The following is a 53,286-nucleotide window of genomic DNA, read 5'->3' as shown; positions in this document are numbered from 1 at the left end:
TGTGGCAGAGAAGACATATTGGAAAACCCAAAAGACGGTGGCCTAAAACACTTGACCACTACAGTCCGGCCTTGGTTAGCTGTATCTGTTATAACCTGCCCGCTTGTTCTTGTCAGCGCCAGGCTACAGGTTTGTGCTCAAATAACACTTTTTTGAGCACGTTCATCGGTATCTTTTCAGATTTCCGCGATTTTGAACAGTCACCGGGAGCCTGACCCCGGAACCGCTCCAAGTGCCCCGTAGGGCACGCATGCCATGCCAACCTCTACCGACACTCATAACTATCGGCGGAGGCCTCATCACCACCGGTATAGTGCGGATGCTCTGGATAAGCGCAGAGCTTGCGGCTGGCGGGCTCCGGGGTGCCGCGCGAGGCAATGACATCCTCCGGCGCTTCGCCATTTTCCACCCATTCGACGACCGCGCTCAGCAGGTCAAAGGAATCGTAGGTATTGGCCCCACCGGCGCAATGGCCCATGCCGGGGACGTGATAGTAACGGCTGGCATCACTCCAGCCCTCATTGGCTTCGCCCGCCCGCTGATAAAACCCGAGCGTATCGAAAGCGGAGAACCAGGCGTCGCTGACACCGTGATAGAACAGGATCTTTCCACCGCGATCGAGGAAGGTGGAAAAGTTGGTCCAGCCGTAGCTGTCGGTGCGCGACTGCATCGGGTCATTGCGCAGCCGTGCATCTTCGGCATCGATATCGATCTCGGTCTGCTGGGCACTGGCGCCGGGCGAAAAGAAGTTCTCACCCGGAATATAGGTCATACCCCCCTCAATCATGCCGGTATCGACGGGAAAGGCGGGGTAGATCTCGTAGCCGGCGCTGTTGACCAGCGGTGCGAAGGCCTTGTCGAGCGCGTTAGCCTGCGCCTGAGAGATACACGAATCGTCTCCCTCTTCCTCGCAGACGAGCAGGCTGGGATCGAAGTCACAGCCACGGACGTTGGCGACCACTCCGTCTTCAAGGCCATCCAGACCGTCGCATTGCGCCAGAAGCCCATCATGCACCGCGCGGCGTTCTGCCGGGGAGAAAGCGCGACCGACCTGCGGATTGCCCTCGTCGTCATGCGGCGCTATTTCATTAAAGGCCACCACCGCCTTACGCAGGGCGAAATTCGAATGGCCCGTACGCATGGCCGGCGCGCCGACCACAGCGCCGTCGAACAGCATGGGGTAGCGCTGCGCGGCCAGCATACTCTCGCGCCCACCGGTCGAGCAGCCGGAAATATAGGTATGATGCGCGGCCTGCCCGTAATACGCCTTCACGATCTCCTCGCCCAGTTCGGTCACCTTGGCCACCGACTGCCCGGCAAAATCGAGCGCGGCCTGCTGATCGGCCATAAAGGACGCATCGAAACCGCCCTGCCCCTTGTGACCACCATCGGTGGAGATCACCGCAAAACCGCGAGCCAAAGCCGGCGTGTCGCCAGCGGCATTGCCACCAAGCGGCGGATGCACGGTACCATTCAGCCCGCCGCCGCCCTGAAACAGGAAGCGGCCATTCCTGTCCACCGGCATGGCCAACGCAAAACCGAGGCCATAGGTCTTACCGTCTGCCCCTGTGCGTTCATTACTGATGCCTTCGACGTAACAATCGTCGGGCAGTTCCACCGTCGTGCTGGCGGGACCGGCGCCGAAGCTGAATGAACCGGCAAACTTTTCTTTACTGCCCCAACAATCGAGGCAAATTAGCTCACACAATTCTAGTCAGCGCGGACGCTGTGTCACGGCGCGGAGAAATCTGCTCGACTCTCTCGCAACCCAACGTCGCGTTACTAGCGGCCACATCGACCGCCTATTTCATGCGACCGGCTCCCCCTAGTGAAGATCCTCACTCGTCAATTCTCCAATTCGCTGCCGGTAAGCGTCCCTCACACACTGGCTCTCTCGACATTTGTTTCGGCTCCGGATCCACGCAATCTGCGACTGTTTGACCTCGCTCTTGTCGGTCGCTCCGTCGTAATGCCGTTTATACCGATACGAAAGCACCCTGTCCATTATAGAAAGATGACTGTCAGAACATACCGCCTTCTCCGCAAAACTTCGAGACCTCTCACAGTCATAGCTGGGCTCGATATCCCCACCCCCCGGGGAAAATAGCGAAGGATTTATCAAGTCTACAAACTGCTTAAAATTGGTCCTTGTGACCTCTGGGTTAATGTCCAGCTCACCAAGCCCCATCAAATAGCCAATAAGCCCTGCAGCTTCACTATCAACAACGGTGAAGTCAACATTCTGGTCTTTTAAGTAGCGAATAAGTTCGAGATCGCCATTGGCTGCTGCATACATTGCTACCGTCCTATTATTGTGGGTCATCGGCCCTTCCACAACCGCTGACAAATCGGCGCCGGCTTCCAAAAGCAATTTAACGGATTCGAGAGCATTCTGCTGGACCGCAGCGTGCAGTGCGTTTTTACCAATAGGGTTCTTCGCATCGATGGCTGTATTAGCATTGGTGTAGGCCATCGGTTCCCCATGCTGGTAATCTGACCCCTCCAGAGCCGCCTGATTCTCTTTTTTGAGAAGCAGCTCCAGAACGTTCGGACGCCTGACAGCCATCATGATTAGTGGATCAGGGGCTCCCACATAGCTCCAAGCGTGCTCATAGTTTTTTATCCGGACCTTACTATGCTCAAGCTGGTCCAGATCCTCCACCGAGTTGACGACTCTCTCAATGGCGCCATAAGGCTCCCCCTCCAGAATCATGTACCGCAAACCGGACCTGGGCGGACTTCCCCAATGCCCCTCGTCCACTATCTGCCATAGTGCTTCCGAAGCGGCCAAGCGTGCATCCTTGCTGGCCAACCCGAAATTCGAGGAGTAGTGCCGTGTAAGGTCTTCTAGCGCCTCAATATGGGAAGACCTAATTCGTTCGTAAACTCTCCGATTTTCAATATTCAGATAGGACCAGGTTTCATAGGGGTACCGGTCTGAGATGCCTGAGGCATTCTCTAAAAGCTGGCTCGGAAACACACGTATCATTAGATGTTCCTTATTCAATTCCCGACCGTGACTGAATCGCATCGTTCCTTGATAACCGTCAATCCCATCGTCTTGAGGTTCATTGACGATATTCAGGTATCTATAGACAGACGCCGGCAAGGGATATTTATCCTCATCGCAATCATCGCGGGGCAAGAAGTTATCTAGATTACCACCATAAAAGGGGGAAAGCGCCGGCAGGAGACCCGGCCGATCAATCAGAACACCGCAAGGAATTGTAAAATAGGCCTCGTCTCCCAGGTGGTTCACGGAGTAATGCATCAGATGTTTTACCATAGACTCATCCGTTCCATCATAGGGTTCATCCGGCTCAAAGTCAGACGGGTTAACTGATTCCAGCTTCCCTTCTAGCCCGCTCAGCATCTCAGCTATCTCTCGGGTATTACCATTCCTTTCGTAAGTGTGCATCAATAACGCAAGAAGCAGGATGTCATTAGGATCATCACTACCCTCAAGCGTTTTCATCGTACTTTCATAGTCGTACTCGGGAAAGTCCCTGTCCTCCGTTTCGCTTACCTCTTCAGCGCTGCTTTTTGGTAAATGACTTTCAAACCAAGCATCCAAACTTTGTCCATTTAAATAGCGGTTCAACTGCACATAGTCCTCGATTCCCTTCCTGTTACTCTCGTCGGCGCTAAAAAACGGCACCGTCGGACACGAGAAGGGGTAACCGATTATAGTTTCCAGAACATTACTCGCCGCGTAACTCCCGTCCGGCCGAACCGCAGATACTAAAAATGCATCAACAGACGCATTGGGGTAACGCTTATAAACTTCGCAAGGAAGCCTGACCTTTAACTTCTCATGAACGGAGCGGCCCCGCAAGGAAAACCGCCAACCCTCGTTCTCCTCATGGACCAAGTTCGTCAGTTCTTGAACCTTGGCCGTCGCAAAAACAAGGCGAAAAACCCTCGCGCGACCACTCACAGCCTCATCCAGCGCCCAACGCCTGACTTGTTTTGCGACAGCTTCCACGGATTGGATTTTCCGACCGTCGAAGGAATCCTCGCTATCCTCGCCATCCAGAAACTCCTGCCTGGATGTGTTGATCGCCTTACTAAAGCTTCCAAAGACTTCATTGAGATATCCGACAAACTCTCCGTAAGGTGCGTCATTGAAGTTCTCAATCGACTGATAAAGTGCTACAGACTCCTGCGCAGGCCCTACAACCGTATCACCAGCCGACCCCTTTTCAATGGAAAGGAGAGCTCGCGGTGACAACCGCCGCCCACTCTCACTCGCGCCGGCCTCGACACCACAGGCAAACATCCAAACACACAACAGCGCCGCGACTGCTAACTTTAACTCCAGAGCCTTATTACAAAAACACGTACCCACTTAATCCCCCTGATTCACTATTCCACTCAAAAGCTACTCTTCACGACACTCAAAACTATCGGCTGACGTCTCACCACCACCAACATAATGCGGATGCTCCGGATAGGCGCAGAGCTTGCGGCGGGCGGGCTCCGGGTTGTTGCGCGAGGCAATGACATCCTCCGGCGCTTCGCCGTTTTCCACCCAATCGACCACCGCGCTCAGCAGATCAAAGGAATCGTAGGTGTTGGCCCCACCGGCGCAATGGCCCATGCCCGGTACGTGATAGTAACGGCTGGCATCACTCCAGCCCTCATTGGCTTCGTCGGCCCGCTGATAAAACCCGAGCGTGTCGTAGGCCGAGAACCAGGCGTCGCTGACGCCGTGGTAGAACAGGATCTTCCCACCGCGATTGAGGAAAGTGGAAAAGTTGGTCCAGTTATAGCTGTCGGTGCGCGGCTGCATCGGATCATTGCGCAGCCGCGCATCTTCGGCATCGATATCGATCTCGGTCTGGTCGGCCTTGGCGCCGGGCGAAAAGAAATTCTCACCCGGAATATAGGTCATATTCCCCTCGATCATGCCGGTGTCGACGGGAAAGGCGGGATAGATCTCGTAGCCGGCGCTGTTGACCAGCGGCGCAAAGGCCTTGTCGAGCGCGTCGGCCTGCGCCTGAGAGATACACGAATCGTCGCCCTCTTCCTCACAGACAATCAAGTTGGGGTCAAAGTCGCAGCCACGGACATTGGCGACGACCCCGTCTTCAAGGCCATCCAGACCGTCGCATTGCGCCAGAAGCCCGTCATGCACCGCGCGGCGTTCTGCTGGAGAGAAAGCGCGGCCAACCTGCGGACTGCCCTCGTCATCAAGCGGCGCCACTTGGTTAAACGCCACCACCGCCTTGCGCAGGGCGAAATTCGAGTTGCCCGTGCGCATGGCTGGGGCACCGACCACGGCGCCGTCGAACAGCATGGGGTAGCGCTGCGCGGCCAGCATGCTCTCGCGCCCACCGGTCGAGCAGCCGGAAATATAGGTATGATGCGCCGCCTGCCCGTAATAAGCCTTCACGATCTCCTTGCCCAGTTCGGTCACCTTGGCCACCGACTGTCCGGCAAAATCGAGCGCGGCCTGCTGATCGGCCATAAAGGACGCATCGAAACCGCCCTGCCCCTTGTGTCCACCATCGGTGGAAATCACCGCAAAACCGCGAGCCAAAGCCGGCGTGTCACCAGCGGCATTGCCGCCAAGCGGCGGATGCACGGTACCATTCAGCCCGCCACCGCCCTGAAACAGGAAGCGGCCGTTCCAATCCGCCGGCATCGCCAGCGCGAAACCGAGGCCATAGGTCTTACCATCCGCCCCTGTCCGTTCATTGCTGATGCCCTCGACATAACAATGAGTAGGCAGCTCTACCTCAGCGCTATCGGGACCGGCGCCGAAGTTGAATGAACCGGCAGGCTTTTGCTCGGCACTGGTGATTTCGGTGCTTGCCATTTCAAGACCGGTCAATGCCGAGCAGAAGTTCTCGGCTGCCTTGGCGTCGCCGCCGGCGATACCGTTTACCCCACATCCCGCGACAGCTAATGCCGCGAGTCCAATCGTTATTCGATTCATAATTTTCATATCTTATATTCCTGCCTAGAAAACCGAAGAAGATTAATTAGAGCAATTCTAATGATGATGGCTGGCTGTTCACCGCAGGTTGATATCGGGCAGAAATCGGGGTTTGGCCCCTCTCATCCCTGCGACATTCTTTCATAGACACTTCTTTGACAGCGTCCTTTCAGCACCTTCGCACAGGGCAGTCTCACACAGGACACTTACCAAGATATGAGCTCTTTAGACTTATAGCGCAGGGTTATCCGAAAAACCTCTGGTGCCTGATTACAAGACCACCTTCGCACAAAAAAATGAAAGCTGAAGTTTGTCCGGCGCAAATTTTCTCCGGCTACTTTTCTTGGTCCTCATTAAATTTTTCTGAATGATCAAAAAAATGCTTCATTAGGAAGAACCCCCAAACACAAATACATGCACCCGTTGCCTGCTCAATCGGAATATTAATATCGCTAAAAAATTCAGGGAAAATTGCAGCCACTCCAACTGGCAGCAAACCAGATCCAGCAATGAAATACTGGGTCTGATTCTCGCCACCCAAGCTACCCACAAAAAAAATTGATACAAAACTTAAAATTAAACCAACAACGGCATAAACCAAATATGCTCCAAGAAGATCAAACCCTTCCTTTCCTACCAAATAAAACGGAAACTCAACAACTAAACCAATAGTCATGGCTGGAACGAATAAAGACTCTGATGGCTCACTCATTGCCTTTGCAGACGAGTTAATGAAGGCTTCCCCGGTCATTACACACCTTTTACTTCACCCGAATTAAAAAAAGGGAACATCTTGCGCTTTGATCACTGGCATTAAAACGCTTAATGTCAAATTGACTCATTTATTCCCTGAAGGAGTTATCAGCATATATATCCACAAAACCTCCAGGCCTAGGAGAAGGATATAAGGCAAAAAAATCAACGCATAGCGAGCCCTTACATAAATATGAAAGTACCAAGGCATATGGTAGTAATTTGTCATGTGGCATTTGGTAAACATGTAATCAATAGGAGCGTGATTCTCATATCTTTGCAAAATATCACCATACTCTGTAACCAGCGATTCATACTCACTTGGAGAGCGGTCCTCGTTGATGTGCCTATGTATTCGCCGAGACAGCGCATTTAGAATCATTCCACACTGATGTATTCGATCAGCTCTCACAGCGTTGTTCGTCATGTTGAGGATTATGGATATGACGAGTATGACGATTGCAAAAACCACCTGAATAAAGCTAGAGTATTCAGGAGTGAAGCGAGTCTGAAGGCCAAACGTGTGAACTAATGGGATGAAAATAAGGCCTACCGAAAACAGAGCTATAGTCCAAAGCGAAGCATGATGCTGCATTTTTAGTCGATCATGCGCATAAAAACGGCAAGCAGCCGTTTTTTGCACTCGGTCATATAATTCTTCAAAGTGATCATTTTTCTGCACAAAATCCCCTTACGACTTAGCATCTCACACAGGATCAGCTTTCAACGTTCGACTGATCTACTCGCTTCTCACCCTGAAAGATATTCAAACACCGCTGAAGTTGCTTCGTTCTTGATGTATCTAGACCGAACTTGGCCAACATAGTACGCCCGCTGAATAGTTTCTTCTGTTGCCTCAAGGACATCTTTAATCGTATTTAGCGACAATCCCTTCAACGAACCTATAAGCCACTCTGGCAGATCAAGAAAATCTACAGGCTTTTCCAATTGCTTGTTCAATGCTGAACTAATTGTTTGATCGTCAAAGTCGTCCAAGTCAGTCACTAACGACGAGTATGCTGGGTGGTTTGACCCATACTCCGTCATCCTCTTTACTGTAAGATTCTTTACAATAGCTGTTCCTGTCGAGGCTGGCGTATTCTCAAGTGATAAAAGGCACCCTAAGTTAACGCTGTACCTAGCACCGATACCGCTTCTTGTAGCTTTTACGGCATCAGAATGCAATGAGATGATCCCTGTATAGCAAAGCAAGCCAAGAGCCTTCTTTATCCGGGCAGGGGCATCCTTATGAATCCAAAAAAAACGAGACGTCTTTTTATCCCCCTCAAGGTAAGAATCATTCTTAACTTTCATGTCAGGCAGAACAGTGTCCTCCACAAAATCTCTACCCCAATTGATGAACGCAACGAACCCAGAGTATTTATCCGCCAAAAGAGAATGTTCTTCCCATATTTCGCTTTTGTAATACTCCTTTATTACTAAATTAACCTCTCGAGAAGAAACTGAAGGAGTCTTTACCAAGGTTTTCAACAAAACTCTAGGATTTCCATTAGCCGCATATGCTAGCAGCGAAAAATTGCTACTGTTCTGTGCTATTTTCCCAAGGAGTCGGCTGTCAGCCTGCTTCTCCACCATATTTCTCATATTCTCAACATATCCAGCGCTAGTAATATCCCTTTCAAGGTTAATAAAGATTGCGTCATGAGTAGGCTGAAAGTAGTCACCGAACGATGTAACTCCTGGATACACTGCTGCGTTACAATTTATGTACGGACTATTGATATCACGGTACAACCCAAAAAATTGACGCTGCTGAGCGGGTCGAAGTATATGAGCCGCTTCATCAATAAAGAAATTTACAGCCTCTATTTCGGCTTCTTCACAAATGTCCTCTACGGCATCTTTGAAGTCATCGATTGAGGGCAAAAACTGGACATCAACATCTTGTGCTTGACCCGGCTTCCAAGAGCTTTCAAATTCATCTACTAACCGGGTTAAGTATTCTTCCTGAGCCCCCGCGCCATTTGACAAAACGGTATGGGGGAGAATGAATCCAGATTTCTTCAGGCTTCTAATAAAAGACGAACAGAGCTTTGCCAACATCCACTGATAGAACTGGCTTTCATTTGTCAGTTGCAGCACCGCACCTTGAGTAAACGACACATATACAGGAAGTACACGCTTATGAGCTAAGTCCCGTTTAAGCTCCGCCTCCGAAACCCTTAGCAGAAAAGACTTCCCCACCCCTCGACTTCCCACCAATATCACGGGAGAATCACTTTTCAACCGTTCAATTATCGCTCGATCCTCCTTTGTTTCTACAAAATAGTCTAGAATCTTAGTAGGCTTTATCGTTTCTGTGCGTATCTTAAAATCTGACATTACCTAAATCCCTTCAATTAGCGAACAGAATATTAAACTCTTCTATCCCACCTAACTCTTCTTTTGCCATATCTTCAAGCCTAGCCATGCCTTGCTTATCGATATCCTTGGAGAACCTCATAAACAGGAGAAACAACGCTACGAATTTACATGTTTCCATAAAATCTATCCACCTACCCAACAACGATGAATGAAATTCCAGATTGTTCGGCAGCTCTTCAATTTTGTTAAAGTTTCCATGTATGAACTCGGAGGACTCTCTATAAAGTTTCGATGCAACTTTAATCAAGTGATCACCTTCAACTTCCACTTCCGGATAAAACGCTCTTATAAAAACCTTAGACAATATTCCGTTCTCCTTGTCCACAAGGGCTCCCCATGAGATATCTCGAAGACCAAGTTTCCAATGGCGCAGATGTAGTTCGTTGGTTGAGAGATATATAAAGCGGAAGATTTGCTCCAAAAAGTATCGCTGCGCTATGAATGAATACCGGTATTGACCGCCCACAACTGCTTGAAAGCCCAACTCGAACTCTTGAATTGCACTAACTAGAATAGTGCGATCCGTTCTATCGCTGAGCAGTTCAAGCCATATATTTAAGTCTTCTGAAAACTGAAAAAGCTCAGTTAGGGAAGCACCATGTTCCGATGCAAATGATTCATCAATGACCTTTCCAATCCTTCGGTTCAGATTGGCGAAGTGCTCTTTACAGTGATTTCCCATTATAATAACTCCTACCTAATCTTGGGAGCTGTACTAATTAATGCCTCCAACACATGCAGCTTTGGAGTGGCACACGTTCAGAACAGGTACTGCGAAGGAACGTAATGATTTTGAGACATTTCAGTACATCAAGCGTACATTTCGCTATACGTTTCGATTAGAAACAACCCTACCGCGCTAGCAGAGTTCACAGATAGCCTAGCGTGTCTGTCCGTCAGACGTTTCCGCTTCTGCTCCATACTCTTCCCATGGAAGCCGCTATATTTCGTACGCAGTACCCCAACACCCACTGCGGCATTGAGCAACCCTCCTAGAACCCGCTTTATATCTGGATCAGCGTGCCCCTCAGGCGACAAATTCATTCTTTCAAAAACTAAGCGAAGGAGATACTGAAGACTTTCATCCTTCGGGTGGGCAAAATTAAGCCTTTCTAGTATAGCCTTGCAAATACTCTCTAGTGTGGATGAAGCGCTCCCGAGAGCCTGTTCTGGATCGGAACTTACATACGCAAGAGCCCGTTCAAAATCATGTATTGCGGCCTGGTAGCCACCTGTAGATAGATAGTTCTGCAGCACTCTGCTTGACTCAGTTGACGAGTTCGGGACGTCAAAGCCAAGGTCTCTAGCTATTCTAATTACTGTAGAATCTGGAACATTCGAAAGTAACCCTTCTACATATACTCTCTTTGAGGGAACGATATTAACCATATCATGTTCAACACCAAAGCTTCCCAGAAAAACATTAATCCCGGATGTGTTAAATTCTGCCTGCAACTTTAGCGCAATATTACACACGAGATTGTAGCGATCAATGTTCTTCATTATATTACTTCAGGCGTAACGGTATAGTTAGATGGAAGCTTTTCGCTCTTAAAGAATGCTCTGTGAGCCCAGTCAGCTCTAGTTTAGAACGTATAGCACTTAAAACGGAAATTTTCTTACCAAGGACATTATACGGAAACTTTCGGGCTGTACAGGCCGACAAACACCAATTCCGCAGTGCTGTACCCACCTCTACTCCACCTTCAAGCCCTGCAAATCCCTCGGTGTAGCCCCCAAATCCCTCCAATTCTCCGGATGGCAGGAGAACAGCAGCACTTGGTGTCGGCGGGCGGCGTCGAACAGGATGCGTTTCATCTGGTCCAGCCGCTGGGCGTCGCTGTGGACCAGGGCGTCGTCCAGGATGATGAGCGTGGGTTTGCTGGCTTCGCGTAGCAGGTCGGCGTAGGCCAGGCGGCTGATCAGGCCCATCTGCTCCCGAGCGCCGTAGCTTAGCGACGGCAGGTCGCCCTGCTCTTCCCCGGTGCCGTGGGGGCGCGTCAGGGTGGTGGGCATGAGGTTTTCATCCACACTCAGGTGCGCTTGGGGAAACAGCAGTTTCAGGTAGTGGTTCAGGTGTTTCTGCAGGGGCGCCTGTAGCTGACGGGTCAGGGCCTGGCGTTTGTCTTTGAGCAGGCTGAGCAGCAGGTCCAGCGCCTGGGCGCGCCGGGTGAGTTCATCCCGGCGCTGGGCCAGGCGTTGGTTGATCTGGGCTTCTTCATCGCGTTTTTCTTCCAGGCCCTGGGCGCCCTGCTCTTCCAGGCGGACTTGCAGGTCGCGGATGTTCTGCCCCCGCTCCCGCGCCTGGGTTTCCATCGCATTCGCGGACTTTGTAAAGCGTTCGATGTCCTGCTCGAGCACTTCGGGTTGCTCGGCATCAATTTTCTTTTGTCGGGTGTCGATGGCGGTGGTGAGCTGGTGCTCCCGGGCTTTCAGTTCGGTCAGTTCTTTATTGGCGCCTTCTTCGCGGGCTTTGCGATCCGGCGCTTGCAGTTCGGCGTTGAGTTTGTCCCATTCGGTGTGGGCGCTGGCGCTGGCCTGCTCCGCCAGGCCTTGTTGCTGCTGGTGTTGAGTGAGCGCGTCTTCGGCTCGCTTGAGTTCGGCGCGGGCCGCCTCCAGGTCCGCCTCGGCGTTTTCTTCCGAGGTTACGTTCGCTTGCACTTCAGGTAATTGCTCCAGCTGTGCGCGCAGTGCTTCCAGGCGTGCGCTGTCCTGCTCCGCAGCCGAGCGCAAGGCGTCGACGCCTTTGGGGGCGAGGATGTCCAGCCGCGCCTGTTCGCGCTCGATGGTTTGCGCCAGCCGCTGACTTTCAGTGGCGCGGTGCTCGCCCTCTTCCAGGCTGTCGACACCGAGGCGGCGCAACAAACTGCTCTGCTCGGCCTGCAGCGCTTCTTGCTGACGCTGCAGGTCCGCCACATCGGTGCCGCCGGGCTGAATGCGCAAACGGCCGACGCCGGGAATACGTAGGTCGGTCGCCTCCACCAGCAGGGTTTCTCCCTGGCCGGTGACGGTCTCGTCGCCGACGGTGATGGATTGTTCCGGTTCCAGCTCGTAGTTCAACCGGGTCGCGAGTGCCTTCTGTCGGATGGCCAGCTCCGCCAGCGCTTGCTCCGTGCGTTTCAGTTGGGCCAGTGCGGTCGGGTCAATGTCTGTGGAGGGCTGTTGTGCTTGCAGCCCCTTTAAGGCCTGTTGCAGTTCGGTGGCCTGCTTGAGCGCGTCCGCCTGTTGGCTTTGGCGTTCAGCCAGCTGGTCGATCTGCTGTTGCAGCCGGGCTCGCTCCGCCTGGTGGCGGGCTTGCTCGCGTAGGCTCCGGGCCTGCTCGTAGGCTTGCTCGGCGTCGGCACGGCGTTTTTCCAGCTGGGGCCGGCGGTCGCGGCATTCTTGCAACTGGGCTTCGGCTTTAGCTTTGTCCTCGGCGCGTTGGGTGAGCTGGTGCTGCTGGTTTTCAAAGTCTTTGAGTTGCTGGCGATAGACCGCCTGGCTTTGGCGGCAGTTGTCCAGCGCCTGCTGGTCCTGTCGTTGTTCGCTCTGCCAGCGTTGGACTTCGCTCAGTTGGCTTTTCGCGGTGTCGGCTTTGCGACGCTGATCTTCCCAGGGGCGGGCGGCATCAATGGTCTGTTTTTGTTCGATCAATACGCCGAGCTGATCCACCTGTTGGCGATACTGTTCGACGGACTGGTTCAGGGCGTCGAGGCGTTCCTGACTGTGCCGGTAGTCTTCCAGCACTTTTTTGTAGTCTTTGGTTTCCTTGCCGGTGCTGGTCAGCAGTTCGGCGCGCTCTTTTTCCACCCGGGCGATCAGCTCGTCGCCGCCGCTGCTGGCCACTTCGCCCAGGCTCTGGCCCAGTGCCGACTGCAGGTGTTCACCGGCGTGGTTGACCGGCCCCTGAATGTCCTGCACCGCGCCCTGCTCCACCCACAACAGGCCGGGGATGCCCCAGTGTTCGGCTTTGCTGGCGCCGCGTCCGGGGAATTGGTAGCCGAGCATCTCGGCCAGCTTTTCTTCCGCCTCTTCGCCACTGAAGTGTTGGCTGCCGACTTTGAGGTCGCAGCGTTTTTTGCCGAGGAAGCGTTTGTTGAGCGTCCAGTGCTCGCCCTGCCAGTCGAATTCCAGTTCGATTTCCGGAGTGGCCGAGGTGTCGCCCCAGGGCCGCAGGTCATCCACGCTGTTGGATTTGTAGCGCTCGAAAAAGGCGGCGCGAATGGCGCGGACCAGGGTGCTTTTGCCGGACTCGTTGGGGCCGACAAACAAGTTGATGCCATCGGTCAGGTCGCGGATTTCCAGGGGCTGGCGAAACTGTTTGAGTTGGTCCAGGTGCAGACGGGTCAACTTCATTGTTCACTCTCCTTCATTTTCCCCTCCGTCCGTTCGCTCTCGGAAGCCAGACTGGAGTCGCGCAGCATGCCGGCCAGAATCGCCAGGGCCGTGCGGGCGGTGTCGGGCTCCTCACCTTGGCCTTCCTGCCGTTCACGCAGGTCGCCAATCACTTCGCCCACGTAACCGTCGGCGTGCAGTGCGGCGATATCCTCCTCGGTGGGTATGAGGTTCAGGCCGGACAGGTGAGACTGAAAGCTGCGGTGGCGGGCCTCGGCCCCACCGAGGTAGTGCAGCAGCGCCTGGTAACCGGACAGGTCCACTTCGCCGTCCACTGTCAGGTCCACCACCGAGCGCGGTGGCAGGGCGTCCAGCTCGGCGATCAGCCGATCCAGGTCGCTGGCCACGGCCAGGGTGCCCTGGTGCTTTATCCACTGGAACTGGCCGGTGGTGTGGGTCTGTACCTGGGGCTCGGCTCCGGGCTGCTCAATATCGACGATCAAGGCCTGGCCGGCGCCGTTGTCCTTGAATCGCTCCTGCTCCGGGGTGCCGCTGTAGCGGGTGCGGGCGTCGATGACCTTAAACCCGTGCCAATCCCCCAGGGCCAGATAGTCCAGCCCGGCCGTAGCCGCCCGGTCGGCGGAAATGGGGTTGGTGGAGTCGATTTCCTCAGCCAGTTGGCCCTCGACGCTGCCGTGGGCCAGGCCGATGCGCAGCAGGCCGTCGGGGGTGTCGGCACGGTCGAACCATTCGGTGAGGTCGTTGTAGGTCTGCCGCTGGGTCAGGGGTGCGGGCAGCACGGCAAAGCCCAGGTTCTGATAGACGCGCACCTCCGGTGTCAGCAGCAGCTCGACATTGCTCGGCACCGCGCTCAGGCGCTGGGCCCGGCTCCAGACGCTTTCCGCCAGGGCGGCGTCGTGGTTGCCGGGCAGGAGCAGCCAGGGGCCGGAGAAGCCGGCCATGGCCTGAAAGGTGCGGTGGATAGTCCGGTCCGAAACGGTCTGGGCATCGAACACATCCCCGGCGACCAGGACGGCATCCACGGCCTGTTCGGTGGCCAGCGCGGCCAGTCGCTCGATGACGGTGAAGCGGGCGTCGGCCAGGATCGAGGCGTCTTCTTCGGCGAAGCGGCTGTACTGGCGGCCGATCTGCCAGTCGGCGGTGTGGAGAAAGCGGGGCATGGGGCCGGGTCCTTGTCGCTTGGGGTACATCATACAAACCCGGAGTGTACCGAATTTAGGCGTCGAGCGGCACCACGTGGGTGCCCTACTGGGTGGGGCATCGATAGAGCAGCCGTCAGGGACCCAAAATGTGACATCGCTCTCAAAAGCGTGCAGACGCGGGCGGGTGCGCCCGCCATCCTCTGCGTTCGTGGTACGCTTGGTCCGTCTATTACAAGGAGTGAATATCATGAATCAAGCCGTCAACATCCCCACCCCTCGCGCCAATAAGCCCCGCGTCCAACCGGCGCGTGTCATCAATCGGGATTTGAGCCAGGCCAACCACCTGATGGCAGAGTTTAGAAAGGAGGTGCTGCAGCCAGGATTTAAGCCGGCCTTTCAGATAAAGGGCAGCAACAATGGCTTTAATATCGTTAGTGATATTGAAATCCGCATAAGAAAACCTTGGCTGATTAGCCAAAGTGGTGCCAGCCTTTGTGGCCCGGCTGCCTTTATGTACTGCCTCGCCAAAGACGCCCCAGCGCTTTACGTACAATACGTCCGAGACCTCTTTGTCACAGGAAAAGCCAAAATCAATGACCTTGAAGTCGAGCCCTCCACCGCTTGCAAAAATGGCCAGCTTGTGTCGGGTAATGGTGACAATGAAAGACGTATTGAAGCCGTGGACTGGATTGCCCTGGCCAGCCTCAGGGACTCCGAAAACCGCATTTTCAGGCACGGTTCCGTGGCGAATGACGCGTCGGGCATCACTTTGCCGGGTCGTCTGACCAGCTGGTTTAAAGCGGCGGGCTACTCACAAGTACAGGAGAAAGCCCGGGTCCTTTCCAGCCACGAACCGGAGCACCTGCTTGCAGCCGCCCAGGACTATCAACACAACAAAAATGTCTGTCTGTTTATTGCAGCCAAAGTAGTCACAGGCCCTTTTACCCTCAAGGCCATCCCCAACCACTGGGTGGTATTGAGTGAGGTGCAGCCAATGAGCATTCCACACCACCCAGATCCAGCACAAATGCAAAAGTCCCTTGAAGAGCAGGTACCTTCGCTCAAAGCCTACAGCTGGGGAAAGGAAAAAGAAGATATAAATGCTAGCATGCTAAGCTTAGCGGATTTTTCCAAGTACTATTTTGGCTATGTGGTGGCAGGTTAATATGAGAATGCAAACAGTCACTCTAGCTCTACTGGCCACGATTTGTATGGCCAGTTCTTCACATGCGGATCAAAAGCCGTTTAAGCGGTCGGGTACCGCCGACATCGACTTGAAGTATAAGGGACATGGCAGAACGGCGGTTTTCGCCGCCAGATCTCTACCTTACGTTTTAGTAGAAGAGAACGGTGGTGTATATTGGTTACTAAATACACAGACGCAGGAATCCCGCACTGTTGCCAATAACGAGACCGCCGATAAAGACAACTATGTTTTTGGGGCACACTGGGGAAATAATCACCTGCTTCTGTTTTTTTCATCTAAGGTTAGGCGCATAAACCCGAAGGACATGAGCCAGCCGAAGGATATCCCCGCTGAAATTCAAGCTGCCCCCTTGAGACGCTTCACTTGGCTGGGTGAGCAGGAAATATTGATTGATGAAGTAACCCCCTATGAGATGGTGGGCGATGTGCTGACTCCCATGGGTAGCGACCAACATCGTTCCCATGTCCCCACTCAGTCAGGCCTCGTTGTGGTGGACGAGCACCGCTACGTAACCTCGGGATACGAGGACGAATCCCTTCGTCTTTATTCCCTACCCGAGGGCGACCTCCTGAACGAGTGGAAGCTGGGGCGCTGGTATTCTTCCCGAAAAATCACCACGATTGGCGTGGTCAACGACCGGCTGCTGGTGGCCTCGGCCGGCGGACGTATCGAGGAGCGGTCCTTGGAAGATGGCGAGGCGATCTGGTCGGCCCGGCCCTGCCGGGAGGGCCCCAGCTTTTTCCACAGTAGCCAACAACAGAGCCACAACAGTTCTTTCTGGCGTATCGACTCCATTAATGTAAACGACAAAATCTTTTACGGCTGCGGCGACCGTTTTGGCACTATTCACCGCACCGATGAAGGCTGGCAGGTTGAGCCTTTGCATCAAACCCTGAATATTGAGGGTAAACTCACCAATGTGGAGATGATTCCCGACACCGATTTGGCGGTACTGGTTATCGCCCAAGGCGAGGTTCGGGCCGTCTATGTGGTGGACCACCGGAAACAAGCCGTCCTGCAACAATTAGAGAACACCCAGGATCACAATCCGGGCCCCCTCACCTATGTGGCCGCCACCCACCAGCTGGTACTGGTGGGAGAGTCGGATGAGCTTTACCTCTATGATCTCAATGTAACCCAGTGATAGACGGGAAGTGCTCGCGTGGCTGCAACCTCCATCCAGCCGGGCGATCAGGTCGGCGTTGACGTTGTCTCATTCGGCGTGGGGGGGTTGGTGATGCGCGGGGGCCTTGGTTTTTGGCACCGCATGGGTGCCCTACGGGCGAGGCATCGATAGAGCCGCCGTCAGGGACCCAAAATGTGACATCGCTCTCAAAAACGTGCAGACGCGGGCGGGTGCGCCCGCCATCCTCTGCGTTCGTGGTACGTTTGGTCTGCCTATTTTGGCTATGTGGTGGCGGGTTAATATGACAACACGAACAGTGATTTTGGTGCTATTGGTAGCTCTATTGACAGTCGGCACTGCGACAGCGGAGCAAACGCCGTTTAAGAAAGTGAAAGCTCTTGATTTTGAATTAACCTACAAGGGGAACGATAGTGCGGCTGTTAGCGCAGCCGCCTCGCTTCCCTACGTCCTAATTCGAGAGGGAGGCGGCGTTTACTCGCTGCTGGATTTAGAGAATTTAGAGCCCCACCTTCTAGCCGACAACGCAGCATCGGAAAAGCACGTATCTGCGGCCGACTGGGTCGGCAACCATGTATCCCTGTTTTTTACGTATGAAGGTTTTGTCGAACGAATTAACCCAGAGAGCCCGAGTCAACCAAAGGATATCCCCGCCGAAATTCAATCCGCCCCTCTGAGGCATTTCACTTGGCTGAGTGACCAGGAGATATTGATTGATGGGGTAAGGCCCTATGTGATGCGGGAGGGTGCTCTAACCCACATGGGCGAGCAAAACATTCACATCCCTACTCAGTCAGGCCTCGTCGTGGTGGACGAGCACCGCTATGTAACCTCGGGCTACGAGGACGAATCCCTTCGCCTCTATTCCCTGCCCGAGGGCGATCTGTTGAATGAGTGGGAGCTGGGGGGTTGGTTTTCCTCCCGCAAAATCACCACGATTGCCGTGGTCAACGACCGACTGCTGGTGGCCTCAGCCGGTGGACGTATCGAGGAACGGTCCCTGGAAGATGGCGAGGCGCTCTGGTCAGCGCGGCCCTGCCGGGCCGGCCCCAGCTTCTTCCACAGCAGCCAACAACAGAGCCACAACAGCGATTTTTGGCGAACCGACTCCATTAATGTAAACGACAAAATCTTTTACGGCTGCGGTGACCGTTTTGGCACTATTCACCGCAACGATGAAGGCTGGCAAGTTGAGCCTTTGCATCGAGCCCTGAATATTGAGGGTAAGCTCACCAATGTGGAGATGGTTCCCGACACCGATTTGGCGGTACTGGTTATCGCCCAGGACGAGGTTCGGGCCGTCTATGTGGTGGACCACCAGAAGCAGGCCGTCCTGCAACAACTAGAGAACACCCAGGATTACAATCCGGGCCCCCTCACCTATGTGGCCGCCACCCACCAGCTGGTACTGGTGGGAGAGTCGGATGAGCTTTACCTCTATGATCTCAATGTGGCCGAGGCCGAGTAAGAGACTGGAAATGCTCGCGTGGCTGCAACCTCCATCCACCCAGGCGATCAGGTCGGCGTCAATGAGCAGGATGCTGAACGAGTCAATCGGATTTTACGCCCGTAAACCTGTTGATGGCTTGCCGCCGTATCAGCGAGCTGATGCTCCCGGGCTTTGAGCTCGGTCAGTTCTTTACTGGCGCCTTCTTCGCGCGCTTTGCGATCCGGTGCTTGTAGCTCTGCGTTGAGTTTGTCCCATTCGGCGGGGAACGGCTTTGATACCGCCCCCTTTAAATACCTATATATCGGTAAAACCGCCTAAAAACTGGCTTTTATACCGTTATTTCGGTAAAGTCGACCCCGAAGCTTTCGATAAAAGTTAACCGCCATGCTACCGGAAACACCCACGACTCTCCCCCAACTGGGCCAAAGGCTGAAAGCCGCCCGCAAGGCGGCGTTCCCAATGGACGACCTGAACGCCTTTGCCCTCCGGCTCGGAGTGGCACGCTCCACGCTTCAGCGCATGGAGCAAGGCGATCTGAGCGTTGCGCTGTCGCGCTATTACCGCGCCGCCGAGCTGTTGGACATGACCGAAGGTTTCCATCAACTGTTCGTAAAAGAGAAGAGCCTGTTCGATGACTAAAGCCCGGCTCAACGCCTACCTCAACAGTGAAAGGCTCGCAGCCTAGGTATACTGCCCGTCAAACCAACACGGACCCCTTTCATGGACACGACGCGCCGCCAACAACTGGACCGCTTGATCGATCGGGAGGAAATCGCTCCCGCAGACTACCCGCGCGCGGCTACGCTACTCGGTCTCTACCCTTCTTTGCCGCGCTGGCGCGCCTTCCTTGACCACCTCTTGCTCTGGCTCAGCGCTCTGGCGCTCGGTTTCTCTGTGCTGTTTTTTATTGCCTACAACTGGACCGCCATGGACCGCATCGGCCGGTTTGTGTTGGTGGAGCTTGCGCTGGTGATCGCTCTTGGTGTTTATCTGTGGCGGGGCGGGTGCGGCCCCGTGGCCCAGGCATTGCTCTTCACCGCCGCGCTGTTGGTGGGCGGCTTGCTGGCGCTGTTCGGGCAGACCTATCAGACCGGCGCTGACCCTTGGCAGCTGTTTTTTACCTGGAGCCTGATGATTCTGCCTTGGGCGCTGATTGCCCGGCTGCCCGCGCTCTGGCTGCTGGTAATCGGGCTGTGGAATATTGCCGCCCTGCTCTACCACGAGACGTTTAACGCCCTTTGGCTGTTCAGTGGTGATACGGGCATTGCCTGGGGGCTGCTCTTGGTTAACGGCCTCGCCCTGGTGGCCTGGGAAGTCAGCAGCCGGCACCTGCCCTGGCTGGATACGGGTTGGCCGCAACGACTTCTGGCCACCGGGGCCGGTATGGCGGCCACCTGGCTCGCCTTGATCGATATTTCCTCCTCCAAGAGCGACGGGGTCGGCCCGGAGCTGCTGGTCTATGGGCTGGTGCTGGGCGCCCTCTATTGGGTCTACCGGCACCTCAAGCCCGACCTGTTTATGCTTGCCGGTGGCTGTCTGTCGTTTATCGTCGTGGTGGATTGGTTGTTCGTTTACCACGTGAGCTTTCAGGACGAGGGCACCTTTCTGTTACTCAGCGTCATTACCATCGGCCTGACGACCGCCTCCGTACGCTGGCTGATTCACCTGAACCGAGTGCTGCATCATGACGCCGACTACTGACCCCCGGCCCCGACTGCGGGAAGCGGGCATTGCCCTGCAACCGGCCAGTGATCAAGGCCCATCCGCCCCCTGGTACCTGCTGGTATTGCAGGGTATCGGGGGCTGGCTGTCCGCGCTGTTTTTGATGGGCTTCGTGGGGCTGGGCTTTCTTCAGGCATTGGAGAACGCCGCCGTCGCCTTTGTGTTGGGTGCGGCGTTGATCGGCGGCGCCTACGCGTTGTTGCGACGGCCGCAGAGCACTTTTCTGGAACAGTTGGTGTTGGCCTTCAGCCTGGCCGGGCAATTGCTGGTAGCTTATGCCATCGGTCGCTGGATCGATGATATTAACGCGCTGTTCTGGGTCGGCATGCTGGTGCTGCACACACTGTTGGCGGTGCTTATGGCCAGCAACCTACACCGGATATTCTCCACCTTGTTTGCCGCTTTATCGTTGTTTTTCCTGGGCGTGGAAACGGGCGCGCCCTACCTTGTGGCGCCTCTGGCGCTCGCCCTTGCCTGCGGCCTCTGGCTGAATGAGTTCCGCTACCCGCTCCGACGCGAGGCCATCAAATCCGCGGCCATGGGCCTGACGTTGGCGCTGCTAGTCATTCAGTACCTGATCCGCTTTCCGGAGTTGCTGGACAGCGGCATGGCCACGGTATGGGTACCTCACTGGCTGGGCGAGTGGCTGACCGGTGCCACTCTCGGCTATTTGGCTTATTGGGTTGTCAAAACCAATGAGGTAGCGCTTTCGTCCCGAACCATGGCCGCCGGTGTGGCGGCGCTGATAGCACTGTGCCTGAGTTCGTCGTTTGCTTACGGTCTGACGCAGGGCGCGGTGTTGTTTGCACTGGGGTTCGCCATCAGCCACCGACTTCTGACCGGGCTGGGCATCGTGTCGTTGCTGTTTTCAATATCCACCTACTACTACCGCCTGGACCTGACCTTGTTGGAAAAGTCCGCCACCCTTCTGGTTTTGGGACTGGTCTTCCTGGCATTGCGCGCCCTGCTGCGCCGCTGCTCAAGAAACCTGGATGGAGAAACGGCCCATGCGTAAAGGCATTGCGTTGATTACCGGTCTGGTCATTCTGGGGTTGGTCAACTGGTCGATCTACGAGAAAGAACAACACCTCGAGCACGGAGAAGTCATTTTTCTGGAGCTCGCGCCGGTGGACCCCCGCTCGCTGATGCAGGGGGATTACATGGCACTGCGTTTTGAAGTGGGCAACCGTATTCGCCAGGCGCTTTCCTCGGATGATTCCGAAGCCACCCAAGGCTATGCGATCATCCGCTTGAACGAACAGAAGGTGGCGCACTTTGTACGTTTGGGAGACAAGAACGAACCCTTGGCACAAGACGAACGCCGCCTGTACTTCCGCCAACGCGACGGCCGGGTGCAGTTTGCCACCAACGCCTATTTCTTCGAGGAGGGGCAGGCCGAGCGGTATGAGCCGGCCCGCTACGGCCGGTTTCGGTTGAATGATGACGGCGAGCCTTTGCTTGTGGGAATGCACGACGTCAAACTGGAAAGGCTCGATCCCGCGGAGGGCAATTGAAGCGGCAACACAACCTTGCTTGATCCGGTTGGGTGAGAGAGGATGCGTTTTAGCGCCTGCGATTCCTGCCCCAGCCCCCTGTGCTTTAGCCGCTCAGCGCGGTATCATCGCGTTTTCTCCTATTCTTGATGCTCGGGAGTTCCGTTCGCCCTCATGACTTCAATCAACCGAACGCTGGCCGTAATGTTTGCCGACGTGTCCGGCAGCTCAGCGCTGTATAAGCGTTTGGGCAATTTGCTGGCAAAGCGGTCGGTCGATGATGCCATCGCCATGATGAGTCAGGAGACACGGGAGCACGGCGGGCAGGTCGTGAAAACCATTGGCGATGAGGTCATGGCCCGCTTTGACACGCCCCAAGCCGCCTGTCAGGCCGCCATCGCCATGCAGCGGGAGGCCCGCCGCGACGGCATCGCCCTGCGTATCGGCGTCGCTTACGGCCCTGCCCTGATGGACAATGAAGATATTTTTGGCGACACCGTCAATGACGCCGCCTGTGTCACCCACATCGCGCGGGCCAACCAAATCGTGCTCACCCAGCGCTTGGCCGAGGAACTGGCCGGGGAGCTGCGCGAGCGCTGTCAGGAGTTTGATCGGGTTGCGGTAAAAGGTGACACCTGTCACAGCCTGATTTACCGGTTGCAGTGGGAAACCCCCACGCAGAGCCACAGTGCCACGACGGTGATGTCCATTGAGGAGATTGCGGGGAAAATGAGCGGCTATCAGCTGAATCTGACCCTCGGCGAGCTGACCTTGACCATTCACCCCGAACAGACGCCCTATATCGTCGGGCGGGACCCGGCTGGCGCCCACATGCACATTCGCTCCGGGCTCGCCTCGCGCGACCACTGCCATATTCTGTTTCGGCGCGGCAAGTTTGTGCTGGTGGATCACAGCACCAATGGCACTTATGTCTCCGGTCCGGAGCAGCCGGAGATTTACCTGCGCCGGGAGGAGTTTCCCCTGCTCGGCGAGGGCACCATTTCCCTGGGCCAGCCGGCCGAGCGCGCCGGTGAATGGCTGATTCACTACGATTCCTAGCGACCCCACCCAATGAATAGCAATGCAACCTCCCCCGCCAACGGCCCATCCAGCGCCGCCGATGCCCCACCACTGCAAGGCGCCAACCTGCTCCGGCGTTTTGCCGCCATGGTCTACGACAGCCTGCTACTGATGGCGTTGGGGTTGGGCTATGGGGCGGTGGTCACCTTCCTGAACGTGACCCTTCAGGGAGCGCCCCCGGAGGGTGAGGCCATACAGTGGGGCGCCTGGCGGCTGCCGGTGTTCCTGGGGCTACTCGGGGTGTGGCTGTTTTTTTTCTATTATTTCTGGGGCAAGCACGGCCAAACGCTGGGCATGCGCGCCTGGCGGCTGAAGCTGGTGGATGCGCGCTCGGGCGGCGCGGCCCGCCCGGGGCAGCGGCTGGGCCGGGCGCTGATGGCCCTGCCCGCCCTATTGGTGCTGGGTGTGGGGTACTTTTGGCGTTGGGTGGATCCCTCGGGCCACACCCTTCATGGTCGGCTCAGCAGAACCCGGGTGATCCTTCTGCCCAAAGAGAAGCGATAGCGCCCGCCAGCCTCCGCTAGCGGGTGCGGCTGAGCAAAAAGAAGCCGAGAGCGGCGCACACAAGTATTGGTACCAGCACCGCCAGCACCGGCGGAAAGCCGAACACCAGGCTTGAGGGGCCCAGCAGGCTTTGGGTCAAGCGGAAGGCGATGCCAAACACCACGCCGGTAAAAATACGCTGCCCCATGGTCACTTCCCGCAGGGGGCCAAAAATAAAGGAGATGGCCACCAGTACCAGACTAATGGTCGCCAGGGGCTGCAGGGCCTTTTCCCAAAACGCCAACCGGTACTCGCTGTTTTCCAGCCGCTGCTCGGCGAGGTAGTCGGAATAATACGCCAGGTTGCGAATGGACAGGGCCCCGGGGGGCAAAGCGATAATATTCAACAGTGCGGGCGTTAAGTCGGTCTTCCAGCGGCGCAACGCGAAGGCGGAGGTTTCCGTCCCTTCCTCCGTAAAGCGGGTTTCCGCCACGTCCTCTTCCTGCCAATAGCCCTGCTGAAAAGTCGCCTGCTCGGCGTAACTGGAGACACGCAACCGGCGCTGGTCGTCAAACTGATACCGGGTAATGCCGTGTAATACGCCATTGGGCTGCACGGCGTTAAAGTACAGAAACTCATCGCCTTCCCGGTGCCAGAGCCCACGTTCGGTGTTTAGCGCCCGCTGCCCGCCCAGCGCGACCGCCCGGCGGCTTTCCGCCACTTGGTCGGTGTAGGGCGTTACAAACTCCCCGAGGGCCAGACCCAATACAATGAACAGAAACACCGGGCGAAGCACCAGCCAGGTAATGCGTGCCACCGACAGGCCCGCCGCGCGCAGTACAACCAGCTCGCTCGAGCTGGCCAACAGCCCCAGCCCGGCAAGGCAGCCAATGAGACTGGCGTAGGGCAGATATTCATAAATACGCCCCGGCGTTGTCAGAATAATGTACATCAACGCTTCGAAGACGGTGTAATCGCCCCGCAGGTCGGCGACCTCATCGATAAAGGCACCGATTAAGTCCAGCGAGAGAACCACCACCAACACCAAGGCGATGGCGGAGAATACCGTACGGCCGACATAGCGGCTGATTTTACGCATGGTCAGCCCTCCGCATACGCCGTTTCTGTCGAGCCAGTCCCATTTTGCGCCAGTTCACCATCAGCAAGGCAATCACCAAGAAAATAATGTGCACCGACCACAGCCCCGGCGTTAACGGCACTTTCCCGCCCTCGATCGACCCGCGCAGGGCAATGAGCAACCCGAGGTACACCATGAAAAGAATAATGGCCGGCAACATCTTCGCGTAACGCCCCCGGCGCGGATCGGTTCGACTGAGGGGCACCGCCATTAGCGCTACCACCAACACCAACACCGGCAACGACAATCGCCATTGCAGGGCGGTCTGGCGCTCCAGATCCGCGGCGCCAATCAGCTCCGAGGTGGGCCAAATGTCCGAGCGATTGCGTATGCTCGCTTCAATGTCCGGCGGGGCCATATACTGGCCAAAGGTCTCAAATTCGGTCACCTCATAATCCGCCGAGCCGGGTTGCCCCTCGTAGCGGCGGCCATTGTACAAATTCAGGTAGCGCTGCTCGAACTCCGGGTGCATCGCTTGCTCGGCGTAATCCGCCACCAGCACTGAGTGGCGGACCGAGCCGGCTTCACGCTCGCCCTGGGCGACGAAAACGTTAAGCAGTTGGGTATTGTCGTCACTTACCTCGCCGGCGTAGGCCATGGAGTTGGAGCGCCCCAGCGCCTGGAAGCGCCCGGGCTGTATAGTATCGAACTCACTGCGGGTTCGTTGTTCGGCCAGAATGGTTTCCGTTGCCCGCGCCCCAGTGGGGCTGACCCACAAACTGAGCGCGGCCACTACCAGCGCCAGCATCAAGGCGGGCACCATGGTCACAATAATCAACTGCGCCTGACTGATGCCGCAGGCGGACAGGACCACCATTTCACTGTCGGTGTACAGCCGCCCGTAGGCCAACAGGATCGCAATAAAAAACCCGAGGGGGATAATCAGCTCGAGAAAGCCCGGCAGCCGATAGCCCATAATGAGGAACAGCACGTCCACCGCCAGGTCTCCCGCGGCGGCGTCGGCCAAATACTTCACGAAACGGCCACTCATGAAAATCAGAAGCAAAACACTGGTGACGGCGAGCGTTGTTACCAGTATTTCGCGATTGAGGTAGCGGAAAATAATCACACACGCATCCTAACGGTTAACTGACGGTTTCCCCTCATCTTGAGAGTCCGGCCACGCGATTGCTCTTAAACCTCTCGGGGCAATTTGCCCTTGCGCGAGGATCGCGTAAACTTGAGGGCACCTTTATGACACCATTCATCACATTGTTGGTCTGACACTTTCAGGCGGCCCAACGAGAAGCTCGGCATTATCGCTTACTCGGCCGCTTTTGTCTTGACCCTGAATCACCCGAGTAATGGAGCAACCGCATGCAATATACGGCCAAAGTCGTGAACGCCAACACCGATCGCAGTGACTGCCTGATCGTAACCGCTTTTGAAGGCGACCAGTGGTCAGCCTCCGCCAGTGCCCTGGAGAGCAAGGGCGGCCAACTGGCGGCATTGTGCAAGCGCGAGGGTTTCAAAGGCAAGCAAGGGGAAACCCTGCTGCTGCATACCCCCGAGGGCACCCAGGCAAAACGGGTGCTGGTGCTTGGCCTGGGCAAGCTCCAGCCCAGCCCCTCGGCCTACCAGAGCGCGCTCGGCAAAGCCCTGGAAGCGCTAAAGAATACGCCCTGTAAATCCCTAACGCTGTGCCTCGACGAGCTGAATATCGAAGGCCGGGACGCCCGCTGGCTTGCTCGCCAGGTAGCGCTCACGCTGGGCATGGGCCAATACCGCTTTACCCGCTGCAAAAGCCAAAAGGGTGATGCCCCTCCTTTCGCGCCCACTAAACTGACCGTGGGAGCGGCCAAAAAATCCCTCACGAGTGATTTTCAAACAGGCCTGCGCGAAGGCGCGGCCATGGCCAAGGGCACCAACCTGACCCGCGAGCTGGGCGATTTGCCCGGCAACATTTGCACGCCCAGCTACCTGGCCACGGAAGCGCGCCGCCTGGGCCGAGGCCAAAAAAAGCTTTCCACAAAAATACTGGATGAAAAACAAATGAAGGAGCTGGGCATGGGCGCCCTGCTCTCGGTCTCCGCCGGCAGCGATCAGCCCGCCAAGCTGATTGTGATGGAATACCGGGGCGCGGCGAAAAGTCAGAAGCCGGTGGTACTGGTGGGCAAGGGCATCACCTTTGATACCGGCGGCATTAGTCTCAAGCCCGGCGCCGGCATGGATGAGATGAAATACGACATGGGCGGCGCCGCCAGCGTATTCGGGTGCATGCAAACGCTGGTTGAGCTCGAACCCAATATCAATGTGGTCGCGGTGGTGGCGGCTTCGGAGAACATGCCCAGCGGCGGCGCCACCAAGCCCGGGGACATTGTCACTTCCATGTCCGGCCAAACCATTGAAGTACTGAACACAGACGCCGAGGGCCGGCTGGTCCTGTGCGATGCGCTGACCTACGCCGAGCGCTTCAAGCCGAAAGCGGTGGTGGATGTGGCGACTCTGACCGGCGCCTGCATTATGGCACTGGGCAGCCACGCCTCGGGACTGTACAGCAACCGGGACGAGCTGGCCGAGGCTCTGCTCGCCGCCGGCGAAGAATCGGGAGACCGAGCCTGGCGCATGCCCCTGTGGGATGAGTACCAAAAACAGCTGGACAGCAATTTTGCCGACATGGCCAACATTGGCGGTCGCGAGGCGGGCAGCGTTACCGCCGCTTGTTTCCTGTCCCGCTACACTCAGAAATACCCCTGGGCTCACCTGGATGTTGCCGGCACGGCCTGGCGTTCCGGCAGTGCCAAGGGAGCCACCGGTCGGCCGGTTCCGCTGCTAATGCACTACCTGCTGAAACAGGCTTCATGAACCGAGTCGACTTTTACATTCTGCCAGAGCAGACGCCGGAAGCCCGCTGGCAATTCGCCGGCCGGCTGGCCGAAAAGGCCCGACGCCTGGGGCATCGGGTTTTGTTGGTGGTGGACTCAGAGCCGGAGGCCCGGGCCCTTGATGATTTTTTGTGGGCCCACCCGGAAGACAGCTTTGTGCCCCACCGGCGCCTGAGTGATGAGACCATGCCGGCGACCGCCATCGAGATCGCCCCGGTGGAGCACGCCGGCCAGAGTGAAAACCACAACGATGTGCTGGTTAACCTCGGGCGTTCGGTTCCGGACGGGTTTGAGCGGTTCGATCGGCTGGCGGAAATCGTGATCCAGTCCGAGGAGGTGTTAAAAACCACCCGTGAACACTTTAGTTTTTACAAGGCGCGGGGTTATCCTGTTCATCACCAACAACTGTGAGTGAGCTTCCTTGCCATGGCCGAGCGCAACGGTGATACCAAAGACACTTTGCTGGAAGAGCTGGAGTCCATCAAAGGGTTGCTGGATGATGAGGATGCCATACCCGTGCTGCGGGAGGTGATTGAATCCATCGAGCCCCTTGAGGCCGACGAGCCCCGGCAGCCCTCTTTGTTTCGCTCGGCCGATACCCGTCCGGCCTCGCGCAAGGGCTCTGGCGGAGTCACTCGTGCCAGTGGAGAGAATCCCTTCCTTCCCGCCCACATTCGCGCCCGCCTGCATGGCAACCGTCCACCGCCCTCTTGGGGGCAGCCGGTTGTCGAAGGGGCAGAAGAAGCCGCTATTCAACCCACGGCGGCAACGAAAGGACCGGCACCTGCAGAAAACTCCGCGCCGCCTTCCACTCCGCAGGCACTTATCACTCGCCAGAGACTGATTGACCAAGTGGTACAGGAGAGTCTGCCCGAAATGGAAGCCAAGCTGCGTCGGCGCCTGCACGAGGCGAGCGACGAACAACTGCGACACTGGCTGGATACTCCGCCCGACGATTAACGTGCTGCGGGCGCTCTTCCAGTCGGCCGCGGGCGCTTTCCCAGCCGGCCGCGGGCGCTTTCCCAGCCGGCCTCGGGCGCTCTGCCAGCCGGCTTCGACCACTCCACACACGGACCAAGGAAACACCCTATGGAAAATTCGGGACTCGCCATCGCGGTTATCGGCATCACGGCACTGTTGTGCCAATGGGCCGCATGGCGGGCTCGGCTGCCCGCCATTTTGTTTCTGCTGGTCGCCGGCCTGGCGCTGGGGCCCATCGGGGGCTGGCTAGACCCCGATGCTCTGTTCGGGGATTTACTCTTTCCCCTGGTCTCCCTAGCGGTCGCCGTCATTCTGTTCGAGGGAAGCCTTACCCTGAGTGTGCGCGAACTCGGGAGCCTGAGTACGGTCGTGCGCCGAATGATCACCGTCGCCGCCCCCGTCACCTGGGCCGTGGTCACGGTGACCACACACTACCTGTTTGGCATCGGCTGGGACCTGAGTATTCTGTTCGGCGCCCTAATGGTGGTAACCGGACCGACGGTCATTACGCCCCTGCTTCGAAGCGTGCGCCCCTCTGAGCGAGTGGCCAACGTGCTGCGCTGGGAGGGCATTGTCATTGACCCGGTGGGCGCCCTGTTGGTGGTGGTGGTCTACGAGTTTATTGCCACTCACGCGCAGGGCGCGCCGTTCGGTCACAGCCTGCTGCTGTTTCTTGAGATTATCGTAGTGGGCCTGGTTTTCGGCCTGGCCGCCGGCTACGTGCTGGGAAAGGCCCTGGCCCGCCAATGGTTACCCGAGTACCTCCACAACCTGGCGACGCTGAGCGTGGTGTTCATCGTGTTTACCCTCTGCAACCACTTGGCTCACGAGTCGGGGCTGCTCGGTGTCACCGTCATGGGGATGTGGCTGGGCAACCAAAAAGACGTGCGGATTCACAATATCCTGAACTTCAAGGAAAACCTCACCATTTTGTTTATCTCGGGGCTGTTTATTATTCTGGCCGCGCGCCTGCCCCGAGATCAGCTATTGGGCATTTTTACGCTGGCCCCGTTAATACTGTTGTTAGTGATTCAGTTTGTCGCCCGGCCGCTGTCCGTGGCGCTGGCCACGATCGGCTCCCAACTCAATTGGCGTGAGCGGGTAGTCCTGAGCTGGATCGCCCCACGGGGCATTGTTGCCGCGGCCGTCTCGGCGCTATTTGCATTGCGCCTAGCCGAGCAGGGACACCCGGAAGCGCAATGGCTGTTGCCCTTAACCTTCGCGGTAATTCTCGGCACGGTGGTTTTCCAAAGCGCCACGGCCCGGCCGCTGGCGCGGGCTCTCAAGGCCGTTGAGCCCGAACCCCGGGGCGTGCTCATTCTCGGTGCCAACGCCGTGGCTCGCACCTTGGGCAAGGCACTCAGCGAACAAGAGCTGCCCGTCATGCTGTGTGACTCAAACTGGGACAACATCCGCGCCGCCCGGATGGCGGGCCTGCGCACTTTTTACGGCAACCCCACCTCGGAATTTGCCAACCTACGCTTGGACTTAACCGGCATCGGTAACCTGCTGGCCCTGTCACCGCTGCGTGAATTAAACGTCATCGCCTGTATGCATTTTCGCGGGGAGTTCGGGCGCGAACACGTGTACACCATTCGCCATACCTCGGAGAACCACAAGGCGGAAAAGCATCAGGTATCGGATGATCTGAAGGGGGCCACGCTGTTCGCCGATCAGGTGACCTATGCCAAACTGGCCAGTTTGATCGGCGAGGGAGCGGAAATACGGGTCACCAAGCTCACCGATGAGTTTGATTTTGAGGCGTTCCAAAAGCGCAAAAGCCGAGGCACGTTACTCCTGTTCGAGGTGACCGAAGGGGGGAAGCTCAAACCGTTTGTGGCCGGCCGGGAAACCACGCCGAAAAGCGGCTCTACCCTGCTGAGCCTGGTGCCGGCGGCGCGCTCGGACGCTCCGAAGGAGCGAAGCGAACCCCCAGAAAAGCCAGCATCGCCAGAGCCACAATTACCAGGCTGACCCAGAAGACGGCGCCATAACCAAACCAGTCGGCAACCAGTGCCACCTGCACACTGCTGAGCAGGTTGCCCACGTGGGTGGTATTGGTATACAGCGCCGAGGCACCGCCAGAGCGCCCGGGCATTAGCGCCTGAATGACCGAAACCCCCAGCCCGGCCAACACGCCAATAAAAATCGCGTTGAATATCTGCAGCGCAAACAGTTGCCAGAGGTGGCTGGAAAACAGCACCCCGGCGTAGAGAATAAAGCCGGCCACCCCCGCCAACCGCACCATCGCCATCAGGTTGATCCGGGCCCCGAGCACGCCGGCCAACAACATCACCGGCACTTCCAGCAGCGCCGCGGTGCCCATAATCCACCCGACCCACTCCGGGCTGATGCCCAGGTTGTTATCCAAGTGCAGGGGCAAGGCAATCAAGTAGGCATTATTGACGCACCACATCAGCGAGAAGGCGACCAAGCATAGTACTAATGATTTGCGACCGGGGGCCGGCGCAGCCGAGGTTTGGTGGCTCTCCGCCTTCTGTTCCGGGGGCGGACGACTCACGTCGGATTCGGGCAGCTTCGGCAACAGTTTGAGACTGGTCAGCCCCACCACCACAAAGAGCCCGGCGGCCACCCAATACATGGTGCTGAAACCAAAATAGGAGGCGAGCAAAAAACCCGCGGGCGGGCCGGCGACCCAGGCGATAGCAATTTGCGCCCGGACTATGGCATTGAACAGTGGGATTCGAGCCAGTGGCAACTGGCGCTCGGCATAATCGAGGCTATAGGCCAACATCTGGCTGTATGCGACCATACCGAGGCTGAATAGGGCCACAGCGGAAAACACCACCAGCCAGTACTCGCGGGTAAGCGCAAAGATAGCGCATGAAAGCACACCGACCCCGCAAAAGCCGGCGACCAGAGGGCGTCGGTCCGAGAGCTTGTCGGACCAGTGGCCCACCCACTGGTTGTAACCAATACTGGCCAGCGCCAAGCCCGTAAACGGGAGGCCCACCAGCAAGGGCCTAACCCCCAACTCCTTGGCAAGAAACACGCTAAAGGTGGGCAACACCAGCGCTCCGACAACACCGGTGGCAAAGGACAGGAAGTAAATACCCAGTGGCACCGGGCGCAGAAGATCTCGCATAACGCCTCGAGTCAGTGCCGACCCCGGCCCAGCCACTGCTCAAGCTGCGTTTGCAGCGCCTCGTAACGAATCGGCTTGCCGATATGGTCGTCCATGCCGGCCGCCCGGCAACGGGCCTGGTCTTCTTCGCTCGTGTAGGAGGTCATGGCCACAATGGGCAGATGGCGCCCGCCCTTCTCCGCCTCCTCGGCCCGAATTCTCTCGGTGGCCGAAAGGCCGTCCAGCTCGGGCATGTCGCAGTCCATCAGCACCAAATCAAACTTTTCTTTCTCCAGGGCAGAAAGCGCCTCTTTGCCGTTGCTGGCCATGTGCACCTGGCAACCGAGCTTGCGTAGCATGCCCGAAACCACCATCTGGCTAACCCGTTGGTCTTCCACCATTAAGACGCGCCGCCCGGTGGGGAAATGCACGGCATCTTCCTCTTCCTCGGCTGCTTCGACCTCATGGGGCTCATGGCTCAGAAGGCGGTGCACCATCGTCTCGTAAAGCTTGCGCTGCATGATGGGTTTTTCAATACAGCTCACTTGCGGGTAGGCCTTCAGGTGAGACCTGACCTCTTGGCTGTCGCGCTGCAACAAGCTCATGGCAATGAGCTGAGGCAGCTCGCCCAACTCCGCGTCACTGGCAATATCGCCGGACAGAGTCAAGGCATCAAAGCTGTTCAGCCTGTTGTAGATCAGCACCAAGTCCGAAGGGGCCTCCCCACTGGCCTCTTTCCTCAACTGCTGCAGTGCCTGGCTGTGGCCGTTAACCCGCGAGGCCCTTACCCCCCAGTTCGCCAACTGGTCCACCAAGTCCAGCGCCACCACTTCCGGAACGTCCACCAGAAGCACTCGCTTATTCCTAAGCCGCGGCTCCTGCTGGCCAGAGGCTTCCTGGTACGCGATCACATCCAGCTGAACATTGATAACGATGCGTTTGCCGGACTCTCGGTTATCCGCCAGGTGTACGCTACCGCCCATACACTCGGCCAGACCCTTGCAGATCGAGAGGCCGATACCGCGCATGGGTTCGTCGCCCGCCTCCGAAGTCGCTGATCCGGCATCGGGGCCTTCCACAGAACGGGTGGCGTCGCTCACAACTACCTGTAACTCGCCTTCCTCTTCCTGGCCGGGGTGAAAAACCGCCTCAACAAAAATCTGTTCCATGCCGGACTGCTTAACGGCATAGGTCATCAGAGTACCGAGTATCTGGCCCAGGCGAGTCGCATCTCCCTCCACCCGTCGCGGCAGGTCGCGACTGAATAGGTAGTTGAGTTCAACCCCGTGTTGATGGGCCTCCAACGCAAAATCCTGCACCAGCTTTTCCAGCAGACGGCGCAAATTAAACGGCACCGATTCCAGCACGAGGGATTTGGTGGTAATGCGGGAGAAGTCCACCACGTTGTTAACCAGATCGAGCTGCCGCTCGGCGGCTTTGCTCGCCAGCAGGAGCAGCTCGCGGTGGCGCTCGGAGAGCTGCTCGTCGTCCACCAACGCCAGGGTGCCCAGAATATCGTTCAGGGACGAACGAAACTCCTGACCGAGGTTCACCAGAAATTCGTTTTTTAGGTCAATGGCGGCTTTGGAGCTGCGCTGCTCAAACTCCAGACCCTTGGCGCGCTCGCGCAGGGCATGGTTGGCCTCCAGGCGCTCCCAGTAGGTGTTGGACGTCACTTTGGCCTGGTGGCTGAGCATGACGTAGAACACCAACATAATGCTCCCGTAAAGGTAGCCTTCCACATCAAGCAGCGCTATGGCGGTCAAGCCCGCCGGTACCAACCCAATAGAGAGGTAAGTCGTCAGAAAGCGCCGATAAGGCGCGAAGACGTTGGCCACACTGGAGTAAAACACCACCGAGTAGAGCCACATCACCAGGGTTTCATCACGCATTCCCTGAAGCCACGTCAAGCTCACCAGTATGAAGGCCCACCAGCCGGCGCCCAGAAACGAGGCGGCAAAGTACTGGTTCCGCCACCGGGCTGGCGCCCTCGAATACAACGTATCGAAACGGAACAGGTAGTAGGCGCGCAACAGGGTCAATACCAGCAGGCCCACAATCAAAATAATGGCCAGGGTTTGATACTGTCGGAAAAATTCTCCAAACGTCAGGCAAGAAACCGCCACAATAAAGTTCAGCACCAAACCGCGACGGCTGTATTTGGCGACCCGAGCATCGGTATCGCGCATGACTCGTCGGTCTTTCTGAACTTTCGAGCTGGGAACAAACAACTGCAGCATGTGCGACCTTCCCGACGTTATTGTGTGGTATGGCTCTGGGGGCTAAGGGCTTCTACGGATTGATAATTTCCACCAGAACGGTTTTGATCAGAAAGCCGGCCAGCCCGAGGCCGAGGGCCAGGAACAAAATGAAGGTACCGAAGCGACCGGCTTTTGAACTTTTCGCCAGGTCCCAGACGATAAAGAGCATAAAGGCAATCAGACCACCGATACCCAGGATCAGCGACCAGCTCTCGAACTGCTCAATCGTCATAACGGAACCTCTGTGGCCAATTCGCGCCGCCATTGTATAAAAAAAACGCCGCCCCCGATAGCGCGGAGGTCTCATGGGGCCCTTTTATGGCGGGGGGGCGCCTTTTGTTGGTCCTTTCACAGAACCTGACGGAACGCAGGCGGTTAAGCGCCGTCCAAGCGGTTAGGAGCGTTGTAACGCGCTCGGGGCTCACCATAAACGTTCACAGGAGTTGATACGATGAAAATGACATTTTGGCTGGCAACGGTACTACTGGTGACAGGAGCCATGGCGGGCTGCACTCAGGAGGAGGCCGAAAACACCGCTGAAGAGGCCGCCGAGGAAACTCGGGAAGCCTGGGATGAAACCAAAGAGCATACTGGCGAAGCCTGGGAGGAGACCAAGGAAGCCTCTGGCGAAGTGTGGGATGCCACCAAGGAGAAAGCGGACGAAGCCGGCGATGCCACGCGGGAAGCCGCTGACGAAGCGGGCGACAACCTGCAGGAAGGCTGGAATGAAGTGAAAGAAGAGAGCCGGGAAGCGGCGGATAAGGCGCGCGAGACCATGGACGGCGATGAGTAAGCGCCCAGGGGCGGGCCCCTATGGGCGCCCGCCCCACCACCCCTTAGGACAAGCGCGTTTTGAAGTCATCGTAACCGAATTCCCGAACCACGGCCAATTCGTCCGTACCTGAATCCCACAGCGCGATGGCGGGCAGCGGAACACCGTTGAACGTGCTCGTTTTTACCATGGTGTAGTGGGACATATCGTCAAACAGCAACCGCTGCCCCACCGAAAGCGGCTTATCAAAGCTGTAATCCCCCATAACATCGCCCGCCAGACAGGTCATTCCGCCCAGGCGATAGGTGTGTGCTTTCTCACCCGGTTGGCCACTGCCCAGAATATGGGCCCGGTAGGGCATCTCCAGCGTGTCGGGCATGTGGCAGGTGGCCGAGGTGTCGAGAATCGCCTGATCCAGCTGGTTCCATGTAATGTCCAGCACTTCCGCCACCAGTACGCCGGTGTGAATCGCCACCGCCTCGCCGGGCTCGAGGTAGACTTCCACGTTGTGACGTTGGCGAAAATCCCGCACTAGCGCAATCAGCTCATCCACTTGGTAGCCGGGCTCGGTAATGTGGTGTCCGCCCCCGAAATTGACCCATTCCATGCGTTCGAGCCAGGGGCCGAATTTTTCTTCCACCGCTTTGACCGTGCGCGCCAAGGGTGGCAGGTCCTGCTCGCAGAGCGTGTGAAAGTGCAGGCCTGAAATGCCCTCGAGTTCATCGGGCTCGAACCGGCTGGCGGGAATGCCCATGCGGGAGCCGGGGGCACAGGGGTCATATAGCGGTACTTCCCCTTCGGAGTGCTCGGGGTTGATGCGCAGCCCGAAGCGCAGCTGTGGCCGCGACCGCTGAGCGGCCAGCGCCATCTCCCGAAACCGGCGCCACTGGCTGAAGGAGTTGAATACGACGTGGTCGGAAATTTTCAGAATTTCACTGAGGTCCGATTCGCGAAACGCCGCCGAATAGGTGTGGACTTCGCCGCCGTAGAACTCCCGCCCCAGGCGGGCTTCATGCAGGCCGCTGGCGCAGGTCCCGGACAAGTAGCGCGCGGTCATGTCCCCCAGGCGCCAACAAGAGAATGCCTTCAGCGCGGCCAGCACCTTGGCGCCGCTCTCGCGCTGAACACTGTTGAGCACTTTGAGGTTGTTCTCGATCGCGGCCACGTCCACCACAAAACAGGGGGACGGCACGCGGGCGGGATCGAAGTGGCGAAAAGCTGCTGTCATAGTGGTGTTGAGCCGCCCTACTCTTCCATGCCGGTTTTCTGGGTGACTTCTTCCACTTCCCACGGCAGGCCGTGCTGGTTGAGCGCGTCCATGAAGGGGTCGGGGTCCAGTTGCTCCATGTTCCACACGCCGTCTTTCATCCATTTGCCTTCCAGCATCATTTTGGCACCGATCATGGCGGGCACGCCGGTGGTGTAGGAAATGGCCTGGGATTTAACTTCCCGGTAGCACGCTTCGTGGTCACAGATGTTGTAGACGTAGACGGTTTTGGGTTTGCCGTCTTTTGTGCCCTGGGCCAGGCAGCCAATGCAGGTTTTGCCTTTGGTGCGCGGGCCGAGGCTGGCCGGGTCCGGCAGCAGGGCTTTCAAGAACTGCAGCGGAATAATTTCCTTGCCTTCGAAGTTGACCGGTTCAATGGAGGTCATGCCGACGTTTTGGAGCACTTCGAGGTGCTTGAGGTAATTGTCGGAGAAGGTCATCCAGAACCGGGCCCGTTTAATTTCGGGGAAGTGTTTGGTGATGGATTCCAGTTCTTCGTGGTACATCAGGTAGCAGTTTTTGGGCCCGATGCCGTGGGGGAAGTCGAAGGAGCGTTTTTCGCTCAGCGGGTCGGTTTCTTTCCAACCGCCGTTTTCCCAGTAGCGGCCTTTGGCGGTGACTTCGCGGATGTTAATTTCGGGGTTGAAGTTGGTGGCGAAGGGGTGGCCATGGTCGCCGGCGTTACAGTCGATGATATCAAGGGTGTGGATTTCATCGAGGTGGTGTTTTTTGATGTAGGCGGTGTAGACGTTGGTTACGCCGGGGTCGAAGCCGGAGCCGAGCAGGGCCATTTTGCCCGCTTGAATAAATTTGTCTTGGTAGGCCCATTGCCAACTGTATTCGAATTTGGCTTCGCCGGGTGGTTCGTAGTTGGCGGTGTCGAGGTAGTGGATGCCGGCTTGGAGGCAGGCGTCCATGATGGTGAGGTCTTGGTATGGGAGTGCGACGTTGATGACGAGGTCGGGTTTTTCCCGGTTGAGTAGTTCGACGAGTTCGGGGACGTTGTCGGCGTCGACTTGGGCGGTTTTGATGGGCCGGTCGATTTGTTCGGCGATGGCTTTGCATTTGGCTTCGGTGCGGCTGGCCAATACAATTTCCGAGAATACGTCGGGCACTTGGGCGCATTTGTGGGTTACTACGCCGCCGACGCCACCGGCGCCAATAATCATTACTTTAGCCATTGTGTATCTCCTTAAAGCCAGAAATCTTTTTCAATTCGTCAAGTCCGGTATTGGGAGAGACCATCCATGCAAGACCCGCCGTAAACCCGTCCATGGGGGCTTCTCATCGGCATCCATGCCTCGGCTTTGGCTTCCTGCGTCGCCCTAACACCTACATCCCATGTAGGCGTCAGAGAGTCTTGTATGGATGGTCTCTCCCAATACCTCTGTGCCACAATTACGTGTTGGGCGGGTCGGTCCGACGCATCGGAGCGAAGCGCACCCGCCAAAAAACCTCTAATCAACGCTCAAAATACGTATACCCACGCAAACTATCGGTAAACGCCGCCAACATTTCCTGACGATCGGAAACGTTGATCCGGCCATCCCGGACTGCCTGCTCGGCGGTGGCGCGGAATTGTTTGAACATGGCCTGTGGGTCGTATTCGACGTAGCTGAGTACGTCGGCGATGCTGTCGCCGTGCAGTTCGTGTACGAATTCCATGCCGCCTTCGTGGTTGATCCGCACGCTGGCGACGTTGGTGTCGCCGAATAGGTTGTGCAGGTCGCCCAGGGTTTCCTGGTAGGCGCCCACCAGGAAGACGCCGAGGTAGTATTCTTCGGTGTCTTTGACCGGGTGAACCGATAAGGTTTCGGTGTTGCCGTGGGGGCCGGCGAAGCGGTCGAGTTTGCCGTCGCAGTCGCAGGTGAGGTCGGCGATGATGGCCTGTCGGCTGGGTTTTTCGTTGAGCCGATGGATGGGCATGACCGGGAAGACTTGTTCGATGGCCCAGGAGTCCGGCAGGGACTGGAAGACGCTGAAGTTGCCGTAGTAGATGTCGGCCAGTTGTTGCGGCAGGGTTTCCAGTTCCGCGGGGATGCGCTTGAGTTCGGGCAGCAGTGCGGCGATTTTCTGTAGGCCGGCGAGGTAGAGGTTTTCGCCGAAGGCCCGTTCGCGCAGACTGATTTCGCCCCGGTGGAACATGTCGCGAATTTGGTCGCGATAGTAGGTGACGTCGTTGTAGCTTTCCTGCAGATTGGTGACGGCGATTACTTTGATGGCGTGCCACAGGTTGGACAACTGAGCGTGGCTGTTTTCCGGCAGGTCCTCGGGCAAGGGCGCGGGGTCGAAGTGGCCCACGTCCAGGACGTTGAACAGCAGCACGGAGGTGTGGGCGACGGTGGCTCGGCCGGATTCGGTCACGATCACCGGGTGCGCCACGTCGTGGGGGTCCAGGGCTTGCTGAATGGCTTCGACCACGTCGATGCAGTATTCCTGCACGGAGTAGTTTCGGCTGTGACCGCTGGTGCTGCAGGTGCCGTCGTAGTCGATGGCCAGACCGCCGCCTAGGTCCATGTAGCCCAGGGGGGCGCCTTCGGCCACCAGGTCGATGTAGTACCGGCAGGCTTCGAACACGCCGGTGCGGATGCTGCGAATATTGGGAATCTGAGAGCCCAGGTGGAAGTGCAGCATTTGGAAGCAGTGCAGCAGGCCGGCCTCGCGCAGGCTGTCGACCACATCCACCAGTTGAATGGCGGTCAGGCCGAATAGGCTGCGATCGCCGCTGTCTTCGCTCCAGTGGCCTTCCACTTTGGTGGAAAGTTTAAGGCGGGCGCCAATCAGCGGGTCCACTCCCAAAGCTTTGCTGCGCTCAATAATGAGCGGCACTTCGGCGGGAGTTTCCAGCACGAAAAAGCATTTGAAGCCCAGTTTACGAGCTTGCAACCCCAGGTCGATGAACTCGGCGTCTTTGTAGCCATTACAGATGATCAGGCTTTCCCGGTTCTGCAGGGTGGACAGGGCGATCATCAGTTCGGCCTTGCTGCCCGCCTCGAGGCCGTGGTTGTAGCGTTCGCCAAAGCGGGCGATTTCCGCCACGATGTGGCTCTGCTGGTTGACCTTGATCGGGAAAGCGCCGCGGTAGACTCCCTGGTAGCCGGTGCTCTCGATCGCTTGGGCGAAGGACTCGTTGAGAATACTCAGGCGGCTGTCCACCAGGTTTTCCAGGCGCAGCAGAATGGGCATTTCCAGACCGCGCTGATGCAGCCCCTGGGCAATGTCCATGAGCGAGACGGTCGCCCCCGCCTGGCCATTGGTGGGGGAGCGGACAACGACTTCCCCCTCGGGGGAGACCCCGAAGTATCCACCGCCCCACTCTTCAATGCCGTACAGTTCGGCGGAGTGGCGAGCGGACCAGGCTTGGGAATCATCAGAGTGAGTCAATGCGGCAATTTACCTCATAGTTCATAATGGCAAGGACCGGGCTACCCCCGGAAGCATGTGGCCGGTTTGTGACATTGGTGACAAACCGGTGCGATATAACGCAAAAGGCGCGCAATTTTGCCCAAACGTGAGCCAAAAGCAAAGACTTTTTAACTCGGGACTGGATCGCGCGCCGGAAGCCCTCAACCATGCCAGACTTTCGGCACCGGCGCAAATGCTGCTCTTACCGAGACGCCCCGTTATCTGGCGGACAGAGAGCCCAAGATCCTGTAAACTCCGAGCCGCCAAATGCGGGTATTGAGCGGCCATCGAACCGCTCAACGCCTGCCCTTTCGCCGAAAGCAGTACAAGGATTCTTCACATGACCTGGGCTCCCCACGTCACTGTCGCCACCGTCGTAGAACACGATGGCCGCTTTCTATTCGTCTATGAAGAATCGGAGGGCCGCCAGGTGTATAACCAACCGGCCGGGCACCTGGAGCCAGGAGAGAGCCTGGTGCAAGCTGCGGTGCGCGAAACGCTGGAGGAGACCCGCTGGCAGGTTCGCCCCACTGCCCTGTTGGGCATCGGGCTTTATACCGCCCCGGCCAACGGCGTGACTTACTTGCGCCACACGTTCGCCGCCGAGGCCCTTGAGGAGCACACCGAGCGAGCGCTGGATGAGGGTATTATCGAGCCCCGCTGGCTCACCCGGGAGCAGCTTCTGGCCCACAAAGACCAATGGCGCAGCCCCATGGTGCTGGAAGCGGTTGACGATTACCTGAGCGGCCAGCGTTACCCGCTGGAGCTGTTGCGCCCACATCAGTAGAATGGGATTCATGAGCATGTCCGCTAAACCCCGCGTGATCGTCGGCATGTCCGGCGGCGTCGACTCCTCCGTCACCGCCCTGCTCCTGCAGCAGCAGGGGCATCAGGTCGAAGGCCTGTTTATGAAGAACTGGGACGAGGACGACGGTACCGAATACTGCACCGCCAAGGCCGACCTGGCCGACGCCGAGCGAGTTTGCGAGCGGCTCGGCATTAAGCTGCACACCGCCAACTTCGCCGCCGAGTACTGGGACAATGTGTTCGAGCATTTTCTGGCCGAATACAAGGCCGGGCGCACCCCGAACCCGGACATCCTGTGCAATCGGGAGATCAAGTTCAAAGTCTTTATGGAATACGCCGAAATGCTCGGCGGAGAGCTGATCGCCACCGGCCACTACGTTCGCCGCCAGGACCGGGAGGGGCGTACTTATCTGCTCAAGGGGCTGGACCCGAACAAGGACCAGAGCTACTTTTTACACGCCGTTGGGGAGGCCGAGTTCGCCCGCAGCTTGTTCCCGCTGGGCGAAATCGAAAAGCCCGAGGTCCGGCGCATCGCCGCCGAGCATGGCCTGGCCACCCACGCCAAGAAAGACAGTACCGGTATCTGCTTTATCGGCGAGCGCCGCTTCAAGGATTTTCTGCAACAGTACTTGCCCGCCCAACCGGGCGAGATTCAAACCCCGGAACGCCAGGTTATCGGCGAGCACTCGGGTCTGATGTACTACACCATTGGTCAGCGCCAGGGCCTGGGCATCGGCGGGGTACCCGGCGCCGATGAGTCTCCCTGGTTTGTGGCCGAGAAGGACCTGGAGCGAAACGTGTTGATCGCGGTCCAGGGCGACCACCCCCTGCTGTACAAAAATGGGCTGGAGGCCAGCCAGGTCCACTGGATTAACGGCGAGCCGCCGGCCGAACGCTTCCGCTGCATGGCGAAAACCCGTTACCGCCAGCCCGACCAGGCGTGCGAGGTCTCCGTCAACGGCGACCGGTTGAGCGTGCGGTTCGATGCCCCTCAGCGAGCCATTACCCCGGGGCAGTCTCTGGTGCTGTACGATGGGGATATATGCCTCGGTGGCGCTGTTATCGAGCAGGCCGTGTAGCAGGTTACAATCGTTGAAAACGGCGGATGCGCTACGCTTATCCGCCCGCAACCGATCATCAAACTGACGCGTAACACCGATATTAAGGACCCCAACACCCCGTGACCGATAAGCTCGACAACGTCTGTATTGCCCTGGCCGGCCTTTTTCAGGCCACCGGACTGGTGGAGCAAATCGCCAAAACCGGCTACGTACCCGGCGATGTGTATCGCTGCTCCATCGAGAGCCTCTTTGCCATGGACCCACCCAACACCCGGGCGGTCTACGGCGACTCACTGGCCAACCTCATATTCGGGCTGGAGATCCTTCAGCAGACCCTGGAGACAGGCAACCAGCAGCATAAAGACGCGCTGCGGTACGCCCTGGGCATTCTCCACCTGCAGCGCAAACTCAGCGGACGCAAGGACATGCTCGGGGTGCTCGGCACCCGGCTTAAACAGGCCGCCCGTCAGGCGGAGCACTTTTCCAGCACGCACGAGAACGTCATCGGCAACCTCGCCGACCTGTACAAAGAAACCATCAGCACCTTCCGGTTTCGGGTTCAGGTCACCGGGGACCAGAATTACCTGCAACAGCCTCGTATCGCCAACCAGATCCGGGCACTGCTGCTCGCCGGCATTCGCTCCGCCACCCTTTGGCGGCAGGTGGGCGGCAGCCGTTGGCAGCTGTTATTCCAACGGCGCAAAATGGCGGCCACCGTGGACCGGTTGCTGCGAGAAGCAAAAGCCGACCTCCCGTAGGGCACGGTATGCGCGAAGCGCGCCACCTGCCGTTTCAGGTTGGCGCCATCGCCCCAGGCCACTGCGCCCAACCCCATTTTCCGGTACAATAACCGCCTTTTCCCGAACCGTTTGAACCCAAGCAAGAGACTCTCATGGCATCCCCGACCTTTGACCAACTGACGCCCCTGAACGCCGTTTCCCCCATTGATGGCCGCTATGGCAGCAAAACCGAAGCGCTTCGCGCCGTTTTCAGCGAATTCGGTTTGATTCACTGCCGTGTGGCGGTGGAAGTTCGCTGGCTGCAGCGCCTGAGCGAGCATCCGGGCATTGCCGAAGTGCCCACTTTCAGCGCGCAGACGCACAAACAACTGGATACCATCGTCGCCAACTTCAACGAGTCCGACGCCGAGAAAATTAAAGAAATAGAACGCACCACCAACCACGACGTCAAGGCCGTGGAATACTTTCTGAAAAAGCAGTTTGCCGGCAACTCGGAGCTGGAAGCGGTACTCGAGTACGTACACTTCGCCTGTACCAGTGAAGACATTAACAACCTGTCTCACGCCCTGATGCTCAAAACCGGTCGCGACCAGCTGCTCGCCCAAGCGAAGGACATTATCGAGGCCATCACCAAACTGGCCCACGACTACGCCGCCGACCCCATGCTGTCCCGCACCCACGGCCAGACCGCCTCCCCCACCACCGTGGGTAAGGAAATGGCCAATGTGGTGGCGCGCCTGCGCCGTCAAGTAAAGCAGATCGAACAGGTCGAACTGCTGGGTAAAATCAACGGCGCCGTGGGCAATTACAACGCTCACTTGGCCACCTACCCGAACATCGACTGGTCCAGCAACGCCAAAACCTTTGTGGAAGGGCTGGGCCTCGCCTGGAACCCTTACACGACTCAGATTGAACCACACGACTACATTGCCGAGCTGTTCGACGCCATTGCCCGGTTCAACACCATCCTGATCGACTTTGATCGCGATATCTGGAGCTACATCTCCCTGGGTTACTTCAAGCAGAAGACCATTGCGGGTGAGGTGGGCTCCTCCACCATGCCGCACAAGGTCAACCCCATTGATTTTGAAAACTCCGAAGGCAACCTGGGGCTAGCCAATGCCGTGTTCACCCATCTGGCCCAGAAGCTCCCAATCTCCCGCTGGCAGCGCGACCTGACCGACTCCACCGCGCTGCGCAACATGGGTGTGGGTTTCGGTTATAGCTTTATTGCCTACGCCTCCACAATGAAAGGCATCGGCAAGCTGGAAATCAACCGCGCGCGCCTGGCGGCGGACCTGGACAACGCCTGGGAAGTATTGGCCGAGCCAATCCAGACCATCATGCGCCGATACGAGGTGGAAGAGCCCTATGAAAAACTCAAGGCGCTCACCCGTGGTCAAACGATTAACCAGAAAGTGCTGGATGACTTTGTCGCCGGCCTGGATATTCCCGAAGAAGCCAAGGAAGCCATTCGGGCGCTAACGCCGGGCAATTACATCGGCAACGCCGAAACGCAAGCGAAGAATATTTAGCAGGGGTAATGGCGGATGCGCTTGACGCTCATCCGCCCTCCTCTCCGCCAGCCATTCAAACAACTGTACCCTTACCATGCCCCTAACCCACCTCGGCAACACCTCCGTCGACACATTCCTGCGCGAGTACTGGCAAAAAAAGCCACTACTAATCCGCAATGCCTTTCCGGATTTCGAGTCCCCGATTGATGGAGACGAGCTCGCCGGGCTGGCGCTGGAGGAAGATGTCGAGTCGCGCCTGGTTCTGGAGCACGGCCAAACGCCCTGGGAACTGCGACAAGGGCCGTTCGAGGAACACACGTTTAGCCATCTGCCCAACAGCCACTGGACACTATTGGTGCAAGCCGTGGACCAATGGGTACCGGAGGTTCAGGCCTTACTAGCGGACTTCCGCTTCCTACCCGACTGGCGCCTGGACGATATTATGGTCAGCTACGCCACCGATCAAGGCAGCGTCGGCCCGCACTTCGATTACTACGATGTTTTTCTTCTGCAAGGGTCGGGCAAAAGGCGGTGGCGTATCGGCCAGCAATGCGACAGCCAAAGCCCCCGCGTTGAAGGCACGGCGCTGAATATCCTTAAGGATTTTTACCCCGAAGACGACTGGGTTCTCAACCCCGGAGATATGCTGTACATCCCGCCCGGAGTCGCCCACTGGGGCACGGCGGAAGGCGATGACTGCATTACCTATTCCATCGGCTTTCGCGCACCGAGCGTGGCGGACGTTCTGACCGAACTGAGCCAGGACATCGCCAGCGGGCTGACCAATGACCAACGCTACCGAGACCCGGCCCAGCCTCTGGGCGCCACCGCCGGGGAAATCCCACCGGAGACACTCAACACGCTGCGCGCATTAATTCAGGAGCAGCTAACCGATACGGCCCTGGCCGACTGGTTCGGTCGTTACATGACCTTGCCAAAATACCCCGAACTGGAACCGGAAGAAGGAGAGGAAGGGGACTGGCAGAATTTTGAACAGCTCGAACGGCACCCCGCCAGCCGCTTCGCCTACACGGCCGATGCCGACAACGCGCACCTTTACGTCGACGGGGAACAGTACCACTGCTCCCTGGCACTGGCGCACTGCCTGTGCGAAACCTACGTCCGGCCCGTGGCCTCACTCAAAGCCGCCGCGCGGGATGAGCAGGACCACGAGATAATGGCCCAGTTGGTGGAGCGGGGCAAGCTGTGGGGGTAAAAAAGCAAAAAGAGTCAAAGCCCCCCTAGCTGGCTGCCGATTTTCGCGGTAGCGGCCTGCAACCGATCGATAACCTCTTCCACGGGGCACGGAAGCGGCTTGGACTGAATAAACGGCACAATCAGCCCCGCAATGGGCTCTTCCCGGCCGAATACCGGGCTGGCCAAGTCAGTCACCCCGTCCACAAAATCACTGGGGCGGCACACATAGCCCTGAGCCGCAGCTTCCTCCGCCTCTTTTAAGAACTGCTCCAACCGCTTCGCTTCATCCGGGCCTGCAAGCTGCGGCCGCCACGCCGCTTTCTCTGCCTCGGAGCGCATACCGTAGAGCAATAAACCGGAGGCGGCATCAATCACCCGCCGCCGATACCCCAGGCGGACCGCAAACCCCAGATCCCGCGGGCTTTCAATTCGGGCCACCACCACCACCTGGCCACCCGAAGGCACCACCAAATGACAGGACTGCCCCACGGAGTGGGCCAACTCTTTCATAATAGGCAGCGCCACATCCAGCAGCGTGCGGGTGGGCGCTTGAGCCATCCCCAGGGCAAAGAGGTGGTTGGTCAGCTCGTACCCTTCCCCATCGTCCGACTGGGCGATGTACCCCCGGTATTCCAGGGTTAGCACCATACGGAATAACTCACTCACCGAGCGCCCCAGGCGCGAGGCGATCTGAGAGGTGGTCATGGGCACACCGTCTTTGGCCAACAACTCAAGAATATCCAGGCCTTTTTCCAACGCGGGCGCACGGTATTTACGCTCCGCGTCATCGTGGGAACTGACCCCCCCTTTTTCCGGGGGGATAACTGACTTGGCCATGATCGCTCCTTTTTAACGTTATTAGTGTTTGCAGACTACCATAGAAGTTTTATATGTGAAAACGAAGAAATAAAACAACGGTTAATTGTCAACACTATATTGTCGTTTATGTGACGCAATACTCATTATTTTAGTAATTTTAGCCCTTTTCCTACCCCTAATCGCGCACGGCGGCGCCCCATTTTTCCGCCCTTTTGCTCAGATCTGATTCGGGCGTTTTTTACTTGAGCTTTCCTTCAGAGATAAGTAGACTCTTGTAGTTCAAATGACTACAACAAGACCGAAAGCGCGCCTTACGGTCATCATCAACACTTTTGGGGACTTCCTATGACCACACCCAATACACCCTTCCGTTTATCAGCATTGGCCACGGCCGTGCTCGCTGTGTCTTTGACCGCCTGCGGCGGCAGCTCCTCCGATGATAACGGAAACTCTTCCAGCTCAAGCAGCAGTGAAGCCAGTTCCACCAGTGAAAGCGCCAGCTCAAGCAGCGCCAGCGAGACCAGCAGCAGTGAGGCTAGCGCCTCCAGCCAGTCCTCCTCCGCAAGCAGCGCAAGCCCCAGTGATTACATTTCAATCGACCCGGACTTCCAGCTATCGTTCCTGGCGGACTTCCCGGTGGGCGTTGCTGTCTCAGCGGCCTATGAAAGCTACAGCATTTTCAATCACGATGACGCCGCGGCTCGCCAAGACGTGATCGTTAATCATTTCGACCAGCTCACCGCCGGCAACATCATGAAGATGAGCTATCTGCATCCGGAAGAAAACCGCTACGAGTTTGAGAATGCCAACCAGTTCGTAAACTTCGCTCAGACCAATGGCATGAGCGTTCACGGCCACGCCCTGGTATGGCACTCCGATTACCAGGTCCCGGATTTTATGAAGGGCTACGAAGGCGACTGGCGAGCCATGCTCACCGAGCACGTCACCACCATCGTCAATCATTTCGATGAACAGTATGGCGATACCCTCGTCAGTTGGGATGTGGTCAACGAAGCGGTCGACAACTACTCCAGCAACCCCGCCGACGGCTGGCGCCACTCGGTTTTCTACAACTATGAGCCTCCCGCCACAGGCGAAGTGCCGCCTTATATTGAAGTAGCCTTCCAGGCCGCCCATGACGCCAAGCCGGAACTGGAGCTCTACTACAACGACTACGATAACACCGCCAACGCGGACCGCCTGGGCAAAACCCTGGAAATTGCCGAGCACCTGAACGGCAAGGGCATCATCGACGGCGTGGGTTTCCAGATGCACGTTTACATGGACTACCCCTCCCTTAACGACTTCCAAAACGCCTTTAAGTCTGTCGTTGATATGGGCCTGAAGGTTAAAGTCACGGAGCTGGATGTGGCCGTGGTTAACCCCTACGGTGGCGGCGAACCGCCCCCCCAGCCCGAATACGACCTGGAGCTGGCCACCGCCCAGAAAGTACGTTTCTGCCAAATCGCCGAGGTCTATCTGGACACCGTTCCGGCCGAGCAGCGCGGCGGTTTCACCGTATGGGGCTTGACCGATGATGAAAGCTGGTTGATGCAACAATTCTCGAACGCCGTCGACGGCGCGGACTATGAGGACGTTTGGCCGCTGCTGTTCAACGCGGACCTGTCTGCCAAGCCCGCCCTGCAAGGGGTAGCGGATGCGTTTACCGGCAAAGGCTGTACCGCCGAGTAATCCGCCCACCTTTTGTGGTTTTTACGCCAACCCGTCGTGCCTGGTACCCGTTGTGCCAGGTAATAGGCACGACGGGTCCAGCCCACAGCCAAGTGTGATTTCCCTCACAGAACCTTCCCAAAAGATTCCCAAAAAACGCACCACTTTCCATTCCCGCCGCAAAGTGGGAAGGCCTTTCCTCCCTCACATGCTTTCCTTACTTCACCGTATTTCGGTCATCCAACAACCATGCTATATGTGAGGAAAAAATGAGGATTCAATATCTTTTACGTTCTAAACGTTTTTTTCGGCAGTGGTTTTTTACACTACTGGCATGCACTACCGCGATAGGCGCTTACGCGCAGTCCGGCAACCTCGCGCTCGAGGGCACCGCCTCGGCCAGCACTCAAGACCTGGCCGCCAGCAATGCCATCGACGGCGATATGAACACCCGCTGGGCCTCGGCGGCGCAGACCGACCCCTCCCACATCACTATTGACCTGGGGCAGTCCTACCGTCTGTCCAGTGTGGTCATTCACTGGGAAGCGGCCAATGCCGACACCTACGAAGTCCAAGGCTCCAACGACAACGCCAACTGGACCACCCTGGCCACCCGCACCGGCGGCGCCTTCGGCGACCGGACCGATACCGTGAACGTCGACGGGCAATACCGCTATGTTCGGATGCTCGGCATCAGCCGCAGCGCTGGCAACGCCTGGGGCTACTCCATCTGGGAAATGGACGTGTACGGCCAGGCCGGAGGCACTAACCTCACCCTGCAAGCGGAGGATTACACCAACGCCCACGACACCACCGCCGGCAACAGCGGGGGCGCCCACCGCAGCGACAATGTCGACATTGAAGCCACCACCGATACCGACGGTGGCCACAACGTCGGCTGGACCGCCGCCGGCGAATGGTTGGAATACCCCGTCACCCTGGAAGCGGGCACCTACACCGTCAGCTCACGGGTCGCTTCCGAGGTGGGCGACGGACAATTCACCATTGATCTAGGCGGCTCGGAAATCGTCGGCACCCAGAACGTCGAGTACACCGGCGGCTGGCAATCCTGGACGACTCTCACCTCCTGGCCCATCGACCTGCCCGCGGGCCAACACACCGTGCGGGTTAACGTACACAGTGGTGAGTTTAATCTGAACTGGATCCGGTTCACACCGGCCGGGGGCAACAACCCCGGGACCCCCGAAGAGCAACTGGTCTGGAGCGATGAGTTCGACACCATCAACACCAACCACTGGACCTTCGAAACCGGCGGCTGGGGCTGGGGCAACCAGGAGCTGCAATACTACACCGACGGCGACAACGCCTACATTGAGCACGACCCGCAAGCGGACAGTAACGTACTGGTGCTCGAAGCCCGCCAGGAGAACCCCCAGGCCCACGATTGCTGGTACGGCTACTGCGAATACACCTCCACCCGAATGATTTCCAAGGGAAAACAGGCATTCGAGTACGGCCGAATGGAGGCGCGCATCAAGCTGCCGCAAACCCAAGGCATTTGGCCCGCGTTTTGGATGTTGGGCAACGACTTCGATAACGCCGGGTGGCCCCAGAGCGGCGAGATCGACATTATGGAACACGTGGGCTACGAGCCCAACCTGACTCACGGCGCCCTGCATGGCCCTGGCTACTCCGGCGACACCCCGATCAACGGCACCCACGATCTGGGCGAGCGCGCCGACGCCAACTACCACGTGTACGCCGTAGAATGGGACGAAAACGGCATCGACTGGTACGTGGACGATGTGAACTTCTACAGCGTCACCCGGGCCGAGGTGGAACAATACGGCAACTGGGTGTACGACCAACCGTTCTTCTTCCTGCTAAACGTCGCCGTGGGCGGCAGCTGGCCGGGCGAGCCCGACGCCAGCAGTCGTTTTCCCCAGCGGATGTATGTGGATTATGTCAGAGTGTATCGATAAAAGCCCGCCAATAATTTGCGCCCTTTCGGGCGCAAACTCCATCTTCCCAAACCAAGAAAAGCGATTTCACTCCATAAATAAAGAAATCTCTGCTTTTTGTTTAGTACAACGCCACAATCTGACATGCGAACTTGAGCGCTTTAGTAGCGACTCCTACACTTCAATGAGAAGTGCTCTGTTCCTTCGAACGGGCATCCCTTCCACGGTAGCATTTAAAGGAATCTTCTTATGGCACTCGGCGACGAACTTTCAAGCATTGACTTCAAATCCATGATCGGCGGGCCACTGGATGCAGTGGTGAGAGCGCAAGCGCAGTCGGCACAAACCTCGGTTGACTTCATTAAATCGGTGGGTTTTGAGCAAGACAGCAATGAACCAACAATGATTACCTTCAGCTACATGAAGGCACTGGAATCAACCGATGGCGACGGCAACACCACCGTAACACCGACCAAATACGACCTGACAGTCCCCATTCTGACGATGCTTCCCATACCCTTCATCCGGGTAGAGGAGACCACCATTGATTTCAACGCCAAAATCAACTCCGTCCAAGAGTCGACAACCACGTCCTCCCATGACCTGAACACCAAGCTCTCTGCAAAAGCAGGGTGGGGGCCGTTCTCGGCAAAACTCAGTGCAAGCTACTCTTACAAACGCTCAACCTCGGCCAGCTCCAAAATAGAGCGAACCTACAGCATGTCGGTTCACGTCAGGGCCGTGCAGGACGAGCTTCCGGCGGGAACGGAGCGGCTTCTAGGCATACTGGAAAACTCCATTCAAGAAGTGCCCTCTAACGGGCAATAGCGAAAGCTAAGAAATGCGCACTGGCGGGCCCGCAACAAGGCTCGCCTAACCACCGACAAAGGATCACACTATGTCAGAACTGAGCACGGTACTAGGGACACTAATGGTTAGCCTAGTACACGCCCGTCGCATGGCGGATGAAGAAACCGCGGCAGTTGCCGAATACTACAAGGACCATCCCTTACTGGAAGGAATGAGCCTGCCCCGCGTTCGCGTGCCAGAGCTAACCATCGACATGCCTATCACACTAGACGAACATGAAATGGAAAGCGAAGCAAAGCTCAACGCCCCCGCCACTATCCAAAAAGCCATTACCGACCAACTAAAGGAGTCCATGAGCGAAGAGGGTGTGGACGACGACGGTGAAGACTTCGCAAAAACGTTTTCTCAGGAAACTAAGAAAGTTCTGGAACAAATTAATAGCCGGCATAAATCACTTGGCGGTAAAATAAGTCGGGAAGAAGTCGTCAGGGCCGTTGATGATTCACTGCGTCGGACCCTAAAAAAATCCAACCTTGACCGCTCTGTTCCCAGCGAGAAAAAAGAGAGCATTATCAAAGCTATACGACACAAGGTATCCGCGATTTCCCTGAAAGCCCCTTCTAAACCTCAGGCTTTCAAAGCGTCAGCCATTACCAGTGCCGTCAAAGAGAAGGCCACCTCCGAATCCGCGGTTCGACTGCGCATCACTCTACGAGAAGAAGGGCTGGAGTGGGCCACGGGGCAGAGCAGCGACGGTTCAATCCGCAGCCAGCTTCAGCCTGAATAACGTCGATGAAGGCCGTTATCCGGGAACAAATCGTCGAACAACTCATGCGCTTGCCCGCTATCGTAGACCAATACCTGGCCCACGACAGCCACTTTATTGGGAACACGCTGCGCTGGATGCGGGAGACTGAAGAAAAGCTTCAGAGCTCGCGCTTACCGATCGTCTCTGAAATATCAACATTGCGCGGGCTGATCGCCGCAACCGACGAGGGCTACACTGAACCCCATGTAGTGACCGCTCAAAAAAGCAGCCGAAAAACCCGTCGAGTCATGGTTATGCATTTGCTCAGGAGCGCCGAGCAAACCCTGCGTGAGCAGGCCACTCAAATCGATAGGGAATTTGACGATTTTAAGGACAAGCTTTCTCAGCTTCTGGCCGTAGCCTCCGCGAAAAAACCGCTTCCCGCTCCCAAGGCAATTGATACTCTCTATCTTGATAAAGTCTGGGCGCTACTGAAAGACTCGCCAGAAAACAAGAACCTCTACTTTTACCTACAGGCTAGGCTTCCAGAAACCGACCGGCGGTACTTATTGCAAGACCTATTACATCACCTGCTACAGCCAGGTGGGAATTGAGGTCGTAGGCACCCATAAGCGACACCCCTCTATTGAGGAGGGCTATTGTCCATGCTTTATTCAAAGCCATAACGCAGCGGCAACTTTTTACGAATGTCATCCAGCACGCCCATAATATTGACGGTTTCTTGGACGGGAATTATTGGGCTCTCTTGCAGCCCCTCTCGGATACAGCGAGCGGCCTCTCGAGCCTGATATACAAAGCCGTTCTCGGCATTCTCGGTGTGAACGATTTCCTCACCGGTTACCGCCGAACCTTCCAGGTGCCTAAGGGTAAAGTCCCCGAGGTTTTGAAAGTGGGGGTATTCAAGATAGCCTTGGTCCCCGTAAAACGAGGCCAGGTGAGGCATCAACAAATTAAAGCTGGTGTTCACAGCGGCAAGGCAGCCGGAGGGAAACGATAGCTGGTAGGAAGCCACTTCATCCACCCCCGTATCACTAAAGCGACAAGTCGCGCTCGTGACCTGGGGCACCTCACCAAGCACATAGCACAACATACTGATGGGGTAGATGCCCATATCCAAGGTCACGCCCCCGGCCAGCGTCGGGTCCAGCAAGCGGCCACGGTAGTGCTCGGGGGCCACGCCACCAAAATTGATGGTGGCCATCTTAACCTCGCCAATGGCCCCGCCTTGCAAGCTCTCCCGCAGCTTAACCATACTGGGCAGGAAGCGAGTCCAAATGGCCTCCATCATAAAACACTGGTTGGCCCTTGCCAGGTGTTGCAGCCGCCGGGCTTCCTCGGCATTGACCGTGAAGGGCTTCTCGATCACCACATGCTTGCCATGCTCAAGGCAAAAAGCGGCATTGCTTGCATGAAAGTTATGGGTGGTCGCAATGTAGATAACATCCACATCCGAGCGGGCCACCAATGAGGGGTAGGTTTCGGCCGCAATACCGTACTCCCGCGCAAACGTCTCGGCCTTTTCAGGCGTCCGAGAGGCCACCGCCACCAGCTCACAGCCCTGTTCCAGACGTATCGCGTCGGCCATTTTATGAGCAATAATTCCCGCCCCGACAATACCCCAGCGAATGGTTCGTTCTGACAAAATTCGTACTCCCACTGTGAACAAAAAGGCCACAAAGCCATGCCATAGAGTAATGGGTTTAGGCGGCATTTTCCATTCGAAGTTGAAGCAACTCCGGCTCCAGGCTCCGCCACCGGCCTAAAAGCGCTCGGTGAGTGTGCCTTGTCCACACTGTCAGGGACCATGCAGGTAATGGACCGCTTGCAACGAGCGCCCCCAAACCGCCGGTCTGAAAACTATTTAATTACCTAGAGAGAACGACGACCTCCGGGCTTGTTCAACAATGATATAGGTTGCGGCAAGCGCAACATATCCTTATTCGTTAGAGGTGCTGCCTGGCCACCGCCCGCAACCAAAAGTACAGACCCGTACCAACGAATAGAAGAAACAGAACAGCGAGGAAATTAGCGACATACTTGAAGAACGCAGGCAATTTCACGGTGGCGGCCCAGGCAAAATCTTGCCTTAGCGCAAGTATTTTCCTAACCGATTTGATATCTTCTTTCGGAAGATTCTGCATATCTTTTTCTAACCGTTTACATCTTATGTAAAACCAAGGCAGCCAGAGGCATAGCCCTATTATAAATATAGAATTAAGTACGTCTTCGCTCAACACTTAGTTTTCCTCTAACGACAAGATCACCTGCGATTTTTGCGGAGAGCATTTGTGTAAAATGGAGCTACGCTACATACACAAATGAGCGTAGAAAAATTGTCAGATTCAGATTTTTGTTAGCTTTACTTTTACTACCCAAAACATACTTATATGCACAATACACGGCGGCACTAAGATTAAACTTACCCAAACAACCTGATTAATAACGTTATTAACAGACAGTGCATCACCTACTAACCCGACCGATATGGGCACTGCAACTATGACTGCACAAATAATACAAGCAACAGCTCCTTTTAGAGCTTGTCGCACACCGCCACTAAACCAGACCGATGGAAATAACACCAACAGTGAAATAAACCATCCGGCTCCGAATGGTACGGGGAAATATTCCGTCCATAGTGAGTTCGGCACTATTTTACTGAATAAAAATTGGTGCGGGAACAATATAATAACGACGACAATCAGTAACCCACTAATTAAAGCTGGTACATATTTTCTAATCACTCGAAACTCCCTGCAAAGCTAACGACGGTGTAATTTTCCGGAGCAAAGTGTCCATTTTATAGGTGCAAGATCAGTCCGCTTCAGGCTCTGGTTATGGCTTTAAGTCCCCAGACCACCCCAAGGCAATTGTTAGAACCCCATTATCTTGGATGGCTTGATTGTCATATACCATTTTCTCAAAACTATCCACTTGCTCGAAAAATCTACGTGCATGTTCGGGGGTAAGATAGGGATCCCAATCAGTTGCTAACAGTTGATCGATCTCCTCTAATGAAGAGATTTCTTTTTCTCTTTTTTGGTTCTTCGTAAAACTCTGTGGAGCGCTACGGCAGCATATCGAGCTTTCCACAGTGAAACAGT

Annotated in this window: 46 protein-coding genes; 24 read left to right on the top strand and 22 right to left on the bottom strand. The window is 56.9% G+C overall.

What is annotated here, in order from left to right; all coding sequences use genetic code 11:
* Nucleotides 1–265: 265 nt before the first annotated feature.
* From AAE514_RS16365 to AAE514_RS16320, 10 genes are all read right to left on the bottom strand, one after another.
* Nucleotides 266–1,708, bottom strand: coding sequence for a tannase/feruloyl esterase family alpha/beta hydrolase (locus AAE514_RS16365; RefSeq protein ID WP_347332634.1), 1,443 nt, complete (start codon nt 1,706–1,708; stop codon nt 266–268).
* A gap of 117 nt (nt 1,709–1,825) precedes the next feature.
* Nucleotides 1,826–4,348: an ankyrin repeat domain-containing protein gene (locus tag AAE514_RS16360; protein ID WP_347332633.1), complete on the bottom strand. Its 2,523-nt coding sequence runs from the start codon at nt 4,346–4,348 to the stop codon at nt 1,826–1,828.
* A gap of 33 nt (nt 4,349–4,381) precedes the next feature.
* Nucleotides 4,382–5,821 carry a DUF6351 family protein gene (locus tag AAE514_RS18690; RefSeq protein WP_488212736.1) on the bottom strand — a complete coding sequence of 480 codons (1,440 nt, stop codon included), beginning with the start codon at nt 5,819–5,821 and terminating at the stop codon, nt 4,382–4,384.
* A gap of 454 nt (nt 5,822–6,275) precedes the next feature.
* Nucleotides 6,276–6,692 (bottom strand): hypothetical protein, encoded by a 417-nt coding sequence (locus AAE514_RS16350; protein WP_347332631.1) that lies wholly within the window; start codon nt 6,690–6,692, stop codon nt 6,276–6,278.
* 87 nt (nt 6,693–6,779) lie between these two features.
* Nucleotides 6,780–7,376 carry an SLATT domain-containing protein gene (locus AAE514_RS16345; protein ID WP_347332630.1) on the bottom strand — a complete coding sequence of 199 codons (597 nt, stop codon included), beginning with the start codon at nt 7,374–7,376 and terminating at the stop codon, nt 6,780–6,782.
* A gap of 68 nt (nt 7,377–7,444) precedes the next feature.
* Entirely contained in the window at nt 7,445–9,037 is a 1,593-nt protein-coding gene (locus tag AAE514_RS16340; protein WP_347332629.1) for an ORC-CDC6 family AAA ATPase, read from the bottom strand.
* Between the two features lie 13 nt (nt 9,038–9,050).
* Nucleotides 9,051–9,761 (bottom strand): hypothetical protein, encoded by a 711-nt coding sequence (locus tag AAE514_RS16335; RefSeq protein ID WP_347332628.1) that lies wholly within the window; start codon nt 9,759–9,761, stop codon nt 9,051–9,053.
* Between the two features lie 128 nt (nt 9,762–9,889).
* The gene (locus AAE514_RS16330; protein ID WP_347332627.1) at nt 9,890–10,582 is read right to left on the bottom strand and encodes an abortive infection family protein; all 693 of its coding nucleotides are present in this window, start codon (nt 10,580–10,582) and stop codon (nt 9,890–9,892) included.
* A 192-nt stretch (nt 10,583–10,774) separates the two neighbouring features.
* Entirely contained in the window at nt 10,775–13,414 is a 2,640-nt protein-coding gene (locus AAE514_RS16325) for an AAA family ATPase (RefSeq protein WP_347332626.1), read from the bottom strand.
* Nucleotides 13,411–14,574, bottom strand: coding sequence for a metallophosphoesterase family protein (locus tag AAE514_RS16320; RefSeq protein WP_347332625.1), 1,164 nt, complete (start codon nt 14,572–14,574; stop codon nt 13,411–13,413). The genes AAE514_RS16325 and AAE514_RS16320 overlap by 4 nt, the downstream gene beginning before the upstream one ends.
* Before the next feature lie 229 nt (nt 14,575–14,803).
* On the opposite strand from AAE514_RS16320, the gene AAE514_RS16315 reads away from it, so the two are divergent.
* The 9 genes from AAE514_RS16315 (at nt 14,804) to AAE514_RS16275 (ending at nt 23,156) form a co-directional block, all read left to right on the top strand.
* Entirely contained in the window at nt 14,804–15,721 is a 918-nt protein-coding gene (locus tag AAE514_RS16315) for a hypothetical protein (protein ID WP_347332624.1), read from the top strand.
* 346 nt (nt 15,722–16,067) lie between these two features.
* Nucleotides 16,068–16,907, top strand: a complete 840-nt coding sequence (locus tag AAE514_RS16310) for a hypothetical protein (protein WP_347332623.1) — start codon at nt 16,068–16,070, stop codon at nt 16,905–16,907.
* Nucleotides 16,908–17,190: 283 nt separating this feature from the next.
* Entirely contained in the window at nt 17,191–18,375 is a 1,185-nt protein-coding gene (locus tag AAE514_RS16305) for a hypothetical protein (RefSeq protein WP_347332622.1), read from the top strand.
* Between the two features lie 366 nt (nt 18,376–18,741).
* The gene (locus AAE514_RS16300) at nt 18,742–18,996 is read left to right on the top strand and encodes a helix-turn-helix domain-containing protein (RefSeq protein WP_347332621.1); all 255 of its coding nucleotides are present in this window, start codon (nt 18,742–18,744) and stop codon (nt 18,994–18,996) included.
* An 81-nt stretch (nt 18,997–19,077) separates the two neighbouring features.
* A complete protein-coding gene (locus AAE514_RS16295) occupies nt 19,078–20,058 on the top strand; it encodes a DUF2157 domain-containing protein (RefSeq protein WP_347332620.1) in 981 nt (326 codons plus the stop codon).
* On the top strand, nt 20,042–21,094 hold the full coding sequence (locus AAE514_RS16290) for a DUF4401 domain-containing protein (RefSeq protein WP_347332619.1): 1,053 nt from the start codon (nt 20,042–20,044) through the stop codon (nt 21,092–21,094). The genes AAE514_RS16295 and AAE514_RS16290 overlap by 17 nt, the downstream gene beginning before the upstream one ends.
* Nucleotides 21,087–21,593, top strand: a complete 507-nt coding sequence (locus tag AAE514_RS16285; protein ID WP_347332618.1) for a GDYXXLXY domain-containing protein — start codon at nt 21,087–21,089, stop codon at nt 21,591–21,593. The genes AAE514_RS16290 and AAE514_RS16285 overlap by 8 nt, the downstream gene beginning before the upstream one ends.
* Nucleotides 21,594–21,746: 153 nt before the next feature.
* A complete protein-coding gene (locus AAE514_RS16280; protein WP_347332617.1) occupies nt 21,747–22,631 on the top strand; it encodes an adenylate/guanylate cyclase domain-containing protein in 885 nt (294 codons plus the stop codon).
* A gap of 12 nt (nt 22,632–22,643) precedes the next feature.
* On the top strand, nt 22,644–23,156 hold the full coding sequence (locus AAE514_RS16275) for an RDD family protein (RefSeq protein ID WP_347332616.1): 513 nt from the start codon (nt 22,644–22,646) through the stop codon (nt 23,154–23,156).
* Between the two features lie 16 nt (nt 23,157–23,172).
* Here the strand turns inward: AAE514_RS16275 and lptG are convergent, their stop codons facing one another.
* Both lptG and lptF read right to left on the bottom strand, forming a co-directional pair.
* The gene (gene lptG / locus AAE514_RS16270) at nt 23,173–24,234 is read right to left on the bottom strand and encodes an LPS export ABC transporter permease LptG (RefSeq protein WP_347332615.1); all 1,062 of its coding nucleotides are present in this window, start codon (nt 24,232–24,234) and stop codon (nt 23,173–23,175) included.
* Nucleotides 24,227–25,342 (bottom strand): LPS export ABC transporter permease LptF, encoded by a 1,116-nt coding sequence (gene lptF / locus AAE514_RS16265; protein ID WP_347332614.1) that lies wholly within the window; start codon nt 25,340–25,342, stop codon nt 24,227–24,229. Before lptF ends, lptG begins: the two co-directional genes overlap by 8 nt.
* Before the next feature lie 248 nt (nt 25,343–25,590).
* Between lptF and AAE514_RS16260 the strand changes: the two genes are divergently transcribed.
* The 4 genes from AAE514_RS16260 to AAE514_RS16245 all read left to right on the top strand — a co-directional run bounded on the left by AAE514_RS16260 (nt 25,591) and on the right by AAE514_RS16245 (nt 30,053).
* The gene (locus AAE514_RS16260; protein ID WP_347332613.1) at nt 25,591–27,078 is read left to right on the top strand and encodes a leucyl aminopeptidase; all 1,488 of its coding nucleotides are present in this window, start codon (nt 25,591–25,593) and stop codon (nt 27,076–27,078) included.
* A complete protein-coding gene (locus AAE514_RS16255) occupies nt 27,075–27,509 on the top strand; it encodes a DNA polymerase III subunit chi (RefSeq protein ID WP_347332612.1) in 435 nt (144 codons plus the stop codon). Before AAE514_RS16260 ends, AAE514_RS16255 begins: the two co-directional genes overlap by 4 nt.
* Nucleotides 27,510–27,524: 15 nt before the next feature.
* A complete protein-coding gene (locus AAE514_RS16250) occupies nt 27,525–28,058 on the top strand; it encodes a hypothetical protein (protein ID WP_347332611.1) in 534 nt (177 codons plus the stop codon).
* 129 nt (nt 28,059–28,187) lie between these two features.
* Nucleotides 28,188–30,053: a cation:proton antiporter gene (locus tag AAE514_RS16245; RefSeq protein ID WP_347332610.1), complete on the top strand. Its 1,866-nt coding sequence runs from the start codon at nt 28,188–28,190 to the stop codon at nt 30,051–30,053.
* Here the strand turns inward: AAE514_RS16245 and AAE514_RS16240 are convergent.
* Genes AAE514_RS16240 through AAE514_RS16230 form a run of 3 tightly spaced genes read right to left on the bottom strand, consistent with a single transcriptional unit; the run spans nt 29,950 to nt 33,657 of the window.
* A complete protein-coding gene (locus AAE514_RS16240; protein ID WP_347332609.1) occupies nt 29,950–31,185 on the bottom strand; it encodes a sugar efflux transporter in 1,236 nt (411 codons plus the stop codon). The genes AAE514_RS16245 and AAE514_RS16240 overlap by 104 nt on opposite strands.
* An 11-nt stretch (nt 31,186–31,196) precedes the next feature.
* Nucleotides 31,197–33,404 (bottom strand): response regulator, encoded by a 2,208-nt coding sequence (locus AAE514_RS16235; protein WP_347332608.1) that lies wholly within the window; start codon nt 33,402–33,404, stop codon nt 31,197–31,199.
* A gap of 52 nt (nt 33,405–33,456) precedes the next feature.
* A complete protein-coding gene (locus AAE514_RS16230) occupies nt 33,457–33,657 on the bottom strand; it encodes a DUF2788 domain-containing protein (protein WP_347332607.1) in 201 nt (66 codons plus the stop codon).
* A 219-nt stretch (nt 33,658–33,876) separates the two neighbouring features.
* On the opposite strand from AAE514_RS16230, the gene AAE514_RS16225 reads away from it, so the two are divergent.
* A complete protein-coding gene (locus tag AAE514_RS16225; protein WP_347332606.1) occupies nt 33,877–34,218 on the top strand; it encodes a hypothetical protein in 342 nt (113 codons plus the stop codon).
* A gap of 43 nt (nt 34,219–34,261) precedes the next feature.
* On the opposite strand, the gene nspC is transcribed toward AAE514_RS16225, so the two are convergent.
* The 3 genes from nspC to speA all read right to left on the bottom strand — a co-directional run bounded on the left by nspC (nt 34,262) and on the right by speA (nt 38,848).
* Nucleotides 34,262–35,425: a carboxynorspermidine decarboxylase gene (gene nspC, locus AAE514_RS16220; RefSeq protein WP_347332605.1), complete on the bottom strand. Its 1,164-nt coding sequence runs from the start codon at nt 35,423–35,425 to the stop codon at nt 34,262–34,264.
* 17 nt (nt 35,426–35,442) lie between these two features.
* On the bottom strand, nt 35,443–36,645 hold the full coding sequence (locus AAE514_RS16215; protein WP_347332604.1) for a saccharopine dehydrogenase family protein: 1,203 nt from the start codon (nt 36,643–36,645) through the stop codon (nt 35,443–35,445).
* Between the two features lie 280 nt (nt 36,646–36,925).
* The gene (speA, locus tag AAE514_RS16210) at nt 36,926–38,848 is read right to left on the bottom strand and encodes a biosynthetic arginine decarboxylase (RefSeq protein WP_347332603.1); all 1,923 of its coding nucleotides are present in this window, start codon (nt 38,846–38,848) and stop codon (nt 36,926–36,928) included.
* Between the two features lie 361 nt (nt 38,849–39,209).
* On the opposite strand from speA, the gene AAE514_RS16205 reads away from it, so the two are divergent.
* The 5 genes from AAE514_RS16205 to AAE514_RS16185 all read left to right on the top strand — a co-directional run bounded on the left by AAE514_RS16205 (nt 39,210) and on the right by AAE514_RS16185 (nt 44,210).
* On the top strand, nt 39,210–39,656 hold the full coding sequence (locus AAE514_RS16205) for an NUDIX hydrolase (protein WP_347332602.1): 447 nt from the start codon (nt 39,210–39,212) through the stop codon (nt 39,654–39,656).
* A gap of 16 nt (nt 39,657–39,672) precedes the next feature.
* On the top strand, nt 39,673–40,755 hold the full coding sequence (gene mnmA / locus AAE514_RS16200; protein WP_430623910.1) for a tRNA 2-thiouridine(34) synthase MnmA: 1,083 nt from the start codon (nt 39,673–39,675) through the stop codon (nt 40,753–40,755).
* A 101-nt stretch (nt 40,756–40,856) separates the two neighbouring features.
* Nucleotides 40,857–41,495, top strand: a complete 639-nt coding sequence (gene hflD / locus AAE514_RS16195) for a high frequency lysogenization protein HflD (RefSeq protein ID WP_347332600.1) — start codon at nt 40,857–40,859, stop codon at nt 41,493–41,495.
* Nucleotides 41,496–41,629: 134 nt separating this feature from the next.
* Nucleotides 41,630–43,012 carry an adenylosuccinate lyase gene (gene purB / locus AAE514_RS16190; protein WP_347332599.1) on the top strand — a complete coding sequence of 461 codons (1,383 nt, stop codon included), beginning with the start codon at nt 41,630–41,632 and terminating at the stop codon, nt 43,010–43,012.
* Between the two features lie 76 nt (nt 43,013–43,088).
* Nucleotides 43,089–44,210, top strand: coding sequence for a cupin domain-containing protein (locus AAE514_RS16185; protein ID WP_347332598.1), 1,122 nt, complete (start codon nt 43,089–43,091; stop codon nt 44,208–44,210).
* 14 nt (nt 44,211–44,224) lie between these two features.
* On the opposite strand, the gene AAE514_RS16180 is transcribed toward AAE514_RS16185, so the two are convergent.
* Nucleotides 44,225–45,028 carry an IclR family transcriptional regulator gene (locus tag AAE514_RS16180; RefSeq protein ID WP_347332597.1) on the bottom strand — a complete coding sequence of 268 codons (804 nt, stop codon included), beginning with the start codon at nt 45,026–45,028 and terminating at the stop codon, nt 44,225–44,227.
* 327 nt (nt 45,029–45,355) lie between these two features.
* Here AAE514_RS16180 and AAE514_RS16175 point away from each other — a divergent pair, with 327 nt between their 5' ends.
* The 5 genes from AAE514_RS16175 to AAE514_RS16155 all read left to right on the top strand — a co-directional run bounded on the left by AAE514_RS16175 (nt 45,356) and on the right by AAE514_RS16155 (nt 50,775).
* The gene (locus AAE514_RS16175) at nt 45,356–46,702 is read left to right on the top strand and encodes an endo-1,4-beta-xylanase (protein ID WP_347332596.1); all 1,347 of its coding nucleotides are present in this window, start codon (nt 45,356–45,358) and stop codon (nt 46,700–46,702) included.
* A gap of 248 nt (nt 46,703–46,950) precedes the next feature.
* Nucleotides 46,951–48,624, top strand: a complete 1,674-nt coding sequence (locus AAE514_RS16170; RefSeq protein ID WP_347332595.1) for a family 16 glycosylhydrolase — start codon at nt 46,951–46,953, stop codon at nt 48,622–48,624.
* Between the two features lie 228 nt (nt 48,625–48,852).
* Nucleotides 48,853–49,431: a DUF2589 domain-containing protein gene (locus AAE514_RS16165; protein ID WP_347332594.1), complete on the top strand. Its 579-nt coding sequence runs from the start codon at nt 48,853–48,855 to the stop codon at nt 49,429–49,431.
* 70 nt (nt 49,432–49,501) lie between these two features.
* Nucleotides 49,502–50,200 carry a hypothetical protein gene (locus AAE514_RS16160; RefSeq protein ID WP_347332593.1) on the top strand — a complete coding sequence of 233 codons (699 nt, stop codon included), beginning with the start codon at nt 49,502–49,504 and terminating at the stop codon, nt 50,198–50,200.
* 5 nt (nt 50,201–50,205) lie between these two features.
* Nucleotides 50,206–50,775 (top strand): hypothetical protein, encoded by a 570-nt coding sequence (locus AAE514_RS16155; RefSeq protein ID WP_347332592.1) that lies wholly within the window; start codon nt 50,206–50,208, stop codon nt 50,773–50,775.
* 56 nt (nt 50,776–50,831) lie between these two features.
* Here AAE514_RS16155 and AAE514_RS16150 read toward each other — a convergent pair whose 3' ends face one another.
* The 3 genes from AAE514_RS16150 to AAE514_RS16140 form a co-directional block, all read right to left on the bottom strand.
* Nucleotides 50,832–51,824, bottom strand: coding sequence for a Gfo/Idh/MocA family protein (locus AAE514_RS16150; RefSeq protein ID WP_347332591.1), 993 nt, complete (start codon nt 51,822–51,824; stop codon nt 50,832–50,834).
* 700 nt (nt 51,825–52,524) lie between these two features.
* The gene (locus tag AAE514_RS16145; RefSeq protein WP_347332590.1) at nt 52,525–52,926 is read right to left on the bottom strand and encodes a hypothetical protein; all 402 of its coding nucleotides are present in this window, start codon (nt 52,924–52,926) and stop codon (nt 52,525–52,527) included.
* A gap of 91 nt (nt 52,927–53,017) precedes the next feature.
* Nucleotides 53,018–53,286, bottom strand: a 269-nt coding sequence (locus tag AAE514_RS16140) for a hypothetical protein (RefSeq protein ID WP_347332589.1), incomplete at its 5' end; no start/stop codon positions are given.

Source organism: Marinimicrobium locisalis (assembly GCF_039822625.1).
Lineage (GTDB): Bacteria > Pseudomonadota > Gammaproteobacteria > Pseudomonadales > Cellvibrionaceae > Marinimicrobium > Marinimicrobium locisalis.
The sequence above is the reverse complement of the archived record's forward strand: the minus strand, read 5'-3'. Positions and strand labels throughout refer to the sequence as shown.

Excerpts from the sequence above, each read along its gene's own strand:
- AAE514_RS16205 (WP_347332602.1), top strand. The coding sequence starts at position 39,210 with ATGACCTGGGCTCCCCACGTCACTGTCGCCACCGTCGTAGAACACGAT.
- AAE514_RS16285 (WP_347332618.1), top strand. The coding sequence starts at position 21,087 with ATGCGTAAAGGCATTGCGTTGATTACCGGTCTGGTCATTCTGGGGTTG.
- AAE514_RS16290 (WP_347332619.1), top strand. The coding sequence starts at position 20,042 with ATGACGCCGACTACTGACCCCCGGCCCCGACTGCGGGAAGCGGGCATT.
- AAE514_RS16335 (WP_347332628.1), bottom strand. The coding sequence starts at position 9,761 with ATGGGAAATCACTGTAAAGAGCACTTCGCCAATCTGAACCGAAGGATT.
- AAE514_RS16180 (WP_347332597.1), bottom strand. The coding sequence starts at position 45,028 with ATGGCCAAGTCAGTTATCCCCCCGGAAAAAGGGGGGGTCAGTTCCCAC.
- AAE514_RS16185 (WP_347332598.1), top strand. The coding sequence starts at position 43,089 with ATGCCCCTAACCCACCTCGGCAACACCTCCGTCGACACATTCCTGCGC.
- AAE514_RS16255 (WP_347332612.1), top strand. The coding sequence starts at position 27,075 with ATGAACCGAGTCGACTTTTACATTCTGCCAGAGCAGACGCCGGAAGCC.
- AAE514_RS16305 (WP_347332622.1), top strand. The coding sequence starts at position 17,191 with ATGACAACACGAACAGTGATTTTGGTGCTATTGGTAGCTCTATTGACA.
- AAE514_RS16310 (WP_347332623.1), top strand. The coding sequence starts at position 16,068 with ATGAGCCAGCCGAAGGATATCCCCGCTGAAATTCAAGCTGCCCCCTTG.
- AAE514_RS16330 (WP_347332627.1), bottom strand. The coding sequence starts at position 10,582 with ATGAAGAACATTGATCGCTACAATCTCGTGTGTAATATTGCGCTAAAG.
- AAE514_RS16215 (WP_347332604.1), bottom strand. The coding sequence starts at position 36,645 with ATGGCTAAAGTAATGATTATTGGCGCCGGTGGCGTCGGCGGCGTAGTA.
- AAE514_RS16170 (WP_347332595.1), top strand. The coding sequence starts at position 46,951 with ATGAGGATTCAATATCTTTTACGTTCTAAACGTTTTTTTCGGCAGTGG.
- AAE514_RS16225 (WP_347332606.1), top strand. The coding sequence starts at position 33,877 with ATGAAAATGACATTTTGGCTGGCAACGGTACTACTGGTGACAGGAGCC.
- AAE514_RS16165 (WP_347332594.1), top strand. The coding sequence starts at position 48,853 with ATGGCACTCGGCGACGAACTTTCAAGCATTGACTTCAAATCCATGATC.
- AAE514_RS16245 (WP_347332610.1), top strand. The coding sequence starts at position 28,188 with ATGGAAAATTCGGGACTCGCCATCGCGGTTATCGGCATCACGGCACTG.
- AAE514_RS16250 (WP_347332611.1), top strand. The coding sequence starts at position 27,525 with ATGGCCGAGCGCAACGGTGATACCAAAGACACTTTGCTGGAAGAGCTG.
- AAE514_RS16240 (WP_347332609.1), bottom strand. The coding sequence starts at position 31,185 with ATGCGAGATCTTCTGCGCCCGGTGCCACTGGGTATTTACTTCCTGTCC.
- AAE514_RS16350 (WP_347332631.1), bottom strand. The coding sequence starts at position 6,692 with ATGACCGGGGAAGCCTTCATTAACTCGTCTGCAAAGGCAATGAGTGAG.
- lptG (WP_347332615.1), bottom strand. The coding sequence starts at position 24,234 with ATGCGTAAAATCAGCCGCTATGTCGGCCGTACGGTATTCTCCGCCATC.
- AAE514_RS16160 (WP_347332593.1), top strand. The coding sequence starts at position 49,502 with ATGTCAGAACTGAGCACGGTACTAGGGACACTAATGGTTAGCCTAGTA.
- mnmA (WP_430623910.1), top strand. The coding sequence starts at position 39,673 with ATGTCCGCTAAACCCCGCGTGATCGTCGGCATGTCCGGCGGCGTCGAC.
- AAE514_RS16235 (WP_347332608.1), bottom strand. The coding sequence starts at position 33,404 with ATGCTGCAGTTGTTTGTTCCCAGCTCGAAAGTTCAGAAAGACCGACGA.
- AAE514_RS16275 (WP_347332616.1), top strand. The coding sequence starts at position 22,644 with ATGAATAGCAATGCAACCTCCCCCGCCAACGGCCCATCCAGCGCCGCC.
- nspC (WP_347332605.1), bottom strand. The coding sequence starts at position 35,425 with ATGACAGCAGCTTTTCGCCACTTCGATCCCGCCCGCGTGCCGTCCCCC.
- AAE514_RS16315 (WP_347332624.1), top strand. The coding sequence starts at position 14,804 with ATGAATCAAGCCGTCAACATCCCCACCCCTCGCGCCAATAAGCCCCGC.
- AAE514_RS16320 (WP_347332625.1), bottom strand. The coding sequence starts at position 14,574 with ATGCCCCGCTTTCTCCACACCGCCGACTGGCAGATCGGCCGCCAGTAC.
- purB (WP_347332599.1), top strand. The coding sequence starts at position 41,630 with ATGGCATCCCCGACCTTTGACCAACTGACGCCCCTGAACGCCGTTTCC.
- AAE514_RS16300 (WP_347332621.1), top strand. The coding sequence starts at position 18,742 with ATGCTACCGGAAACACCCACGACTCTCCCCCAACTGGGCCAAAGGCTG.
- AAE514_RS16230 (WP_347332607.1), bottom strand. The coding sequence starts at position 33,657 with ATGACGATTGAGCAGTTCGAGAGCTGGTCGCTGATCCTGGGTATCGGT.
- AAE514_RS18690 (WP_488212736.1), bottom strand. The coding sequence starts at position 5,821 with ATGGCAAGCACCGAAATCACCAGTGCCGAGCAAAAGCCTGCCGGTTCA.
- AAE514_RS16175 (WP_347332596.1), top strand. The coding sequence starts at position 45,356 with ATGACCACACCCAATACACCCTTCCGTTTATCAGCATTGGCCACGGCC.
- AAE514_RS16260 (WP_347332613.1), top strand. The coding sequence starts at position 25,591 with ATGCAATATACGGCCAAAGTCGTGAACGCCAACACCGATCGCAGTGAC.
- AAE514_RS16155 (WP_347332592.1), top strand. The coding sequence starts at position 50,206 with ATGAAGGCCGTTATCCGGGAACAAATCGTCGAACAACTCATGCGCTTG.
- AAE514_RS16280 (WP_347332617.1), top strand. The coding sequence starts at position 21,747 with ATGACTTCAATCAACCGAACGCTGGCCGTAATGTTTGCCGACGTGTCC.
- AAE514_RS16295 (WP_347332620.1), top strand. The coding sequence starts at position 19,078 with ATGGACACGACGCGCCGCCAACAACTGGACCGCTTGATCGATCGGGAG.
- AAE514_RS16340 (WP_347332629.1), bottom strand. The coding sequence starts at position 9,037 with ATGTCAGATTTTAAGATACGCACAGAAACGATAAAGCCTACTAAGATT.
- AAE514_RS16325 (WP_347332626.1), bottom strand. The coding sequence starts at position 13,414 with ATGAAGTTGACCCGTCTGCACCTGGACCAACTCAAACAGTTTCGCCAG.